Annotated in this window: 51 protein-coding genes, 1 other RNA gene and 3 CRISPR repeat arrays (1 of these 55 running past the window's edge); of the genes, 29 read left to right on the plus strand and 23 right to left on the minus strand. The window is 46.9% G+C overall.

Annotation, left to right across the window (positions count from 1 at the left end; translation table 11 throughout):
- Positions 1–375, minus strand: the start of a protein-coding gene (locus Q1B47_RS08320; RefSeq protein WP_299791554.1) for a bifunctional tRNA (adenosine(37)-C2)-methyltransferase TrmG/ribosomal RNA large subunit methyltransferase RlmN. The gene continues 747 nt to the left of window position 1, outside the view; the window shows 375 of its 1,122 coding nt (coding positions 1–375); its start codon is at positions 373–375; its stop codon lies off the left edge, out of view.
- A gap of 157 nt (positions 376–532) precedes the next feature.
- Here Q1B47_RS08320 and Q1B47_RS08325 point away from each other — a divergent pair, with 157 nt between their 5' ends.
- From Q1B47_RS08325 to Q1B47_RS08335, 3 genes are all read left to right on the plus strand, one after another.
- Positions 533–1,615, plus strand: coding sequence for a hemolysin family protein (locus Q1B47_RS08325; protein ID WP_299791557.1), 1,083 nt, complete (start codon positions 533–535; stop codon positions 1,613–1,615).
- Positions 1,616–1,901: 286 nt separating this feature from the next.
- On the plus strand, positions 1,902–3,647 hold the full coding sequence (locus Q1B47_RS08330; RefSeq protein ID WP_299791560.1) for a 5'-nucleotidase C-terminal domain-containing protein: 1,746 nt from the start codon (positions 1,902–1,904) through the stop codon (positions 3,645–3,647).
- Positions 3,648–3,887: 240 nt separating this feature from the next.
- Complete coding sequence (locus tag Q1B47_RS08335; protein ID WP_366873302.1) at positions 3,888–4,319, plus strand: DoxX family protein; 432 nt, start codon at positions 3,888–3,890, stop codon at positions 4,317–4,319.
- A gap of 133 nt (positions 4,320–4,452) precedes the next feature.
- Here Q1B47_RS08335 and Q1B47_RS08340 read toward each other — a convergent pair whose 3' ends face one another.
- The 3 genes from Q1B47_RS08340 to Q1B47_RS08350 form a co-directional block, all read right to left on the minus strand.
- On the minus strand, positions 4,453–4,926 hold the full coding sequence (locus tag Q1B47_RS08340) for a GNAT family N-acetyltransferase (RefSeq protein WP_366873304.1): 474 nt from the start codon (positions 4,924–4,926) through the stop codon (positions 4,453–4,455).
- Positions 4,927–5,136: 210 nt separating this feature from the next.
- Positions 5,137–5,439 (minus strand): NrfJ, encoded by a 303-nt coding sequence (locus Q1B47_RS08345; RefSeq protein WP_299791569.1) that lies wholly within the window; start codon positions 5,437–5,439, stop codon positions 5,137–5,139.
- Between the two features lie 143 nt (positions 5,440–5,582).
- The gene (locus tag Q1B47_RS08350) at positions 5,583–5,807 is read right to left on the minus strand and encodes a DUF3820 family protein (protein WP_299791572.1); all 225 of its coding nucleotides are present in this window, start codon (positions 5,805–5,807) and stop codon (positions 5,583–5,585) included.
- 565 nt (positions 5,808–6,372) lie between these two features.
- Between Q1B47_RS08350 and Q1B47_RS08355 the strand changes: the two genes are divergently transcribed.
- From Q1B47_RS08355 to Q1B47_RS08380, 6 genes are all read left to right on the plus strand, one after another.
- Positions 6,373–7,116, plus strand: a complete 744-nt coding sequence (locus tag Q1B47_RS08355) for an AAA family ATPase (protein WP_299791575.1) — start codon at positions 6,373–6,375, stop codon at positions 7,114–7,116.
- Positions 7,076–7,525 carry a CopG family transcriptional regulator gene (locus tag Q1B47_RS08360; protein ID WP_299791578.1) on the plus strand — a complete coding sequence of 150 codons (450 nt, stop codon included), beginning with the start codon at positions 7,076–7,078 and terminating at the stop codon, positions 7,523–7,525. Before Q1B47_RS08355 ends, Q1B47_RS08360 begins: the two co-directional genes overlap by 41 nt.
- 267 nt (positions 7,526–7,792) lie before the next feature.
- Complete coding sequence (locus Q1B47_RS08365; protein WP_299791581.1) at positions 7,793–9,229, plus strand: extracellular solute-binding protein; 1,437 nt, start codon at positions 7,793–7,795, stop codon at positions 9,227–9,229.
- A gap of 131 nt (positions 9,230–9,360) precedes the next feature.
- The gene (locus Q1B47_RS08370; RefSeq protein WP_299791584.1) at positions 9,361–10,992 is read left to right on the plus strand and encodes a GGDEF domain-containing protein; all 1,632 of its coding nucleotides are present in this window, start codon (positions 9,361–9,363) and stop codon (positions 10,990–10,992) included.
- A gap of 60 nt (positions 10,993–11,052) precedes the next feature.
- The gene (locus Q1B47_RS08375) at positions 11,053–11,877 is read left to right on the plus strand and encodes a M90 family metallopeptidase (RefSeq protein ID WP_299791587.1); all 825 of its coding nucleotides are present in this window, start codon (positions 11,053–11,055) and stop codon (positions 11,875–11,877) included.
- Positions 11,878–11,913: 36 nt separating this feature from the next.
- Positions 11,914–12,432 carry a nuclear transport factor 2 family protein gene (locus Q1B47_RS08380; protein WP_299791590.1) on the plus strand — a complete coding sequence of 173 codons (519 nt, stop codon included), beginning with the start codon at positions 11,914–11,916 and terminating at the stop codon, positions 12,430–12,432.
- 38 nt (positions 12,433–12,470) lie between these two features.
- Here the strand turns inward: Q1B47_RS08380 and Q1B47_RS08385 are convergent, their stop codons facing one another.
- The 6 genes from Q1B47_RS08385 to Q1B47_RS08410 all read right to left on the minus strand — a co-directional run bounded on the left by Q1B47_RS08385 (position 12,471) and on the right by Q1B47_RS08410 (position 21,317).
- Entirely contained in the window at positions 12,471–13,952 is a 1,482-nt protein-coding gene (locus tag Q1B47_RS08385; RefSeq protein WP_299791593.1) for an HDOD domain-containing protein, read from the minus strand.
- Positions 13,953–14,334: 382 nt separating this feature from the next.
- Entirely contained in the window at positions 14,335–15,660 is a 1,326-nt protein-coding gene (gene aceA / locus Q1B47_RS08390; RefSeq protein WP_299791596.1) for an isocitrate lyase, read from the minus strand.
- A gap of 148 nt (positions 15,661–15,808) precedes the next feature.
- Positions 15,809–17,389: a malate synthase A gene (gene aceB, locus Q1B47_RS08395; protein WP_299791934.1), complete on the minus strand. Its 1,581-nt coding sequence runs from the start codon at positions 17,387–17,389 to the stop codon at positions 15,809–15,811.
- Positions 17,390–18,221: 832 nt separating this feature from the next.
- Complete coding sequence (locus tag Q1B47_RS08400; protein WP_299791599.1) at positions 18,222–20,045, minus strand: GGDEF domain-containing protein; 1,824 nt, start codon at positions 20,043–20,045, stop codon at positions 18,222–18,224.
- A 12-nt stretch (positions 20,046–20,057) separates the two neighbouring features.
- Positions 20,058–20,279 carry a hypothetical protein gene (locus tag Q1B47_RS08405; protein WP_299791602.1) on the minus strand — a complete coding sequence of 74 codons (222 nt, stop codon included), beginning with the start codon at positions 20,277–20,279 and terminating at the stop codon, positions 20,058–20,060.
- Between the two features lie 207 nt (positions 20,280–20,486).
- A complete protein-coding gene (locus tag Q1B47_RS08410; protein WP_299791605.1) occupies positions 20,487–21,317 on the minus strand; it encodes an SAM-dependent methyltransferase in 831 nt (276 codons plus the stop codon).
- 442 nt (positions 21,318–21,759) lie between these two features.
- On the opposite strand from Q1B47_RS08410, the gene Q1B47_RS08415 reads away from it, so the two are divergent.
- On the plus strand, positions 21,760–22,263 hold the full coding sequence (locus tag Q1B47_RS08415; RefSeq protein WP_299791608.1) for an outer membrane protein assembly factor BamE: 504 nt from the start codon (positions 21,760–21,762) through the stop codon (positions 22,261–22,263).
- Between the two features lie 64 nt (positions 22,264–22,327).
- Here Q1B47_RS08415 and Q1B47_RS08420 read toward each other — a convergent pair whose 3' ends face one another.
- Positions 22,328–22,663, minus strand: a complete 336-nt coding sequence (locus Q1B47_RS08420; RefSeq protein WP_299791611.1) for an RnfH family protein — start codon at positions 22,661–22,663, stop codon at positions 22,328–22,330.
- Positions 22,664–22,712: 49 nt separating this feature from the next.
- The gene (locus Q1B47_RS08425) at positions 22,713–23,144 is read right to left on the minus strand and encodes an SRPBCC family protein (RefSeq protein WP_299791614.1); all 432 of its coding nucleotides are present in this window, start codon (positions 23,142–23,144) and stop codon (positions 22,713–22,715) included.
- A 242-nt stretch (positions 23,145–23,386) separates the two neighbouring features.
- On the opposite strand from Q1B47_RS08425, the gene smpB reads away from it, so the two are divergent.
- The 16 genes from smpB to Q1B47_RS08505 all read left to right on the plus strand — a co-directional run bounded on the left by smpB (position 23,387) and on the right by Q1B47_RS08505 (position 41,839).
- Complete coding sequence (gene smpB, locus Q1B47_RS08430; RefSeq protein ID WP_299791617.1) at positions 23,387–23,884, plus strand: SsrA-binding protein SmpB; 498 nt, start codon at positions 23,387–23,389, stop codon at positions 23,882–23,884.
- 159 nt (positions 23,885–24,043) lie between these two features.
- Positions 24,044–24,399, plus strand: a transfer-messenger RNA (tmRNA) gene (gene ssrA / locus Q1B47_RS08435).
- Positions 24,400–24,574: 175 nt separating this feature from the next.
- Positions 24,575–25,816, plus strand: coding sequence for an integrase domain-containing protein (locus Q1B47_RS08440; RefSeq protein WP_299791621.1), 1,242 nt, complete (start codon positions 24,575–24,577; stop codon positions 25,814–25,816).
- Between the two features lie 13 nt (positions 25,817–25,829).
- Positions 25,830–26,687, plus strand: a complete 858-nt coding sequence (locus Q1B47_RS08445) for a hypothetical protein (protein ID WP_299791623.1) — start codon at positions 25,830–25,832, stop codon at positions 26,685–26,687.
- 385 nt (positions 26,688–27,072) lie between these two features.
- The gene (locus Q1B47_RS08450; protein WP_299791625.1) at positions 27,073–27,258 is read left to right on the plus strand and encodes an AlpA family transcriptional regulator; all 186 of its coding nucleotides are present in this window, start codon (positions 27,073–27,075) and stop codon (positions 27,256–27,258) included.
- Between the two features lie 81 nt (positions 27,259–27,339).
- A complete protein-coding gene (locus Q1B47_RS08455) occupies positions 27,340–27,774 on the plus strand; it encodes a hypothetical protein (protein WP_299791627.1) in 435 nt (144 codons plus the stop codon).
- Positions 27,775–28,733: 959 nt separating this feature from the next.
- Positions 28,734–29,248: direct repeats of the CRISPR family, unit length 28 nt; unit sequence ACCTGCCCGGTTTAGACGGGATTAAGAC.
- 832 nt (positions 29,249–30,080) lie between these two features.
- Positions 30,081–31,226: a type III-B CRISPR module RAMP protein Cmr1 gene (gene cmr1, locus Q1B47_RS08460; protein WP_299791629.1), complete on the plus strand. Its 1,146-nt coding sequence runs from the start codon at positions 30,081–30,083 to the stop codon at positions 31,224–31,226.
- Positions 31,223–33,205, plus strand: a complete 1,983-nt coding sequence (gene cas10, locus Q1B47_RS08465) for a type III-B CRISPR-associated protein Cas10/Cmr2 (protein ID WP_299791631.1) — start codon at positions 31,223–31,225, stop codon at positions 33,203–33,205. The genes cmr1 and cas10 overlap by 4 nt, the downstream gene beginning before the upstream one ends.
- A complete protein-coding gene (locus Q1B47_RS08470; protein ID WP_299791634.1) occupies positions 33,202–34,338 on the plus strand; it encodes a type III-B CRISPR module-associated Cmr3 family protein in 1,137 nt (378 codons plus the stop codon). The genes cas10 and Q1B47_RS08470 overlap by 4 nt, the downstream gene beginning before the upstream one ends.
- A 4-nt stretch (positions 34,339–34,342) precedes the next feature.
- The gene (gene cmr4 / locus Q1B47_RS08475; protein WP_299791637.1) at positions 34,343–35,218 is read left to right on the plus strand and encodes a type III-B CRISPR module RAMP protein Cmr4; all 876 of its coding nucleotides are present in this window, start codon (positions 34,343–34,345) and stop codon (positions 35,216–35,218) included.
- 4 nt (positions 35,219–35,222) lie between these two features.
- On the plus strand, positions 35,223–35,612 hold the full coding sequence (gene cmr5, locus Q1B47_RS08480; RefSeq protein ID WP_299791640.1) for a type III-B CRISPR module-associated protein Cmr5: 390 nt from the start codon (positions 35,223–35,225) through the stop codon (positions 35,610–35,612).
- 12 nt (positions 35,613–35,624) lie between these two features.
- Positions 35,625–36,788 (plus strand): type III-B CRISPR module RAMP protein Cmr6, encoded by a 1,164-nt coding sequence (cmr6, locus tag Q1B47_RS08485; protein WP_299791643.1) that lies wholly within the window; start codon positions 35,625–35,627, stop codon positions 36,786–36,788.
- A 2-nt stretch (positions 36,789–36,790) separates the two neighbouring features.
- Positions 36,791–37,720, plus strand: a complete 930-nt coding sequence (cas6, locus tag Q1B47_RS08490; RefSeq protein WP_299791646.1) for a CRISPR system precrRNA processing endoribonuclease RAMP protein Cas6 — start codon at positions 36,791–36,793, stop codon at positions 37,718–37,720.
- Between the two features lie 117 nt (positions 37,721–37,837).
- Positions 37,838–39,031 (plus strand): DUF1887 family CARF protein, encoded by a 1,194-nt coding sequence (locus Q1B47_RS08495; protein WP_299791649.1) that lies wholly within the window; start codon positions 37,838–37,840, stop codon positions 39,029–39,031.
- Between the two features lie 70 nt (positions 39,032–39,101).
- Positions 39,102–40,373: a CRISPR-associated ring nuclease Csm6 gene (gene csm6 / locus Q1B47_RS08500; RefSeq protein WP_299791652.1), complete on the plus strand. Its 1,272-nt coding sequence runs from the start codon at positions 39,102–39,104 to the stop codon at positions 40,371–40,373.
- Between the two features lie 950 nt (positions 40,374–41,323).
- Complete coding sequence (locus Q1B47_RS08505; RefSeq protein ID WP_299791655.1) at positions 41,324–41,839, plus strand: hypothetical protein; 516 nt, start codon at positions 41,324–41,326, stop codon at positions 41,837–41,839.
- Positions 41,840–41,878: 39 nt separating this feature from the next.
- On the opposite strand, the gene Q1B47_RS08510 is transcribed toward Q1B47_RS08505, so the two are convergent.
- Together Q1B47_RS08510 and cas1 are read right to left on the minus strand one after the other, a co-directional pair.
- Complete coding sequence (locus tag Q1B47_RS08510) at positions 41,879–42,082, minus strand: CRISPR-associated endonuclease Cas2 (protein ID WP_299791658.1); 204 nt, start codon at positions 42,080–42,082, stop codon at positions 41,879–41,881.
- Between the two features lie 93 nt (positions 42,083–42,175).
- On the minus strand, positions 42,176–43,075 hold the full coding sequence (cas1, locus tag Q1B47_RS08515) for a CRISPR-associated endonuclease Cas1 (RefSeq protein WP_299791660.1): 900 nt from the start codon (positions 43,073–43,075) through the stop codon (positions 42,176–42,178).
- 291 nt (positions 43,076–43,366) lie between these two features.
- Positions 43,367–44,395: direct repeats of the CRISPR family, unit length 37 nt; unit sequence GTCCTACGGGACACGCCCTGAACTAAGGGATTAAGAC.
- 814 nt (positions 44,396–45,209) lie between these two features.
- Between cas1 and Q1B47_RS08520 the strand changes: the two genes are divergently transcribed.
- The 3 genes from Q1B47_RS08520 to Q1B47_RS08530 all read left to right on the plus strand — a co-directional run bounded on the left by Q1B47_RS08520 (position 45,210) and on the right by Q1B47_RS08530 (position 47,223).
- On the plus strand, positions 45,210–45,548 hold the full coding sequence (locus Q1B47_RS08520; protein WP_299791663.1) for a YkvA family protein: 339 nt from the start codon (positions 45,210–45,212) through the stop codon (positions 45,546–45,548).
- A gap of 62 nt (positions 45,549–45,610) precedes the next feature.
- Positions 45,611–46,492 carry a GTPase gene (locus tag Q1B47_RS08525; protein ID WP_299791666.1) on the plus strand — a complete coding sequence of 294 codons (882 nt, stop codon included), beginning with the start codon at positions 45,611–45,613 and terminating at the stop codon, positions 46,490–46,492.
- Positions 46,493–46,494: 2 nt separating this feature from the next.
- Positions 46,495–47,223 carry a GTPase domain-containing protein gene (locus Q1B47_RS08530; protein WP_299791669.1) on the plus strand — a complete coding sequence of 243 codons (729 nt, stop codon included), beginning with the start codon at positions 46,495–46,497 and terminating at the stop codon, positions 47,221–47,223.
- A gap of 354 nt (positions 47,224–47,577) precedes the next feature.
- Positions 47,578–47,890: direct repeats of the CRISPR family, unit length 25 nt; unit sequence TGCCCGGTTTAGACGGGATTAAGAC.
- A 302-nt stretch (positions 47,891–48,192) separates the two neighbouring features.
- On the opposite strand, the gene Q1B47_RS08535 is transcribed toward Q1B47_RS08530, so the two are convergent.
- The 9 genes from Q1B47_RS08535 to Q1B47_RS08575 all read right to left on the minus strand — a co-directional run bounded on the left by Q1B47_RS08535 (position 48,193) and on the right by Q1B47_RS08575 (position 57,581).
- Positions 48,193–49,581, minus strand: coding sequence for a transglycosylase SLT domain-containing protein (locus Q1B47_RS08535; protein WP_299791672.1), 1,389 nt, complete (start codon positions 49,579–49,581; stop codon positions 48,193–48,195).
- 68 nt (positions 49,582–49,649) lie between these two features.
- On the minus strand, positions 49,650–49,949 hold the full coding sequence (gene csx16 / locus Q1B47_RS08540) for a CRISPR-associated protein Csx16 (RefSeq protein ID WP_299791675.1): 300 nt from the start codon (positions 49,947–49,949) through the stop codon (positions 49,650–49,652).
- On the minus strand, positions 49,946–50,566 hold the full coding sequence (locus Q1B47_RS08545; RefSeq protein ID WP_299791678.1) for a hypothetical protein: 621 nt from the start codon (positions 50,564–50,566) through the stop codon (positions 49,946–49,948). The genes csx16 and Q1B47_RS08545 overlap by 4 nt, the downstream gene beginning before the upstream one ends.
- 48 nt (positions 50,567–50,614) lie before the next feature.
- Positions 50,615–51,637 carry a hypothetical protein gene (locus Q1B47_RS08550; protein WP_299791681.1) on the minus strand — a complete coding sequence of 341 codons (1,023 nt, stop codon included), beginning with the start codon at positions 51,635–51,637 and terminating at the stop codon, positions 50,615–50,617.
- 9 nt (positions 51,638–51,646) lie between these two features.
- Positions 51,647–53,605 carry a caspase family protein gene (locus Q1B47_RS08555; RefSeq protein ID WP_299791684.1) on the minus strand — a complete coding sequence of 653 codons (1,959 nt, stop codon included), beginning with the start codon at positions 53,603–53,605 and terminating at the stop codon, positions 51,647–51,649.
- A 149-nt stretch (positions 53,606–53,754) separates the two neighbouring features.
- On the minus strand, positions 53,755–54,798 hold the full coding sequence (locus tag Q1B47_RS08560; protein WP_299791687.1) for a hypothetical protein: 1,044 nt from the start codon (positions 54,796–54,798) through the stop codon (positions 53,755–53,757).
- Positions 54,799–55,238: 440 nt separating this feature from the next.
- Positions 55,239–56,477: a DUF1887 family CARF protein gene (locus tag Q1B47_RS08565; RefSeq protein WP_299791690.1), complete on the minus strand. Its 1,239-nt coding sequence runs from the start codon at positions 56,475–56,477 to the stop codon at positions 55,239–55,241.
- Between the two features lie 94 nt (positions 56,478–56,571).
- A complete protein-coding gene (locus Q1B47_RS08570) occupies positions 56,572–57,273 on the minus strand; it encodes a hypothetical protein (protein WP_299791693.1) in 702 nt (233 codons plus the stop codon).
- 137 nt (positions 57,274–57,410) lie between these two features.
- Positions 57,411–57,581: a hypothetical protein gene (locus tag Q1B47_RS08575; protein ID WP_299791696.1), complete on the minus strand. Its 171-nt coding sequence runs from the start codon at positions 57,579–57,581 to the stop codon at positions 57,411–57,413.
- Positions 57,582–57,671: the final 90 nt, after the last annotated feature.

A 57,671-nucleotide genomic window follows, 5' to 3' on the forward strand; every position in this document is an offset into this window, starting at 1 on the left:
CTGCGCCGTCGAACAGAAGGTACATTCCAGCGCACAGCCGACCTGAGAAGAGACACAAAGCGTAGCCCTGTCATCTTCAGGAATATAAACCGTTTCCACTTCCTGTCCCTGACCAACATTAATGGCGAACTTAATCGTTCCGTCAGAGGACTTTTGATAACTGGATATTTCAGGCGCAACAACTTCACAGCGTGCATTTAGCTTAGCTCGTAGTGCTTTGTTGATGTTATTCATAGCATCAAAATCGGTCACGCCAAAATGGTAAATCCACTTCATCAACTGATCGGCCCGGAAAGGCTTTTCACCCATTTCGGTGAATAATGCTCTCAAGCCTTTACGGTTAAGATCCAATAAATTGATCTTTTTCTCACTCATTTTCGACTAACCTCAACACTAAAAACGTAACTAATACCCGCTACGGGGCGCCAAATTATACAGACCCCAAGCAATTTTTACTAGCCACAAGCATTTCTGCATACTTAATGATAGAATTAAGTCGGACTAATATTGGTCCGTAATTGTAAATGCATAAATGATCACCCTTATCGTTATTGTAGCCGTTGCTATCGGTATATCCTTCCTTTGCAGCGTTTTCGAAGCCGTACTGCTTTCTGTCACCCCCAGTTATGTCGCTAACCTTGCACATTCGCACCCCGAAGCCGCAGAGCGTCTGGGCAAACAGAAAGATAATGTCGAGTCACCTCTGGTGTCGATTCTGACACTCAACACCATCGCGCACACAGTGGGCGCAGCCGTCGCTGGTGCTCAAGCCGCAAAGGTATTTGGTGATGAGATGCTAGGTGTCTTCTCCGGTGTGCTGACATTTTTGATCCTCTTCTTCTCAGAGATCATCCCCAAGACACTGGGTGCGAACTATTGGCGTTCTCTTGCCCCGTCGGTCTCCATTGCCCTTTTGTGGATGGAGAGGCTGACCAAACCGCTTATCTGGATGTCACAGCAGGTGACCCAGCTCTTAGGTAAAGGCGATGAAGGCCAGTATATTCGTCAAGAGATGAGTGCGATGGCGAAAATGGGGCATGAATCCGGCGAACTGGACGAGCAGGAGTCAAAGTTTTTGACCCAGATGCTCTCGGTAAAAGAGATGCCCGTTAGCGCAATAATGACGCCGAGAACGGTGATGTTTAGTCTGTCTGCCTCCCTCTCCCAGGAGGAGTTTGCGCAGCAGCACAAAGGTACCCCCTTCTCACGTATTCCGATCTTCGATAAAGATCCCGATGATGTTGTCGGTTATATCAATCGTGACGATATCTTGCTATCCGAGCGGAAAACGCCCCAGGCACCGATCAGTAAGCTTAAGCGTAACTTACTCGTGGTCCCTGAAACGGCCAAGATACTGCCCTTGTTTCAGCTGCTGATTAAGCGAAATACCAAGATAGCGATCGTGGTAAACGAGTATGGCACCGGTGAGGGTATCGTTACCCTTGAAGATATCGTCGAGTCACTGTTAGGACTCGAGATCGTCGATAAGAACGACCCGGTTACCGACATGCAGCAGCTGGCTCAGAAGCAGTGGGAGAGACGCATGAAAGACAAAGGGATCCATCTCTCCGATGATGGCGAGTTTGAATCATACATAGAGACACCAAAGTCTTAAAGTATGGTGTAGAGTGGCAGGCTCCAGCTACCAAGGCTGGCTGTTTTCAGACTGCAACTTGAATGGTTCGACATAAAAAAGGGAAACCCAGGTTTCCCTTTTGCTTTTCTGCCGATATAATCTCCACCCGATTGAAGCGCTCATCTGTTTTGTTGTCCACGCTTAACGCTCCTCTGCTTTTATGAAGCGAGCAAAACTTTCCCTTATCAATCGGGATACGATAATCAAACTTATATACTCGTTAACTCTCACATAACGCTGATATCTCTATACGGACTGCTAATCGATGCCCCACAGATACACACTAAAGCTCGCCCATATCAACGACACTCACTCCCACTTCGACCCCAGCCGCATCCATTTTTCAGTCGATAACCGGGGAAAGTCTTACGATATCTACAGCCACAGTGGTGGTTATGCTCGGATTCAGCATCAACTCAACAGATCGAGACAGGAGGCGGCATCGGCCTGTCAGGAGTTTCTCTTCCTTCATGGTGGGGATAGCTTTCAGGGCACCCTCTATTTCAGCCAGTTTAAAGGCGCGGCAAATGCTCACCTGCTCAATCTGCTAAGGCCCGATGCCATGGTGCTTGGCAACCATGAGGTCGACGACGGTAATGCCCCTGTCTCGGCGTTTCTCGATGACATTGAGTTTCCTCTGCTGGCGGGTAATATGGATCTCAGCCAAGAGGAGGCGGGTAAACCACTCCCCATCAGGGGACATAAGCAGCTGCTGGATTATGACGAGGTCAACAACAGAGCCAGGGCCCTGATAAAACCGTTCAAGGATAAACGACTCGCTATTGTCGGGATCACACTGGATCAGATGGCCGAGATAGCCCGCCCCGATCCAGACACTCACTTTATCGATGCCATAGAAACGACTCGGGCAACTGTCGCGCACCTCAAAGCCGAGGGGATCGACCATATCATCATACTCAGCCACCTCGGGTTTGATCAGGATAAGACCTTAGCGGAGAAAGTCGATGGCATCAGCCTTATCGTTGGCGGCCACACCCACACATTGCAGGGTGAGTTTAATGCGCTAGGGCTCAGCGCCGTCCCCTACGGTTACAGAGTCAATGAAACTGCTATCTTACATGCAGGAAAGCACGCCGAAACCTTAGGTATTGCCGATATTGAGTTTAACGAAAGCGGAAAAGTTACCCGCCTCAACGGCCATAATTACTTTATGCTGGACCGAAGTTTTATCCTTGAATCTAAAGATGATATCACCACCTCAGATTATGAGGAGATAAGCTCATTGCTGAGTGATCATCCAGGTATTCGCTGGGATGATGAAGACACAGGGCTCGCTCAGATCATCGCATCTCAGTACCGGCCCGTTATCGAAGCTCTGCAAAAGCAGGTACTGGGTTTTGTTCCCAGAAATCTGGTTCATACCCGGCTCCCCAGCAAGGCACTTCCTCACGGCAGTGAGATAGCGCCCTGGGTATGTAAGAGTATCTACCATGAGACTAAGCTCATGTACCCAAGGGTAGACTTTGCCCTTCATAATGCCGGTGGAATACGGCACTCCCTCAATAAGGGGGAGCTCACCGTCGCCGACGTCGTCGGACGTCTGCTTCCTTTCGAACAATCTTTGGTAAAGTACCAGATAAAGGGCAGGTACCTGTTCGAAGCGATCGAATCGGCTATCAACTCGGCCACCAACAACAGTGTGACCGGTACCGGTGCCGGCAGCTTCCCCTATACCTATGGCTTAAAGTATTGTTATGACGGCCGCAGGCCATTGGGACAACGTATTCTATCCTTGGAGGTGTTACGTCAAAGCATCACCACAGATGAAAATGGCAGATGGGAAACTGTCGACAGAAACAGGGACTATTTCGGTGTATCCTCGGCCTATACCGCTTCCGGTAAGGAGGGCTACTATCCACTGCTACAAGCCAGTTCACATTGGCCGGTTGAGGGACTCACCCTGCCGTCGGCATTTATCCGCTTTATGAACAAGGAGCAGACGCTCGAACAGGAACTCTCTCCTCAGGTCGACTATATCAGTCACAGGTAGGTTCGATGATAATATGCATGGCAGGCCGGAGAGATGGCAACAGCTCCCCCCGCTCTGCCGCAATATAGCGCCCCCCCCCATATCTCAAAATAGAGCCCGGTAAAACCGTTAAGCTAGATAGTTCGATTTTTTCGAATTAACCTTTCCAATTATTCCGATTTTCCTGCTTAAGCGGCAATAGTACCCTTTACTCCACCGAAACCTACCTCAGCAAATACCACTCGACTGATGGAGTTAATCATGCAGAGATTCATCAAGCCTAACCCGACGCTGGCCCCATTAGTACTCAGGGTACCTATCGGCATAATCTTCATGATTCAAGGCGCGCAAAAATTATCTGCCTGGTTTAGCGGCTATGGATTGGATGGCACGGCACTGGGGCTCAACTCCGCAGGGTTAGCTCCCGGTTTCTTTATGGCGCTCTTTGCGGGCAGTTGTGAGTTTCTTGGTGGCTTACTGATATTCATCGGGTTAGCGGTTCGCCCAACGGCTGCCTTACTGGCGTTTACTACGCTGGTCGCTGTCATCACGGTCTATAGCAACAAGGGGTTACTCATCGCCGATAGTGGCTTTGGCCTGTCGCTTGTAGCCGCCTCTCTCTCTTTGATGATATCCGGTGCTGGACGACTCTCTATTGATCAACTCACCAGTGAGCAGCTATTAAATCGATAGTGCAACCAGGCGTGAGTCGAAGCTGTACTTTCACAGAGACGAACAGTCGACATTAACCCGGTATCACCCCATGTTAATGTCCCCTTAAAGCCTCACTCTTAATAAGCACAAGATAACCCCACTTCCCTGCACCTTATGAAGTTGTCAAACCTTTAAGTGTCTTAGACATAAGAAACCCCATAAAAACCTGTCCGGACTTCTCCTGATAACTCCTGTGTTGCACAGTGAAACCATGGGTAAGAAACAGGTGTTTCGACAGCAGCGATGCATCCACGGTCAAATTAGGATACTCCTGCCCCAGGCTCCACTGTTCGAGAGCCAGATAGAGCCTGTGCGCTATACCGAGATGTTGATAGTCTGGCCGTACGTATAAGCTATCGATATACCCTCTGCTCTTAAAGTGAGTCTCAACGTTGATAAACCCGCAACAAATTGGTCGAGACGCTTCGATAATGGCTTCATCCACCACCAGCCAGGCCCTGCTTCTCGTTAAGCGCTTATGCCAATGGTAGGCCGATCTGGGCTTGGGCGACCAGGCAGACTTCTGCTCGGGCGTATATAAGCCATCATCTATCTGCCATATGGCTTCATGGAATATACGGCTCACCGAAGGGGCATAACCTGCGCTATACGGAATCAAACTGAGCCGAGGCTGGTGTGAGAGCTTCTGATTGGCAGACATAATTAACGAAGATCTTTAGCTGAGTTATATCAATTATCGCATCCGGGGCAGATAAAGAAAATGGCTTGATTATCGAGATAATCAAGCCATCGTTTAGTCACTTCTCAGAGGACAAACCTATCCCCGAAAGCAAGCTTACTTCTTATCGATACGACCAACGAACAGCAGCTCGTCGAATGTACGGTTCAAAGTCTTACTCGTGAAGTCGTTCATCCACATCTGCTCCTGAACAACAACGGTATCGCCTTTGCTTACTTCAACCTGTGGACCCGCAGCCCAGAAGGTTTTATCCGATTCTTTAATCTGAACATAGGTGTAACCACCGCCATTCATAGTATCGACAACAGTCCCTTCATGCACTACACCTTGGGCCCATGCGCTGGAGATACCTAGTGCCAGTGTTGCCGCTGCAACCAATTTAACCAATTTAGCTACCATTGCCACTTCCTCTTATTTTTAGCTCTGCTTTACAATTGAAATCATTTAAACATGGAGAACTTAATAAATCTCTAATAAAAGTCACTAAATAACAGACCAATATGCATCTTTTAGATCAAGATCTCAGAACCCGATATGCGTGCTCAGCTTTTTTGAACTTTATCGAGCAGGGGTTGTAACATCCCCTCCAAGCCATTGAGTTTAATCTCATACATCAAGGCGAGTTGCTCACCCAACTTACCTTCCGGAAAGCCTTTAGAGTGAAACCAGACTAGATACGGCTCGGGTAGTTCAAGTAATTTGCGTCCGGCATATTTTCCAAAAGGCATCTTCTGATTAATTGCTTCCAACAACAGCTCTTGATTCATCTCTCCATCACCCATTCAGATATGACTTTAACTTCGCAGCATATCGAACAAACAAGAGATCGCAATAGAAGACTCCGTCAATTGTCGCTGCCTGTTCAAATTCACATCAAAACCGCCTCAAGTTATATATACCCTTTTCATATAAAAAACACGTAAAAACAACAAAAATGAAATATAGGACCGAGAAAAGGTGAGCTCCGATACCCAAAAATGGAACACAAGCCCCATGATCAGTCGAACCTTATGCCAGAAACAGCCATAACTAGCTGATAACACTTGTATAGATAGCAGCCATAACCAGCATCCCCTCAAGTGTCAAAAATCTGCCAAAACGCCGATTCAGTCAAAATTACGCCAGCAGACAAAAAATGAAAAAACGTCAAAAATCAGGTAATTGACACGAAATTAATAAATCACTAAATTTATTTTAACGCTTGATGTACCGCAGGGGAAAGGTGGCATTCATTCGGTCGGATATCGCTGCTAAACCAGCAGCAGATGAAAGTACAAACAGGCTTTCACTTGATAAAAGTACGACAGCCATTAGTGTCAGAGGGGATAGAAAATGATCATACTAGTCGGGGGCGAAAAAGGCGGCAGTGGTAAAAGTTGTTTAGCCCAAAATATCGCAGTTTTCTTAACTGCCGAATGTGGTGCTTCAATCATTATGGTTGACTGTGATCCTCAAAGAACCACATCCGATTGGATTCAGGCCAGAAATAACAATCCGGAACTGCCCAGCATCAACTGTGTTCAGCTATATGGCAAGATACGAAATGACCTGCTGAGCCTCGAACAACACTATGACTTCGTTATCGTTGACTGTGGCGGACAGGACAATCTGGCCCTGCGAGCGACCATGTCAGTGGCCTCACATGTACTGATGCCGCTGCGACCTAAGCGCAGGGATCTGAAGACAGTCAGCCATATGGACGATATCGTTGCCACATGTATGATGATCAACCCTAAGATGCGAGCCTCATTTGTCATCACCCAATGCCCTAGCCTACCTAATCAATCGAACCGAATTCTCGAGGCGAAAGATGTCTGTCGAACCTACGACATCAATGTCTTAGATGCCATAACCTACAGTCGTAATATCTATGATGACAGTGAAGAGTCCGGCCTGTCAGTCATAGAGATTGAGCCTAAGGGGAAAGCGGCGGCTGAGATGCGGGGAATAGCCTGTGAACTGTTAGAAGCTCAAAACGCCACTGAGATAAGAAACCGCTTAGCAACAACTAAGATGAACAAGATGAGAGGTGACTATGGGTCTGGCCGATCTCAAGAAAAGCTCTACGCAGTCTGATTCGACAGCCGGGACTAATCAAAGAAAGTTGCAGATGTCGCTCGAGGAGTTTATCGACGATGCAACTTGCTACGCAGCGGGTTACTCGTCGGCTGACAACACCTTATCTGACAAAGCGAAGGCCGAAGTGATAGATCTCGCATCACACTTCAGCGTCCCGGAGTCGCTACCGGTAAGCAGCGCCATCGGCGATGGCAGACCTAAAGAGGTGAAGAAAGTGCTCAAAGGCAGTGAGCCTTTCAGAAAAGCAACCTTTACTTTGAGTGAATCGGCGATATCTCACCTGGCCGAACTTGCCAGTGGCTGTGATGTGGCAAAATCTAAACTCATTCGATTTCTAATCGAGCACCACTTTTCACTCAGCGATGCCGAACGAAAAGAGAAGGAGCGCTCCATCATTGTCGATTAATAGCCTGTCGTCACCGCCTCGATGACGACAGGGAGCTCAACATACATGGCTCGAATAAACCTTACTGATTCACTTAATTTTTACCGGTTTTTCCCAACCTTCGCTGGCAGCAGACTTTTCCCAAAGAGTACTTTCCGCGCTGCCAGTTTTTTTTACCTCATCAGCCAAATAGTGACATTTACATTCTATTTAAATCTTTTATGTACAAACATGCAGCACAATAGTATTACTATATGGAATTCTGTAGGGATAACGGAGTAATATAACGTGTTCAAACGGCTTACTGAAACATTCATCTTTCTGTTTTGCTTTCATACTTTACCGAGCTATGCTCAATTCTCGCTTGAACAGATCCCTGAGATAGACAATAAGCAGCCAATCACACTCGTCGCCGAGTCCGGCTTTTGGACCGAACACCTCAAGCATGAATTACTTCCCAAATATACGGCTCAAACAGGGGTTTTAGTAAACGTTGTCACCACCTCTCTGGATAAGATGTTTAACCTGCAGACAGACTCTCTGCTCAAAGGTGCCGGCAAGTTTGATCTGTTAACGATGGAAGCTGGATGGGCAAAGGAGTGGGCGGCAAAAGGGTTTACCGTACCACTTGTGGAGTTGGCAGAGCTCTACGATCCTAACGGCGAGAGAGCGATGATCAACTACCTGGAACCCTACTACCCCTCACTGCTGAACATTCTCTCCTATCACTCAGAAATACATGCCATCCCCTACAATAATTACGTGATGGGAAATCATTACCGCGCCGATCTATTTCAACACCCGAAAGAGAGGGTAAGATTCAGTGCTCGATATGGATACCCCCTGGCTCCGCCTACGACCCTTAGTCAACTACAAGATATGAGTGAATTTTTCACCAGAGATCCTGGAGAGATATTAGCGGGGAAGAAGCTTGAAAAACCTTTCTACGGCCTGGCTCTGATGTCGGGAAATCGGCCACATATCAATGATGAGTTCTCTTCCATTCTCTGGAGTCTCGATGGCTACTGGATGAAACCACACTATGATAGTGAGAATAAGCTCAAACTGTTCGAACTTATGTCCGGTAACGAAACTTTAAAGCAAACAACACTTATTTACCGAAAATTAATGCAATACGCCTACCCTGCTAATGACCACTTCGCCTTCGAAGAAGCCGCCAGGGCTATGGCTGAGGGTAATGTCGCCATGTGGCCATTTGCCTACAACAATCTTTGGCACAGCTCTTTTCAACTTGAATCGAATATCCCCGGTGCCAAACTGGCAGTCGCACAAGTTCCCGGAGGCCAACCCTATAACGGTGCCTACGCCTTCGCCGTCGCTTACGACAGCGTAAATCCCCAGGCTGCCTACTGGCTGCTCAAATATATGGGTTCATTTGAAGCTCAACACGCCTATGCTCTGGGCGGGGGAAACCCATGCCGCATCGATGTGGCGACCTCACCCGAGTTTCAATCGGCAGAGAATCGCCATGTCGGGGGCGCATTTATGGCCAGCCATAAAGCGAATATCAGCTGGTCCGGTAACGTTCTCAAGCTGGGACACTTTACCAGTACTGCAATGGGAAATATCTACCCGGAGCTAACCAAAAGCAGCTACTCATTATCCGGGTCTCAGACAGATATCGATGTGGAGATAGAGCGCCTCAATCAGCGGATCATAGAGATTCAGAATCGTCACGGTGAAGTCCCGGTGGTAGAGAGATGAGAATTAACAGCCCCCTCATAAGCCTGAAACAAAAAATCAGACTGCTATTTTACATCGTCATTTTTCTCACAATAACCATAGGGTTAATCTCAGTCTGCCTCTCTGTAGATCTACAGAAGAAGGTCGATACTATGATAAATCATGATATCGATGAGATCATCTATGCCCTGGAGTTATCAAAAGACAGCCAGAAGTTACAACTGATAAGTGCAAAATTAACGCGTATTGATACAGAGGAGCAACGTACTCAGCTACTCAGCGAATTAGAGGTGCAATGGCAAGCATTGATACTGGGCCTGAACCAGCTATCCAGCCTCGAAAATAGTGCACAGCGAGTGAATCAACTGGAACAGCTCCTTGTCGATATAAAAAAAACCAGGGCACAACTTCCCCTTCTTAATCAGCTTACCGAAAAAGCGATTGCGGCACGGCTCCAGGCCAGCCATCTGCACCTGAATATGGCGCTTATCCAAAGAGGGTTCGTGCGCAGTATTCAAAAACAGCTGGGGATTCTGGATCGACATGCAAACAGATTAATCGAGGCGCAGGCTTTCGGCGAGCTAAAGCGTACATTAGATGAGCACAGACAACTCGCCCACTTTATGCATCAGGGCGAATCCCTTTTCAGACAGGTTGCCGCCATCAATAAGAGCTCAGATAACGCCGAAATCAACCAGTTGCAAAGAGAGACCATGCGTGTTTTCCTCGCTTTAAAGAAGCATCCCATGGATACACTCATTGCCAAGGAGATACAGCAGGACTGGCTATCCCAGATCGAGCCCAATTTATTAGGAGAAAGCAGTATTTTTGCCCTGAGCCGGGAGGCCCTTAATACCAGTCGGATCTCAGGCACCTATCTTGATATTCAGGCCAGCGCAGCACAAAAAATTGCCCTGTTCTCATCTCAACTGGTAGAGGCAACAGATAAACAGGTTGAAGCTGCCGGGTTAGCCTTGAAAGTTGACAGCAACTCTTTTGTCATCTTGATCTTTTCCGCCGGTGTTCTCTATAGCCTGTTTATCGGATTGAGTAACTGGCACTTTATCTCCAAGGGGATCATACAACCTGTCATAGCCACCAGTAACGCGATGCAGGCCATTGCCAGTGAAAAGCTAGATACTCCCCTTCCCAGGAGCAATAACCTTGAACTACAGCAGATGGTCAGCTCCCTGGAAACATTGAAGAGCTATGCCGCTCAGGTCAAGGCGGTGTCAGAGATCGACGGTTTAACCGGTGCATATAACCGCCGCTATTTCGATCTACGACTGGCTCAGGGGTTAGTCACGGCAGAGAAGAAGCAACACCCGCTCTCAATCATCCTCTTCGATGTAGATAACTTCAAACAGTACAACGACAGATATGGACACGTCAGTGGCGATCAATGTCTGAAAAAGATAGTGGCCTCGATGAAGCAACTGCCTGAACTACAAGGTAAGATATTTGCCCGTTATGGCGGTGAAGAGTTTATCGTTTTCCTGCCTGACACAGATATGGCGCTGGCCGAAATGATAGGCCAGCAGATGAGAGAGCAGGTGTTGAGGTTGAGGCTCCCCCACAAGGACTCGGTACACAGGCAACATATCACCATAAGTGTTGGTGTCAGTTCCACCGTCCCCGACAGCGAAACAAGCGCTGAAACCATGATCAATCACGCTGACAGAGCCCTTTATCGCGCTAAACAGGCTGGAAAAAACTGTGTAAAAACAAACGACAACCAGTTTCCATACACTATTGATGATATTGCAGTTAATAACAGTGATTGAATTTTAGACCTCTCAATCCTATATCTATTATTAATAGATATAGGAGAGTAATAAGCAGCTATGTTGGCCATAACGTTAGTCAGTACCATAGGCATGATGGCAATCCTCTGGATTGCATCTCGTTCCTGGCGGGTCGAACGACAGCGAAAACGGATCACCAGTCGGGCGTTTCCAAAACCCTGGAGGGAGATCCTAAAGAGGCGTATGCCCTATTTCCGCTCGCTTCCGGCAGATCTTCAACTTCAGCTCAAGAAACATATTCAGGTGTTTATCGATGAAAAGCAGTTTATCGGCTGCAATGGCATAGAGATTGACGACGATATTCGCGTCACGATAGCGGCGCAGGCTTGCCTGCTTTTGTTAAACAGGCGCACCGACTTCTATCCGAACCTGAAACAGATCTTAGTCTACCCTTCTATATTCATCGTCAATAATCAAGAGTTGGGAGGCGGCGGTGTTGTTACCGAGCGACAACGCTCGCTTTCCGGGGAATCATGGCAGGAGGGGAAGGTCATCCTATCCTGGCAGACCACCCAAGCCGATGCAGCGACGCCCACAGATGGCAGCAATGTCGTACTCCATGAATTTGCACATCAGCTTGATCAGGAAGCCGGCAACGCCAACGGCGCCCCGCTACTCGGCCGGGTGAGTGACTACACGACCTGGTCTGAAGTGCTCAGCGAAGAGTACAACACTCTGCAATACAGTGCTCAGCACAATATTCCCTCTATCTTCAGTTATTATGGCGCGACCAGTCCCGCTGAATTTTTCGCGGTGATCACCGAAGTGTTCTTCGAACGTCCCAAGGATCTCTTTCAATATCACAAGGCACTCTACAAAGAGTTAAGTTTATTCTTTAAACTGGATCCGGTGAATTGGCATTAACCCCCTTTGAACCCGAAATGAACATAAGGACCCCGGATGATATCAGCCCAATGCAAAGCAATAACAAGACGCTCACTTCTCACTCGATACAGCTCTTGGCTCCTCAGGCTGTTAACCGCCGCAATATTCGTGACCGGAACGGCATCTGTCGCAGCAGAACAAGTGCAGGAGAAGCAGGCTGAAGCGGTATTAAATAGCCTGCACCAATCGGCCGCAGACGCAAACTGGGACACCTATTTCTCCCTTTACCTGCCCGATGCAGTCTTTATCGGCACCGATGTCAACGAACATTGGAACATGGCTGAGTTTCAACGTTACGCCCGCCCGACTGATGGTTGGACCTACAGCCTTAAAACCAGGACGTTAGTCCGACATGGTAATGTCATAGTGTTCGATGAGCTTCTCGACAGTCGCTCATACGGTGTCAGCCGCGGGACAGGAACCTTACTCTTAACGGCCACCGGCTGGAAAGTTGCTCAATATCACCTTAGCTTCCCCATACCAAATGAGTTAGCTAAAGAGATCACCGCAAAGATAAAGTCGGAAGAGAGATAAGGGACACCCGGACAAAAAAGCCGGGCGTCGATGAGTCATCAGTGCCCCATAGACGCCGACAGGCAGACGTTGGCTAATTGAGAGAAGTGGGTAAAGTTATCAAATTCCAGCTGATTCAGGCTTCGGTCTGAGCTCTCCCTGTCGGCATAGATGATGCCGATAACCTTCTGTTCTACCAGAATTGGCGATATCATGAATCCTCTAGAGGAGGTTTTGTTTTTAAGATCATCATCCATGTATAGCCGCCACTTAGGTGAACTGGGCTCATCGACGAACATGGGCTGTTTCAGCTCGATACAGTCACAGAACAGACACTGAGGTTGCTCCAGCTTGATAATAAACTCGTTTTTCATCTGCTCCGCGCCATCGCCCAAAACGATGCGCGGCTGTAAACGTTTGCGATTGGGAGAGAGTAACAACACACCGCAACGGTCGACCCCTACCCCGTTGAGTATCCCCTCTAAGGTGGTCGTGATCACCTGATTGAAGTCGGCCTTGGTCACAGCACAGTTCGTCAGCTCCCTCAGCTTCTTCAACTGTATCGTCATATCCGGCATGCGAACCACAGGCAGCTCAACCTCGGCATTCAGATCTTTGGTCAGATATTTAGGGTTCGGCAGGTAGGCCACTAAAACCTTGGCGCCGTAGGCTTCGGCCAGTTTTTTGGTTGCATGGCTGCAACGTATCATTCGCCCCTTCAACTCATCGACCTTTATCTCTAACATATCGGCGGTCTGCTTAAGCCTCTGTTGCAGCAGCTCGGCAGGAAGGGGGTCTTGCGCCAGAAGCTCACTTATCTGATTAGCCAGATAGATACTGCGGATCTCGGGTGTGCGTTCATTTGGGTTACTGAGCGACTTTAACAACACATCACCGAGCCCCCAGTTTCTTGCGATGCCCAGCGACAGGGTATTAAACGAGGTCCCCAGGGTCTCACGAATAATCGCCTTCTCCAATCTGGGATCGTCACATTCGGCAATAGCGGCATCGAGCTCAACAGCCTCTTCGCAGCCGGTACTCCAAAAAGCACTCTCTCCGAGGTGGTAGAGCAGTGAGGCGATAAATACCTCCTCCTGCAACTCTTCATCGTGATCTTTAAGCATCATCTTAGCCAACATGGCAGCCTGAAACGCCCTCGCCATGAGCTTAATAAGCCTTTGATAAACGCTCTGGGTCAAGCCCTCAGACTCCAGCAAGCTACTGAGCAGCTTTGCCGTGATACAGATATTACGAATCGTATCGAAACCTAAGACAACAGAGGCACGACTCACAGTAGTCACCTGACTCACGCCTTTGCTATAGGTGGCACTATTGGCAACACGCAGAATTCTTGAGGTTAATGCATTATCATGCATCACGCTCTTGCCTAAAATGCCTAAGGACGAGACATCATCTTTAGCCAGCTTCTCCAGGGTTTTTACCGTAGAGCACAATGCCGGCATCTCCTGATCACTGATGCGTTTGGTCCAATAATCGACTCCCTTCGATTTTGAATTAGATTGGTTATTGGTTAGCTTCAAACTCTTCTCTACTCATCGATAGCTTTTGTAAAACAGGCTTATAGAGCCCACACAGACCCTAAGTATAGGCAGTGAATACAAAAAATTGCGTCTAACCTTATTAAAAAGTTAACAATATCAATTAAGATGACCTGCAGCGTCATCTCACCTGCATGGCTACATTATGACATTAATAAAGTTACCACTCCAACCCAAAAAGCAAACATAAACGCAACAAGGGATAACGAGCAGAATGGGTAGAGCTCAGGGAAACATGTTCAGAGTAATGATGGTAGCTGAAGCGGTAAATATGGGGAAAAACCCGCACCGCACGTAGGTATACGGCGCAGGGGACAACGGCTGCAAAGCAGCAAATCAAACCTCTATAAAACGCTCAGTGTCGCTAGAACTGTTCCTCTTCCGTCGAGCCGGTCAGGGCGGTCACCGAAGAGTGCCCCCCCTGAATAACATTGGTCACCCGGTCGAAGTATCCGGTCCCAACCTCTTGCTGATGCGCCACGAAGGTGTAACCCTTGCGAGCCGCAGCAAACTCGGCCTCCTGCACCTTTTCGACATAGTGTTTCACCCCCTCTCCCCGGGCACAGTCATAGGCCAGATCGAACATGTTGTACCACATGCTGTGAATGCCGGCTAAGGTGATAAATTGATACTTGTACCCCATCTGAGACAACTCCCTCTGAAAGTGAGAGATAGTTTCATCATCCAGGTTTTTCTTCCAGTTAAAGGATGGGGAGCAGTTATAGGCGAGCAGTTGATCCGGAAAATGCTCATGTATGGCATCGGCAAACCGTCTGGCCTCATCGAGACAAGGTGTGGCGGTTTCACACCAGATAAGATCGGCATAAGGCGCATAGGCCAGCCCTCTTGAGATCGCCTGCTCCATTCCTGCTCTGACCCGATAGAATCCCTCTTCACATCGCTCTCCCGTGATAAAATCACTGTCATAGGGGTCACAATCCGATGTCAGAAGATCAGCCCCGTTGGCATCGGTACGGGCTATGACTAAGGTCTCAACCCCACTCACATCCGCAGCCAACCTTGCACTTACCAGTTTCTGTATCGCTTCTTTGGTGGGAACGAGTACCTTGCCCCCCATATGGCCGCACTTTTTCACCGACGCGAGCTGATCTTCAAAATGAACTCCTGCCGCACCGGCATCGATCATGCTCTTCATCAACTCGAATGAATTTAACACGCCACCGAATCCGGCCTCGGCATCGGCGACTATGGGTAAGAAGTAGTCTCTGTATCCCTCATCTCCCGGGTTCAGTCCATTGCCCCACTGGATCTGGTCCGCACGGCGAAATGCACTATTGATGTTCTCCAGCACAGCGGGAACAGAATTTGAGGGATAGAGGGATTGATCGGGATACATGGCTCCGGCAAGATTGGAGTCCGCCGCCACCTGCCACCCCGACAGATAGATGGCTTCGATACCCGCCTTTGCCTGCTGAACCGCCTGACCACCACTCAAGGTACCCAGAGAGTTTACATAGCCCTTCTTCGCCCCACCGTTAACCAGCTCCCACAGCTTGGCAGCGCCGCGCTTGGCCAGCGTATTGTCGGGAACCAATGAGCCTCGCAGGGCTACCACATCTTCTGCGCTATAGGGGCGAGTTACCCCTCTCCAGCGCGGGTTTTCGGCCCAATCCCTCTCGATGGATTCAATCTGTTCCCTGCGTGAAACTGCTGTAGCTGGCTTACTCATGCTATCTCCTCTCATTCACAGATCTTATGCCTTAAGGAAAATCTGCAAAAAAGTTATTAAACTTTGCAGTCTGAACATCGCTGAGCTGACTCCATCAGGCTCAGGTAGCGAGACCGGACTTGCTATCTGGACGTGTAGATTCACTAAACTAAGATGCGGTTAACAGCTCATAGCCCGGCAGAGTGAGAAAATCCACAAGTTCATCGGAAGTGGTGAGCTGCTCCAGTAACACCGCCGCCTGTGTATAGCTGCCATGGGTGAATCGCTCGGCCCCCACCTCTGATTTCACATTTGCCAACTCCTCAACCAACATCTCCTTGAACAGATCCTTAGTCACCAGAGTACCGCTGGAGAGTTTTTGCTCATGCTTAATCCACTGCCATATCGACGTGCGGGAAATTTCGGCGGTGGCGGCATCCTCCATCAGGCCATAGATGGGCACACAGCCATTTCCCTGTATCCAGGATTCGATATATTGCAGCGCGATGCGGATATTCAGGCGCATGCCGGCCTCTGAACGCTCACCATCACAGGGAAGCAGCAGATCTCTGGCATGAATAGGGGCATCGACATCTCGGGTGATATGCAACTGGTTTACATGATCTTCGCCGATATACTCGTTAAAAATTGCCATTGCGGTATCGGCTAAGCCAGGGTGTGCCACCCAGGTGCCATCGTGACCGTTCCTGGCCTCAAGCTCTTTATCTATGCGTACCTTGTCCATCACCTGTTGATTTGCCACATCATCTTTAGCGGGAATAAATGCCGACATACCTCCCATGGCCAGTGCGCCGCGTTTATGACAGGTCTTAACCAGTAAGCGCGAATAGGCGCTCAAGAAAGATTTATCCATAGTCACCGCCTGCCTGTCCGGCAGCACACGGTCAGGGTGACTCTTTAGCGTTTTGATATAACTGAAGATGTAGTCCCAGCGACCACAGTTGAGTGCGACGATGTTCGATCTCAGTTCGTAGAGGATCTCCTCCATCTCAAACACAGCTGGCAGGGTCTCAATCAGGCAGGTACACTTAATCGTGCCGGGCTGCAGACAGAAGCGCTCTTCGACAAAGGCAAACACCCTGGCCCACCAACGCGCCTCCTCATGGCTCTCAAGCTTAGGGATATAGAAATAGGGACCGCTGCCCTTGCTCAGGAGTTGACGGTAGTTGTTATAAAAGTAGAGGGCAAAATCGAACAAAGCAGCCGGAATCGCAGTCTCGCCATATTCCACATGCTTTTCGGGAAGATGTAAGCCACGAACGCGGCAGATCAATACCGCGGGTGAATCATTTAGTTGATAATACTTACCCGTCTGCGGCGAGGTATAATCTATTTCACCTCTGACTGCATCACGAAGGTTGATCTGGCCGTTAACCACCTTACTCCAGCTCGGTGCCAGAGAGTCTTCGAAGTCTGCCATAAAGACTTTCGCATTGGCATTGAGGGCATTGATAATCATCTTGCGATCGACAGGGCCTGTTATCTCGACACGCCGGTCAGTTAAATCCTGCGGGATCCCACGGATCTGCCAATCACCGGCTCTTATCGCGCGGGTCTGGGGCAGAAAGTCAGGCAGTTCGCCCGCATCGATCAACGCCTGCTTCTCAACTCTCCTCTTAAGCAACTGTGGCACCTGTGAAGCAAACTGCTTACACAACAGCTCGAGCAGACTCAAAGCCCCCTCGGTAAAAATACGCTCCTGTCCCTCGACATGGGTACCTTTAATCATCAGTTTACCTGTATTAACAGACTTAGGGGGACGGGGATCTAAGCGTTCTTTAAACATCAGATCTTCAACCGCCGAAGATGCAAGCGCCGAATCACTCTGTGTATCTGCCGTTACTTCCTGTCTCATCTTTCTCTCCCCCTTATCCTATATGTCCAAACATAAGATGCCTGAACATAAGCCATAGATGTTTTAGATATTCATTTTGAATAAAAGCTACTCACAAAAGGTTGTATTTGCAACAGTTCAAAATAGCAGACCAAGTGCGATAGAAAGTAAAAAAACAGAAGTTGCAATTGGTATTACCAACAGAAAAAACATCTATTAAACAGTAAAATAAAAAGCAAACCAGAAATAAACCTGAGCTGATACCAGCGTTATTGAAATTTGTCTGACAAATTAACCAAGGTGACAACCTGAAACTTTACTACGTAATAAAGTATTTAAAAGGAATATTATATTTACAATAAACTTTGAGAATTAAATATAAGTAAACTCTGATTGCCGTTTTTAATTAACCTTAAGGTAAGCCAAATAAACACCTGAATTTCAGATAATTATATATGGATAGAAACCAACAAAATTTAAACGCCCGTTTAAACCTTACGTTTACGTTAACAGGATGTAGCAGACCATTCGTATTGAAAATTGATGAGTGCGTGTTTGTCGATCAACATGCAGGAAAACATTGGTTTGCATGAAAAAAAACTAAAAATTTTTACACTGTTAAAGATTAAAAAGGAATAAGTATCAATATTGACCTTGTAGTAGCGGCGTTAGCCATGATGATAGGCAGCAGTCTCGTAATCGGTCAGCCGTAACTTGCGTCTACTGCCTAACCTTCCGCCTGACTTCTTTCGGCAAACTCGCTCGGACTCTCATCCGGACTGACTATATAGGTAGGCGAGCGGGAGAGACCTATCTCACGACTGTATAGAGTCACACAGTTACGCCCCTGCTCTTTCGAATATTGCATGGCAATATCGGCCCGGTGCAGCAGGGGGTCGAGACTCAGGTCGGCATCTGAGCTGGAGGTCACGCCGAAGCTGGCACTGAGCTTAAATTCACGGCCTGAGTACTTGGTATCCATGGCCTCTATAACCAGCCTGTGTTGTTCGGCTAACTCGACTGCGGTTTCGGCATCGGTAGCGGGCAGAAACAGCACAAACTCCTCTCCGGCGAAGCGTGTGAAGATATCAGCGGAACGACAGTTTTTTGAGATTGCTTCGGTGGCTCTCTTAAGCACCCAGTCGCCGGTACCATGACCAAAATTGTCATTGATGCGCTTGAAGTGGTCGAGATCGAACATGACCACACTAAACTCCAGCGACTTGAAGCTGTCTTTAATGTAACGGTTTTCAGCTATGTTTTGCGCCGTATCGCGGTTGAGTATGCCGGTTAACGCATCGAACTGGGCTAATTTTTTATACTTGCGCTTCTGACCTGTGATAGCGACCGCAAACATAGCCAGAAGCACGAAACCACCACCCACAATTAACAGCCCCATACGATCGTTATTCTGCTTTAACTCCCTCATCTCCTCCCGGGCGGTATAGAGTTCACGTTCATGATTCAGCAGGTTTATCTCACGGCTCTTCTCGCCGTTTTCAAACTTCGCCATCTGGTAAGCGTTGGCCTTGGCCTTGGTATCATCGTGAAGAATATTGGTGATCGCCTGGTGCTGGCTCAGGTATTGATAAGCCTGAGCGTACTCACCCCGCTCATTGGCAAGCTCAGCCAGTACCTTAGTGGCCCTCTTCTTGTAACTCAGGTTGACAGGCTCATCGGGCAGGGCCATCACTAAGCCCGCGTACTCCTGCGCCTTGTCGGTTTGTGACAGACCCAGATAGGTCTCACTAAGCAGAGAATGAATACTGTCTATCTCAATTTGAAACTTAAATGGACGATACTCCTCTAAAGCCTGGAGTAGGTAACCTTCTGCAACGGCATAGTTTGCTCTCTTAATTGCCACCTCCCCCAACCCCTTTTTAGACATGGCGACGATGACAGGTAAGTTATTCAGCTGACAAAAATCACGGCTACTTTTAAACCCACCCTCGGCCCTCTCCAGCTTTTCTGTTTTCAGCTCGGCAACCGCCAGATAGAGCAGCGAGTAACACTCGTTCTTAGCACTCTTGCCGCGACTGAGCGTCAGCGCAAGCTCGGCGTATCTGGACATCTCACCGTAGGCCTGCAGATCCAGATAGAGGTTAACCAATCTCAGGTAGGAGCTGATCTTAATGTCGGTATCTTCGAGCTCCTCAATTCTTGAGAGGTTTGTCGACATCACATCCAGAGCTTGCTGATACTCATGCAGCCCCAGATAGGCACTCGCCTGATAGAGATAGATAGAGTTGAGTAGTTTTTCGGAGGGGTTGAAGCTCTCGGCGCGTTGTAATGCGTCAATGGCTAACTCGAACTCGGCACTGTAGAGGTTCTGAACACTTTGTAAAACTAACAATCTGGAGTACTGCTCAGTGGTGAGCTCATCTTGTGCAGATGAAAGATCCTCTATCAAAATGAGGGTACGTTCGGGATTAGAGTGCACAACCTCACTTAGCTCATCTAATTTCTCATTATAAATGTCAGATACAGCCACCACAGTGTTTGAAAACACTATGATGGCTATAAATAAAACAACGACATTAAGAGCTTTCATTAATGCTCTGTATTACTTCGTATCTTTGGGGCTGGCTATGATCATATAGGTTTTAGCTTCCACACTCTCCCCCGACAGTGATTTTATCTTGTTAGTATCCCCAGACATCACGGTCGCTATCTCCTCATCAGTCAAACCGTTAGCCTTCATCACGCCCTCCGGGTCTTGCTTATAGGCATCCATCAGATCGGAATCGGTACCTAACTTTTCGAAAAAATCATTAAAATTTGACATCTATACTCTCCTTTTTATAAACGTACCATCTCAAAGCGTACTTAAAAGTGCATCTTGGCGGACATGTTGGTTGATTCTTTTTATCAGTAAATCGGTAAACGGTCAGCCTTCGTGGCTTTGGTTAATCATTAACCACGGCTCATTGAGCATTATTCATTGCTCTACCAGCTCTTAGCTTAGAGGCTTGAGCCGGAAGGTGCATTTTTTTTACCCTAAATCGGACTCAGATATCCCGAGTTTAGCCAAAATTTCGCTATTAAACTCCAACTCCCGGCTCGGCGGAATCAACAGCGTGCTGATGGGAGTTAACTCGGCGAAGGGCAGTTCTTTTAGGGTGAGCCTGTCGATACGCGGGCTCTGCACCGGCAGGTTGGGAGCTTCGTAGATCACAATTTCATGCTCCAGCGGATACCACTCACTCAACTGCTCGACCAGTATCTGCAGTCGATCCGACGAGGTATTGAACTTAGTCAGGGTGTGCTCCCCCGCTATGCCAATCTGCCATAGCAGAAGATGGGTTGTCGGGTCCGGGGTATGCCTGTAAAACATAAACTGGCTGGCCTCGAAGCTCTGATGGCCCGAATTACCGGGATCGATTCCAATATCGGCCCATAAACAGGCCTCGGCGGAGATCCCAGGCTCCATCCTGGCGCTGTAGCCCTCCTCCCTCGCCTGCGCTATCGCAAAGTGAGAGACACAGGCAAATACACCGGGATGACCATAGAGGGCACACACCACTTTTTTGCCCAGACGAACCTCATCCAGTATGGCCTGAACCATCTGTGCATAGGTATCGCGTCGATTTTTTATCTCATCGCCTTGAGCATAATAGGGTTGCAGACTGCGCACATCGCTGTTGAGTCTTTCCAGCCACTGCTGGGCAAAGCCATCGGGAACCAGAGAGAACACCACATCGGCATTTTCGATATAACTTTTACTCAATACGCTGATCTGCCCGGCGAGATTAAGCCCCGTACCGACGCAGACTAATGATCCTCTCGCGACCTCTTGTTTCTTATCCATTGGCACTGGTGTCATCCTGTTCACCCTTAGAGGCGGGCTTCTTTTAATTAGTTTTATTACTCAGGTATTTGTGCATGATTTTCAAGCGTTAAACTACATTCTCATAACTTTTTTAACAGTTTGCAAGTGCTTATTGTCCGTAAAATAATTTGAAACAGAATTCCCTGATATTAAGCCATTTTCAGTGGACCAAACCAGCGACATACCTTCATGGTTCATGGGGTAAACAAGTAAACTCAAATATCCCAAGCGATGGCTGCTTGGAACAAAATTCGACATCCGGGGTCAAAACAAGAGGATTAACTCCTGGGCCGACTACCGGGGTTTTAGCTGCCAACGAAAATGGATCCATTTAAAACAAATGACTTTTCATTGGACCTGAGTATCGATAGCCCTTGTCAGCATAGGGAGTGCTTGGGTATGATGGCCAGCAGATTTTTAGGAAGTAGCGTATTCAATGACAATTAAAAAGCAAAGTCTTACCCTTTTGGGCGCAGCTGCGCTCTCGTTATCGCTCAGTGCCTGTAGCGTTTTTGACTGGTTAATCTATAAGCCTGACATTCCGCAGGGTAACTACATGGAAACTCAGCAAGTTGAGAAACTGCGTATTGAGATGACCAAAGAGCAGGTTGAATACATTCTGGGACGTCCGGTACTTCGTGACAGCTTCGCCGACGATACCTGGTACTATGTTTACCACTATAAGAGCGGACGCGATGCCAGCATTACCCACAAAGAGCTGATCATACATTTTGAGGGTGATATTCTGACCAGGGTCGATGGTGACTATGAACTGTCAGAAGAGTTTAATACGCCTCTGGAGCAGAGCCGTTTACCCGATGGCACAGATGCAGGAACTGAAAAAGCCACAGACCCCTTGATCCCGGAGCAGCGTCCGGACACTAAGCCCTTGATTGAAGAGAACAGCCCGAAATCACAGGCTAAGAAGAAGTTTGAATAATTTCTGACAGAGTCCCGGGCTCTCCGGGACTCGGAATGAAGCGTTACACCTAAGCTGCAAAGCTTTAATTTACCTTGCTGCCCGTCTTCTTATTTATCCGTCCCTCATCTTTAGCCTTTTCTGCCCGTCTGCGACGCACATCTTTAGGATCGGCAATAAGCGGACGATAGATCTCAACCCTCTGTCCCGGCACCAATACCTCGTGATGCTTCACTAAGCGACTAAAAATGCCTAGTTTAACACTGTCGAGATCGATCTCGGGGAAGAAGGCGACGATGTCGCTCTGCTTAACGGCTTCGATACAGGTAGTGCCCGGCGCAACTTTAATCTGAATCCGTTTTTGCTGTGTGGGCAGGGCATAGATAACCTCTACCTCAAAGTTTTCCTGATCTATATTCATCAATTTTCTCTTAAAAAGTCATTGTGTTGCCGACAGACAGATGGGTCACTTATCGGTATATCACTTTTGCCCTGCCGGTAAAGGCTGTCACCATAGAAGCCACCAACTCTTTGAAAATTTTACCGAAGGCAATATCAACCAGGCTACTGGAGAACTCGAAGTTCAACTCGAAGTCGATCTTACAGGCATCTTCTGTCAACTCGGTAAATCGCCACTCACCGACCAGGTGGTTGAATGGGCCATTTTCGAGTGCGAGTTGAATACTTTTACCCGGGATAATTTGGTTTCTGGTGGTAAAGGTTTTGCTGATCCCGGCTTTTGAAACATCGACCGAAGCCAGCATGGTCTCACCATCGAACTCTAATACCTTGCCACCGACGCACCCGGGCAGGAACTCTTTATAAGATTCGACATCATTAACAATTTCATACATCTGCATTGCACTAAAGCGCACTAACACACTGCGGGATATCTGTGGCATCTGACTCTTTAACCTGATAAGGATTATTGATACTGGTTACGATTAGATGAGATTTTAACACGAACATCGTAAAACGCATATTTCCGGTCATTTCCGCTATAACAGCCATCTCAGCTGCCCCCCCCCATGGGAGCAATAAGATGTATAAAAACCAGCCAAAGACACTGCAATTATCAAAAATCGTCGAATAAATTGGTAGGAGCAATTCCAAAAAATCTAACGCCGAGTATAATAGCCAGCCTATGGCTAAGAAAAACGCAAAAAAATCAAAAAACTCCTCCGCATCTATCGCACGTAATAAACGCGCGACCTTCGACTACAAGTTCGAAGAGAAGATGGAAGCAGGTCTATCCCTGATGGGATGGGAAGTGAAGTCTATTCGTATGGGCAAGGTAAACTTGTCTGAAAGTTATGTGTTTCTGAGAGACGGCGAAGCCTTTCTTTTCGGATGTACCATAGCCCCATTGAATACCGCTTCGACACACGTTGTCTGTGATCCAATGCGTTCGCGTAAACTGCTACTTAAACGTAAAGAGTTAGATAAGTTGCAGGGACTCGTCGATCGTAAGGGCTACTCTATCGTGCCAATCTCTATGTATTGGCAGAAAGGCGCATGGGTAAAACTCGAGATAGGTCTTGGTAAAGGTAAGAAAGAACACGATAAGCGTGACGACACCAAAGACAGAGAGTGGCAGATTGAAAAATCCCGCACAATGAAAAAAGCCGTACGTGGTGAATAAAGCCACCAGTGCAGAGCTATCGATTTGAGTGACGAATACCATTTGCTCATTTCACTGCTATATCACTGTTAAACGTATGGATAACGAACAAACGAGTGTAGATGTTGTAAAACACGCTTGGTAAACGGGCTGTAACACGTTACAATCGTAATTGTACTTGGGGGCGATTCTGGATTCGACAAGATTCTCGAAACCCTGGGAGCATGCCGAGGGGCGGTTGGCCTCGTAAAAAGCCGCACAGTTATAGTTGCAAACGACGATAACTACGCTCTAGCAGCTTAGGCTAGCTAGCCATCTTGCTCACGTTTCTCAAATGGGCAGAGTATTAAGATGGTCACCTTTACATTTGATAGCGAGGGAACCTTGTTCGGGGGTGAACCGCGAAACAGTACCGGACTCGCCAATTACAATCCTGTCTTTCGGAGTGTAGTTGGTTAACCAATAGAGAGACTAAGCATGTAGCGCCTTGGATGTAGGCTTTTTGGACGCGGGTTCGAGCCCCGCCGCCTCCACCAAATGCAAGGACGGAAACGTCCGACAAGAGCCGCTAAACCTAATTAAAACAAGGTTTAGCGGCTTTTTTATGTCCATTCCACTCTGCCATGATTTGTTAACATCCATTGCATAAAGCAACAATATAGGTAACACTGAACAAATAGTGTTCAACTGGTGTTACCTTTGGATGGAGCTATGATCAGACATGCCCTCTCAGATACTAAGATAAAAGCCGCCAAGCCTAGGGATAAAGAGTATAACCTCAGTGATGGTGACGGCTTATCTCTACGGATCAGGCCAAATGGCAGCAAAATATGGCTTTTCAACTACCGTCGTCCTATTACCAAGAAGCGTACTAACCTCGGGCTCGGCAGTTACCCAAAGGTAACACTGGCCAAAGCGAGAAGTGACGCAATTGAAGCCAGAGAACTTCTCAGCCAAAACATTGATCCTAAGCAACACCGTGAAGAACAGCAGCGCCAAGCGGTATTGGCCCATGCCAATACCTTAGAGACAGTCGCCAGAGAGTGGTTAGAGGTAAAAAAGACAAAGGTAACACCAGACCACGCCCATAAGCTGTTCAGATCACTTGAACTGCACATCTTCCCAGCCCTTGGCAATAAGCCTCTGCATATGATTACGGCGCCTGGTGTAATTGAGACTTTAAGGCCGCTTGCCGCCAAAGGTAGTTTGGAAACAGTCAAACGTGTCTGCCAACGACTCAATGAAGTGATGAGCTATGCCGTTAACACCGGCAAGGTAGCGCATAACCCCCTAGCCAAGATCAGTGATGCCTTCGGCAACCACACCGAAAAGCATATGCCCACTATTAAGCCTGAACAGCTTCCGGAGTTTATGCTTGCACTAGCCAACGCCAGCATCAAACGTGTCACCCACGCCTTAATTGAATGGCAGCTACATACTATGACCCGACCTGGCGAAGCGGCTGGTGCTCGATGGGAGGAGATCGACAGAGACAAAATGCTTTGGGTTATTCCTGCCGAGCGAATGAAAAAGAAAAAGCCCCATACCGTTCCTTTAAGCCCACATTGCATTGCATTACTGGAGAAAATTAACGACATCAGTGGCCACAGAGAATATATTTTCCCATCAGACAGAAACCCGCATGTCCATGCTAATACCAGCACGGCCAATGTCGCCATCAAGCGTATGGGGTTTCACGGTAAACTCGTTGCCCACGGCCTGCGTGCATTGGCCAGTACTACCCTCAACGAACAGGGCTTTGATATCGAGCTGATCGAAAGCTGCCTGTCACACGAAGACAAGAACCAGGTCAGAAGCGCCTACAACAGAGCCGAATACATCGAGCGGCGACGAAAGCTAATGTGCTGGTGGAGCGAATATATTATAGATGCGGCCAAAGGGGATTTAAGTTTTGCACCGCATACAAAACACTTACACCTTATAAATCAGTAAAAGATGGGAAAATATGAATATATCCAGATTTTCAACATCACTTTCTGCGAAGCAAGTGGTAGCCCTTGTGAACGATACAGAATATGCCTCTATAGCCCTAAAAGAACAACACCAATTCGAGATATTAAAGGAGATATTAGGTGGGGTGTTGAATGAGTTTGAACTTGCTCGTCATATGCCAGCAAAGAGCATTCTGGAAATAGTTCAGCCAACTATATTTGGTTCATCTGATGCCCAAGCAACTAGAGACAATATTGCCCGCTGGCTTCACGAGCTCGGGCATGATGAATATGCGGAGCAAGTGCTAGCTCTCCAGCTCAACACAGGAAATACCTCTACAAGCCTAAAAGAACTGCAGCAATTCGAAATGTCGAAAGAGCTATTGGATGGACTGTTAAATGAGTTTGAAATTGCGAGTTATATGCCAGAAAAGAGCATCCTCGAAATAGTTCAGCCAGCCATATTTGGTTCATCTGATGCCCACGCATCAAGACGCAGTATTGCTCGATGGTTTACTAATCTCGGTTATCATGAAATGGCTCAAAAGGTGCATCCCAATGTTGATCTACTGACAATCACCAGAACAGAGCTTAATGAGTTTACTCAAAATATGTATAACGACCAATTGCCGGAAAATCTTCACAATTGCGAACTGGCACAACTAATTCATTGCACCATGACTCATAGCCAAAGAAAGCCACGAACCGAACAGAAACAAAGTGAGATGTTAAAAGTGGTTCTACAAATGGTACCCGAGCTTGAAGGTATTACTTCCCGTAGCGCGCAATATGACATTATCGAGTCATTTTGCGCAAAAAAATCAAAAGAAGTGCCGGCTGAGAAAGTGACTTTTCAACGCTGGACGAAATAGCAACTAATTCACGGACACCACACCACTCAATCACTTTTAAATCGGGGCGCACAACACCTCTAAGCTTGTGCTCCCTCTTACGGTAGTATGAGCCAACGAAATGACTGTAGTTCAGTAAACAACAAACGACCTAATTATGATCCGCCCATTGATAATCAAACCAAATTCCCCTTCTACTCCAGATAAACAATTAAATACCTTCTTCTTACCTGAATTGTCCCGTACCACTATCTCTCTTCCCCAGTAAAATCGACACAAGGTCTTACTCTAAAAATGCGTCAGTTAATTAACTGATGCGCACAGTTAATTAACTGACGCATTTATCACTCCTTAATTTTGTAAACTGCCTTCGCACAATAAGCACTACTAACTTACGGAGATGCCCATGAAGATCCTACGACTAAAAGAAGTCATAACCGTGACCGGCCTGGCCCGCTCAACTATCTATGAACATATCGCTCTTAAGCAGTTCCCCAAACCTCTGCCATTAGGCGCTCGCGCCGTCGGCTGGCTTGACTCAGAAATCAGCTTATGGATCGAGCAGCGTATCGCCGAGCGTGATAATACCTAAGTGCGAACGATGCCCGGGTAGGCTTAACAACTCGGGCATCATTTAGTTAGGAAAACCAAACAATATGTTCCAAGGCTAACTATGGCTAAGAAAAGTAAGAATCCATACATGGTGGACTACTACCGAAAATACGGTGTAGCGGTAATACCTAGGGTTGTTTTAACCAGTCCTAGATATTACCGCCTAAACTACTCAGCTCACAGCCTGCTGAATTATATTGCAGCTCAATACAATGGCCATAACAACGGTGATCTCAGCGCGTGCCTGACTCAATTGCGTCATTACGGTTTTAAAAGTCAAGACACCCTAAGCAGAGCCATCAAGGCCTTGCTAGCCAATGAGTTGATAGTACGAACCCGTATCGGCGGCAAGAACTTTGAAACGGGCGCGAATATGCCATCACTATATGCACTCACATGGCAACCCATTAACGAATGCAACGGAAAAATCGATGTTCGACCAACTAGAAAGCCCTGCGTAGATTTCATTAAAGAATACGAAGATATCAAAAAGTAGCTTGGTCCGGTTTTTAGTCTTAACAAACCCAAAATCGGACACTGGTCCTAGATTATGATGATGATAATACAGGCCACTCCCTAAAAATCGGACAGCTATAAAGGCATAAAGTCACCACCAGCATCCGAAAACCGGACAGCTTTTAATATAACCATAGGGGATACTAAAAATGGAATGTAAATGTGGTTCATCAAGGTTCGAAAGACTTCAGGAAAGCACACATGACCACACCATAAAGTACCATAGATGTTATCACTGCTGTCGCATCACCAATGAAACGCTGTATATAGACAAACAACCTATCGCAAATGGCTTAGATGCCCGAAATAAATTCAATATTGCCGATCATAGAGCCTGGGGAGATTAGGCGACAGAGCAGACATTCACAGAAAGCGCTAGATAAGCGCGGCCTGAGACGGCTTAAAATCACAACTAGGAATAACTAGGAATAACTAGAAAGCCTGAACAGACCGAGTTATAACGTACAAATTTCAAGTGTTCCATTATTTGCGTCAAAGCCTAACTTTAACGTTACTGATTTTGATGACCACGCCTCTTTTTTGAATCTTAAGTTTTTTGGTAAATAAGTGGAAAAAAGCGCCAAAACCGATCGTATCGCCTATTATCCGTTATGTGGTAGAGACATAGCACAACGTAAAGCAGATGGTACCGGTATCGTGATTTGGCCACCGCAATTTATCTTAGACATATAACTAAACCATTTTTCAAAACATTTACTTATAACTAAATAAGTTAAAAAATGACATTTTAAGCCGTTAAACACCACAAAACCAAGCAAGCTTTAAAAACAGTTACTTACATAGCATTTCAAACGCAAAACAAGTAAACCTGTATGGAAAAGGTTGAATAATGAGCCATCATAATGGAAATATCAGATTCTCAAGCAAACCATCGCTACAGCCCTTGATATCACAGGCCTGTATAAGGTAGTCTTTGAGACCTGCCCGGTTTAGACGGGATTAAGACATTTAAGCCTTTATAGGACTGACCTCTTTCAATCTTTGAGACCTGCCCGGTTTAGACGGGATTAAGACTTCCCATTGTGGTCGCTGACCATCAAAAAGTATGCTTTGATACCTGCCCGGTTTAGACGGGATTAAGACACTAACAGTGCAACCCCTTTTCCTAAACTGACTAGGACTTTGATACCTGCCCGGTTTAGACGGGATTAAGACATCATCTAAATTAGACATGCTACCTTGTTCTTTTTCTTTGATACCTGCCCGGTTTAGACGGGATTAAGACCGATGTAGTTGAAAAATGCAGGCACAGATCTCTTTGCTTTGATACCTGCCCGGTTTAGACGGGATTAAGACGCAGCAGCTACCGGTACAAATTTGCTTGGTACTCCTTTGAGACCTGCCCGGTTTAGACGGGATTAAGACGAATTAATCTGGTTAAGTGGGTGAATAGTACGGCTTTGAGACCTGCCCGGTTTAGACGGGATTAAGACTCTGGGTGCTCAGCCCCAACATCCATAATGATACTTTGAGACCTGCCCGACGACATTGCAGGAGCAAATGACAAACAGCGCTTGCGCTGGCCCCAACAGGGCGAACCTCATGGATGAGGCGAGTAATTAGACGGGATGAAGCAAAAAAGCCGTAACGGTCTGTCACGGCTTTTGATTTCCCTTCTAGCTAGAGGAGTATTACGTTAGACTTGGTTGAATGAGCTGATACTTGCCTAAGCCAAAAGTGGTTTTACCTCCGATATGTAAGTGCTCACCAAGACGTAACAGCAGTAGTGCATGTTTCTCATGATGCTTAACCAGATACTCTTCAGCTTTTTATTACTAAGCGAAAGTACCGAAGTAATAATTCCCTTTCCCCAAAAAATATCCAGATTGCAAAACAACAAACAATAACTTACTGTTACTCCTCCATTAAGCTAATGGAAGAGCTAGGGTTGTACGGAATATAGCCCTAAATAAAACTGATACATAAAAAGGCGCAACGGAATGCAAGACTACATCCCCCCCTTCAGACAAACTTGTCTCCCGTCACAAGCTACAATCTCAGGTTATATTCTCAAGCGTGCTCAAAACCAGTAATTGCACCCTATAGGGCTTCGGCTGTTATGCCGTTTGCAACGACTATAATCTTTGCCACGTAAGAGCAAGGGCAATAGTTAAAAACATGCGGCAACGCAAACTTTACCTCAGTGCTTTGTGTTACAAAACATACACAAAAAATGGCAACAAGCTAATAACAAACAGATTTCATAAGTCTTTATAACAACTTTGAGCATCCTAAAACACGGACCAAGTATAAGGAAGTAGCACCATGAAGGAATTGAAAGCCTGCTATAAGGTATCCAGCCCCTTGGTTGCTGGAGGACACGAGGCGTTAAAAAAAGGGGACTGTGTACGCCCACCAGCAATAAAAGGCGCTTTGCGTTTCTGGTGGAGAACAATAAATTGGAGTCCCATACGCAAATTACATGATAACGATAATGATGCGCTTAAAGCTCTTCATAATGAAGAATCGTACTTATTTGGCTCAGCAGCAGGTCAAACTGGTCAACAAGCTAAAGTACTATTGCGAGTAGCTGGTAAGTTAGATAGTGAAGTTTTTCAGGCCAAGGAAAAGTTGCCCCCTGGTCTGGCCTACTTACTTGGGCAAGGAATGCATTGTCGTAATGAAGGCACGACACGTCCCGGCCTTAGCGGCAATGTAACAGTAAGGTGTGTCTGGCGAGAAGAGACGCTAACCGAACAACAGAGTGTATCAATCCAGCAAGCACTACTTGCCTTAGGCTTGCTGGGTAGCATTGGAGCCCGTGCTCGTAAAGGTTTTGGCTCCCTTAGTATCCAAGACCTAGCTCTGGACGGCAATGAGTTACCCTGCCCTCAAACTCCAGAACAACTTAAACAATGGTTACAGGCGTTAAACGAAAACTGTGACAACGATTTGCTTCCCCCGTTTACCGCATGGAGCAATAAGACACGCTGCTGGTCTCTACCACTTCATTCCAATGTGCCAAAGACTTTGCTCAACGAGTACGGTAAGCAAATGATGGTCTACCGCCTCTCAGATCAGAGTAAAATTGGAGGTTCAAATGGGCTTGGTTTATTCAAAAGTGATGCTCAAAATCTTAGTAACTGTGTAGAGGGGATTCCTATAAAATCTGCACCTCGACGCGCTGTTTTTGGCTTACCTCATAATGTATTTTTCATTCATAACAAACAGAAAGTAGAGGTAAATCCTGAAGATCACGAGCGACGCGCCTCACCTCTACTGGCACATCTACATGAGTTCCCTGATGGAAAACTGCAAATGATAACAACGTTACTACCTGCCGTGTTTCTACCAAAAGGCGAAGAGATCAAAATAAAACACAAAAAATCTTTTTTTATCTCTTTTTCTCCTGAATGGAAGGTGATCGAAGACTTTATTCAGCATTGCGATGGCAAGGAGCTGACAGCATGAGTAATCAACACTATTACCACTTTACTTTAGGACCGGTACAGGCCTTTGTCGCCCAAGCCAGACGTACCCGTGACTTCTGGGCTGGCTCTTTTATTCTTAGCTGGCTCTCATCTGTCGCCATTAAGGCTGTAGAGGCACAAGGTGGAGAGGTCCAGTTTCCCTCCCCCAAAAGCGACTATATGGCTTGGCTGTGTGGCAAGGGGGAAGGCACTCCTCCTCAGCAGGGAGCCATTCCCAATCGTTTCAAGGCAATCAGTGCCCAAGTAGACAGCAACTTTGACCCTAAACAGATCTGTAATAGTGTCAACCAAGCATGGCAAGCAATGGCCATGCAGATCTGGGAGGAGGACATAGCGTCGCTGGAACAATTACTGGGCGAAGAACTACTCAAACAATGCAAAATTATCTGGGATAGACAGGTCAACGGGTTTTGGGAGATGAACTGGGTACTGTCCGATGATGCCAACGCCAGCAACCTTCTTGATCAGCGAAAAAACTGGCGCAGTCATGTATCACCGGATGAACCAGGCGTAAAATGCATGCTGATGGATGGCTGGCAAGAACTCTCTGGTCTCAGCACTCCAAGCAGTCAGGGTTTAACTAACTTCTGGGAAACACTCCGTAATGGAACAGGTAAAGCCATTACCACAGATATTCGAGAAGGAGAATACCTCTGTGCATTGGCCTTTATAAAACGTAGATTCTCACGCTACTTCTCTGAACTGTGTCTGCCCATGCCAGGCGACTGGACTCTCAAAGGTTGGTCATTACCACATGCAGTACCGAGTCTGGCACACATAGCTGCCGGCCGTTGGCTAGAAAAATGCTTTGCGAAGGTCAATGACAGCGGCAATCGGGATTTGCTTGACCAGTATTACCACGCAATCAATGAGGCATTACTGGATATAGGCAGTGAGCGAGATTCATTATTGCCTTCAGTGAAATCTGCATGTGATCTTCATGATGTAGACCCCACACTTGCTGGTATAGACGGCTCTCTGTGGTTCGACTTTTTACTTAATCAACAAAACAATCAAATTAAACTCGTCAATCAGCCAGCACTAGAAAAGGCAAAGCGAGCACTTACCACATTACAACGACAATCGGCCATTGGCTCTCCCCACCCTTACTACGCTGTTCTTTTAATGGATGGTGACAGTTTGGGTACTCAGATGGGGGATACAGGTAAACAGGAGGGGATAAGTGCGGCATTAAACCGCTTTACCAGTGAAGCAGCTAATATTGTAAAACAACATAATGGTTTTCTCATTTATGCTGGTGGCGATGACGTGTTGGCACTACTAGGTGTCAGCGACGCAATACCCTGTGCTCAAGCCCTGCGACTATACTATAAAGCCTGCTTTGATGAGCAAAACAGACAGCACAACACCAACATTATCACCACCCTATCTGGTGCCATCAACATAGGTCATATTAAGTGGCCATTACGCTCTCTGATCTTTGATGCCCACCATTTACTCGATGACATCGCCAAAGAGCAAACAGGACGCGATGCCTTAGCAATTAAAGTGTGGAAGCGAGACAAGCCCCATCTTTGTTGGAGCGCGCCTTGGTCAGTCCTGTTTGATGAACAGGGCAACCGTTTTGAACGTCTACTCAATGCCTTCGCCAATGGTGCTATCAGTAACAGCTTTATTTTCAAGCTCCGAAAATTGATTATCGAGCTCAGACTAGATGGTGAACACCCGCTGACAGAAGAAGCAATGGTTACTCTGATCCGCGCAGAATATCTGCATTCACAGGCAGGAGATGAGCTGAAAAATACTCCACCGGAATGGTGGTTTTGTGAATTAGTGCAACTATGCAAACAGTACAGACGTACCACGGATGGTGATCACTTCACTGTCAGCTCTTATAACAGGCTAAATGTTGACGGTGCCCTGCTACTTCGCTTCCTTCAAACGGCCTATCATACCGCTGGAGCATTAACACAGCCAACCACTGGAGAATCAGTATGATAACCTTAGCTTTTCACCCGGTTGACACCTGGTTTTTCCGCGAGTCCAGACCTATGGATAGCTTGGGGGGAACCGCTCTTGGTAACCAATTTCCACCTTCGCCTTCCACACTGATGGGAGCACTACGTACCCGACTGGGAGATATGATTGGACTTGATTGGCTTCAACTAAAAAACTCAATGACCACTACACCTGATTGGTGGGGAAATGCGGATAACACAGGTGAATTACATCTCGCTGGCCCCTGGTTACAGGTAGATGATAAAGACTACTTTCCGGCTCCGGCCCATCTGCTGCAACAAGCCCAGGGAGAAGGCTTTGTCAGGCTGACACCTGGTACACCTGTGAATTGCGATTTGGGGCTAGTCCGCCTGCCAAGCTTACCTTCCAATATTAAACCTGGGGTAAAACCACTGGAAGGGCATTGGTTGGATTACAAGTCCCTCGCTCACTTGTTAGCTGGATATGATGCGCCAGCTAAAATGAAAACCCTAACACTAGAAGACTTTTTCGAAGATGAGTACCGACTAGGGATAGCATTAGACCATCACAGCCATAGCGCACTCGACGGCCAACTATACCAAACACGCCACCTTAGACCAAAGCAGGGAGTTGCCGTAATGGTCACTCTGGATGGGCTCACACCTGAATTGGAACAGCAACTAAGGCAAAGCCTGGCAGACAACCCTTTAGTGCGCTTGGGTGGAGAGGGACGTATGGCCGAAATCCAAGTTCGACCAGCCTCCCAGCCATTCATGCTAAAAGCCAAGCAATCAAAGAAAGACCGTTTAATGGCTATCGCTCTCACCGATATTCCTATAACAGACACGACCTGGCCATTACCGGGTTTTATCCGTCACTCAAAAGAGGATGGAAACCTTTGCTGGCAGGGAGAGCTGGGGGGGGAAGCACTGACATTAATATCTGTGGCCACTCCAAAGGTTCGCCGACAAGGAGGTTGGGATCTGTTACGTCACCAACCACGTCCCGTTCGTAGCCTAGTGCCTGCTGGTTCGGTCTTTTTTTTCAACCAAACATCGTTCAACCAACAGTCTCTGCATGTAGGCAGTGATACAGCTTGGGGATACGGCCATCTCGCTATGGGATGGTGGAACGACACATTGAAGGGATAACAAAATGAATAACAATACACTAGTACTTGGTTTGAATGCTCACACATGGATCCATGCCGGAAGCGGCGAAAAAGATGGAGTCGTTGACCTTCCTATTCAGCGCGAAGCTCACACTGGCTGGCCTGTCGTTTTTGGCTCTTCCCTGAAGGGGGCGATGCGTAGTGCAGCCACCCGACGCCAGAAAGATCAGAGCTTAATTACTTTATTCGGTCCAGAGGCTCTAGGCGAAGGAGTCGGTAGTGAGAAGCACCATGCCGGAGCTTTAATGATTTCTGATGCCCGTCTGATATGGCTACCCGTAAGATCTCTCACCACTCATACCCGCTACGTCACCTGCCCCGCAATGATGCGCAGGCTACTGGCAGACATGGCCCGAGCCGGGCAAGCACAATCTCTCGAGATCCCAACAGTCCAGAACCTCGATGCCCTTGTTTGTCATAAAGAATCAGATCGCCTCTATCTGGAGGAATACGCATTCAGCCAACAAGAGTCAACAGTCCTTAGAAGCTGGTGTGATTTACTGGCCCGCTTCAGCGAATTAGATGCTGAAGAGGTTGCCCAACAACTGGTCCTGATCAGTAATGACCAATTTTCCCACTTGAGCCAGGCAGCCATCCCTTTACATCCACATATTGCCATTGACTATGAGACTAAGAGTGTCGTGGATGGTGCGCTCTGGTATGAAGAGGCTCTGCCACCTGAGACGCTATTCTACTCCCTTATCATGGTCAATGATGCTCGCGACAAATCTGGACTGAAGGCCGAAACACTGAGAAACCAGCTCAAAGCTCGCATGCTTGAAGACCACCCATATCTACAGGTAGGCGGTAATGAAACCACAGGAATGGGTTGGGTCAAACTCACGAGCCTAGAGGGGTAACCAGATGAAATCAATGCAATTGATCACACAACAACGGGCCGACTTTTCCCTTCGTATACTCAACAGTGCCAAAGAGTTACCAGCAGGAGAGCAAAAACAGATCAGAACTGTCGCTAATAGTATACCCGCACAGATCCAGCGTACCGGACTAGGGCAAACTCTGGCCTTTGCCTTGAGCAAAAAAGATAAAACTGATGGAAAAGGCTGGGATTTTTTCCATCAAATACTGCAAAAATGGATCTGCGAAGAACGTAAACTGTATCAGAGCCGAGATCTAATGAGTAGCCTGACTCAGGGAGACATGCAGCAATACCAACAGGCTCAGGCTGAAGCCTTGGCACTGCTAATATGGACGCGAAAATTTGCTCGAGCCATGCTGGACAACGGCAAATAAAAGGAAGTATTTATGGCTGAATATCTGCAACAACTACCTCTATATCACGCCTCAGAGCATGCCCGCCATATCAATCTCTTCGGCAAAGAGATAAATAAAGGGCTGCTTTTTGACCGATGGTTCGGAGGATATGACACGAAATGGAAAGTCGATAAACTAAGCAACAATGGGGCAGGCAAGCACCCCTTGAGCTGGTTGGAGGGAGAGTGCGGCAATCAAGCGTCTCTCGAGCGTTTTCGCATAAAACAGCTCAGCCTGATAAACCAACTCGATGGCAGTGCTCTTTCTGCAACTCTAGATTGGCACATGGTTACCGGTACCGGCGAGGCACACCCCTTAGAAAATGGCTTTCTTTGGCACCATAATTTGGCTACCCCCTATTTGCCAGCCTCCTCCATTAAAGGGATGCTTCGAACCTGGTTAACCATCTGGGCCCCAAAGACCTTTACCAAGGAAGAGCTCCTGTTGTTGCTGGGCAACGAGCGGGAAAGTGACACCTCACAGATTGGCAACCTCATCCTGTTCGATGCGACACCTCTTAATTGTCCCGAACTGACACTTGATATAATGACTCCCCATTGCGGGGATTGGTATCAACAAGGAGCGACGTCCCCCGGGAAACCCAATGCAGTTCCGGCTGACTGGCAAAGCCCAACACCCATTAGCTTTCTTGCGGTTAAGAAAGCCAACTTCCTCTTTTCCATGGCTGCACGTGATGACAAAACCCGCGCTCTACTGCCAAGAGTCAATGAAGCACTGGCAGAGGCACTATCAGTGCTAGGGATCGGTGCAAAGACTGCGGTGGGCTATGGGCTGATGCAGCCCATTCGAGAGGGCCAGTTTGCCGCAAAAAACATGCTGAGAGACATAAAGCAACAAGTGAATGAGCGCAAAGAAAAGCGTCGCAATGAAATCAAACGTCAAAGCATGTCAGTCAATCGGCTCAAGGTGGATGATCTTGAAAAGTGCCTCCAAGCCTGTATCGATAACAAGGCCAAAGAGAACCTTAATAAAGGAATTGCAGCTCTGGTTCACTGTGCGCTCGATGAAAACTGGGTCTCGGATGAACGACTCGCTTTAAGTCAAATGATCAAAGTGCACAGTTTATGGCATAAAGTGAAGAAAAAAGAGAAGGCAAAAGAGCGCAAAGCTCTACTCTTACAGCTCGAGGAATAAATATGGCACTCGATGCTCTACTGAATGTTGCCAACCGACTTGCGATACTCCCACTACGCTGCAGTATCAAGATGCTGCAGGCAGGTCAATTAGATGAAAATGCTGGTTCCACTTTCCACGGAGGGTGGGGCTGGGCGTTAAAAGATACAGCTCCTCAACTTTGGCAATGGGGCTATGGCTCACTCGAACAGAGAGCCATACGCCCATTTGCCATTTTTCCCCCTCAAGGTTCACATACTTGGCTAAAGGGAGAATTGCTGCAATTTGAACTCACCCTTTTCGGCCCGATGACAGAAGATTTACCTGCAATATTACAAAGCATTAAGCTATTAGGCGAGTTGGGCCTTGGACATAAAAGGAGTCAATTTGAACTTCACCAGGTAACACGCATAGGCCCTGATGGGGAAAGATTATTATGGAGTACCCATGCCCCACTCCAATTGGAACAACAAAATACCATGTTTTGTCTTGACGATGCTTTCCTGACAAATGCCCCATTATGGAGTCACTTGCCCCCAGACAGACTTCTAACACAAATCACGACCCGCAGTCGTCTGCACATCAAAGAGCAAGGTCGGGTTCTGACCCAAGCGCCTTCAGCATTAACCTTAAGTAAGGCGATTGCCAGACGTTTACTTGAACTCGTTGAAAATGTCACCGAAGCGGAAAAAGTGGCTGTATTAGAAAACCTCACCGACATTGAAAATACGTGTTTAGTTTGGGAGCACACTCAGGAGCAATCACTTATACGCTACTCATCCAGAACCCGCAATCGGCACCACATTGAGGGCTTCCAAGGCTCTTGGGCCTATATAGGTCCTGGTGTGCTGCCCTTGCTGACTTGGTTAACTATAGGTCGTTGGATCCACCTTGGCAGTAAGACGAGTTTTGGGTTCGGCGCTTTTGACTGGCAGGTGGCCATCACCCAGTAATATCTTGGGCCTCCTTAGTTAATGAATAACTCAAACTAAGTCACACAAACTTGCCTGCACGTAAATCAGGCTGAAATAAGAGATGATAGAAACAAGACCGAAGCACTAGGATTTATCATGAAAACCGTACATATCAATCTGGTATCAGAACAGTTAATCCCGAACCTCATCCCCACTTTGGGAGATGAAAACTGCATTGGTGTGGTTCTGGTTTTGGGCGACAGCAAGTTTGCAGATAAAGCCGAGCGAGTTGAAAACCTCTATCGCCGCAACAAGATCCCGATATTATGGCATAGCCAGGGAGGTAGCAGCACCCGCCTGTCGCAGCTACACAAACAGGCCAACTCAGTCATCGATTTTCTGGCCACTCATCACGGCGCCTGCCACTGGGTACTCAACGCCACCTGTGGCACAAAACCAATGGCGCTGGCCTTCGCCAATGCCTTTAACCAGCAGGATAAACAACAGGCTCTGGTTATCTACACGGACACTGAACATAAGGAGATCCCACTACTTAATCCGGGGGTCGACTTCACCCTGCCATTCAAGTCGGTGCTGAGCCTGGACGACTACCTGCTGGCAAACAGTTTTGAATATGATCAGGCCATCCGCCATGGTAATGACCAAGAGGTACTGCAACGCGCCCCCCTAACACGGTATCTCGCCGAACAGTTGGGAGATAAATGTCACAAGATGCTGGGCGCCATTCAGGCCATGGCAACCAATGCAGCCAAAGATTACCCGCAAAGCCAAGTGCAAACAATGCCAAGTGTCCCTCATAGCGATTATGCCCACCTTTACCAACGTCTGAGCGAGGAGGGGCTATTGCATTGGGATGGCCACAGCCAGCATATTAACTTCCAAAGCGAGAATGTCTGCCAATATCTGGCCGGTCGCTGGCTCGAAGAGTTTACCTATCTCACCGCCCTAGATTGTGGCGCCGAAGAGGTCGCTATGAGTGTTTCAGGCCGCTGGCTCCAGGGCAGCCGCCACTTTAACAATGAAGATATCACCAATGAATTCGATGTACTGGTACTGCACAACAACCAGCTACTGACCATTGAGTGCAAGGCCAGCAACTGGTTCAGGCAGGAGGAACACGGCAGCAAGAACCAGGACATCATCCATAAACTCGATACCCTGAGTAAAAATCTCGGCGGTCTGTTTGGCTCCCCCATGCTGGTGACAGCCCAACAACTCAGCGATACCGCCCGCAGTCGTGCCAAACACAACCGTTTTCTCTGCTGCGAACAAGCAACTGAAAAAAAACTGCAACACGCGCTGAAGAGATGGTTGATTCACGTAGGTTGAGTGCCACATGGACAGACAAGAATAGCCGAGCGCCCTATCGTCGCCCCCAGCTTCTAAAAGAGAGTAATATATGAAACATATCCTTATCGCGGTTTCCGGAATGACACCACAAATCATTACCGAAACCCTCTATGGCATCCATAAAAAAGACAAGAGCCAGCTTCCGAGTGAAATCCATGTGATCACCACCGGGGCAGGCTCTGATAAACTCATCAGTGCTCTCATGGGCTCGGACAATAAGCTTGAACAGTTCTGCCGTGACTACCAGCTGCCACCGATCAGTTTTACCCAAGACCATATCCATATCCCCAGAGGCGATGACGGTGAAAAAATAGTTGATGTACGATCGGAGCGCGAACAGGAGATCATTGCCGATTATATTACCCAGTTTATTCGTGATAAAACCACTCATCCTGACGTAACGATACACGCCTCATTAGCCGGTGGTCGCAAAACCATGGGATTTGCCATGGGTTACGCCATGAGCCTATTTGGTCGACATCAAGACAGCCTGAGTCATGTGCTGGTAAGCGAACCCTATGAGATAGTGCCGGACTTCTTTTATCCAACCCCACTTGAAACCTGGCGTGCCGACCGAAATGGATCAAGACACGATCTAAGCAAGGCTGAAGTCACTCTGGCGACCATTCCTTTGGTACTGATGCGTGAAGAGATGCCTACAGCCCTGGTCAGCAATACCCAGCTCTCCTATACCGAGACGGTATCACGCATCAACCAAGCCAACACCATCGATGCAGAAGGCGCCAGTATCAACCTAGATTATCAACGCCTGGCGATCAATTGCGATGGTTATGAAGTTATCATGAAACCAGACTGCTTTGCCTTCTACAGCTGGCTAGCCAAGGATAGTAAAGACAACCCGGGAGAAGGTATCGAAGCGCCCAGCAAAGGCATGACATGCCGGGAACTCAATCAGAGGCTACGGGACTTTTATCTCGCCTTGCTGCCACTACATTTACCTCACAGTGATGAGTATTCAAAAATGGCGCTTGAAGATTTAGATGGGGAGCTCAAAGACTACCTCGACCGCCTCTCACCACAGCCTAGAAACCGCTGGCTACTGCAGGATAACGACAACACCCACCAGCTGCTCAATGCAGACCTCCACACCGACGCAGCAGAGCTGATAAAAAAACATACTACACTCTGGCATCGCCTTCTGCGTGAAACCAACAAAGCACTGGAGGAGGTTATGGGCAAGAAGTTAGCAAAGTTTTACCAAATCCAGAATGTCAATCACATGAAAGGTGAGGTATCTACCGCCGTACAAGACTTTAAGGGGCTGGCCATACAAGCCGATAAGATCAAATTCATGAACTAATCTGTGTGGCGAAGGGCTAACAGCCCTTCGCTCACTGATACGCTTCCCCATGAAAAAATACAAGCGTCCCGAGGGCAAGTCGGTGAACTTCAGCATAACCACGGACATATTGATAAGCCTTTGAAAATCAGGTGGTGAAAAAACTATTGTCAGCTCAGATGTTTCAAAGAAAATTCCCCCCCCGCACCCCATACCTATTTGCTCAGAAAGGGATTATGATTTAACGATTAGTGACATGCCTGTCAGTTAAAGTTAATCTATAGGGATATGCCCTGAATTAAGGGATTAGGACTTAGCAGTGAACTGCTGTGGCTTGAACTTCTTCTGGCGCACTGTATTGGCCCTGAACCAAGGGATTAAAACGTTGCACCTACAACGTAACCGTCAATTACTTTACGTCTCACGAAACACGCCCTGAATTAAGGGATTAAGCCTTAGGTAAGAACGCGCGAGCCCAGTTATGGTCTATCTCGCAGAGTTTGCCCTGTTCAAGGGATTAAGACTCTTTGATGTGAGCCCTTGTGTTGTCATATGCGGTTTCCACGGAACACGCCCTGAACCAAGGGATTAAGACGACTCATCTTCTCACTCATTGCGCTCTCCTTCAGTCCCACGGGACACGCCCTGAACTAAGGGATTAGTACGTGTCATTCATTACTTGTAAGTTGTTCATATTGGCCACGGGCCAAGGGACGCGCCCTGAACCAAGGGATTAAGCACCTCCTGTCGGAAACCTACTTTTAGCCTGTGCTACTTTTAGCCTCTTCGACTAGCTAACAGCACTCCCGTTCACAAGGGCTGTATCACTCACTAATCCGCACAAATATCTGCCGCCACCAAACCAGCAGACAAACTTGTACCACCGTCGCCCCCTATTACCTCAGCTACCATAAGCCTCACTCGAATCAACCACTTCGCCATTATAGGCGAGGTAACCTGTGAGGTTTGTCATGAATATACGCGTTCTGATCCACCATAACGACATGCGCCCTTATCTGGAACAGGTATGGCAACTGCTCAAGGCCAGTTATGCCGATGTCACAGGTGGACTGCACTTTGCCTCACGACAGCAGTTGCTGGACACCACTGTTCGCTGGAAGCTGGTGTTTCAGAACCATCAACTGCTAGCGGTTACAGTCTTCAAAGCCAAGAAGGGGCTCAAGCTGGTGGCCATGGGCATCAATCAGGATCTGCAGTCCTTGGGGAAAAAGGCACTGATCCGCAGCATCAAGCAAGATTTGGCCTGCTGCTGGATGGAGCTGTCAGAGAAAGCGGAGCGATTCGTGCTTAAATATTGTGACGGCCACAAGTACATCATACATAGCAGCCTAGTGGCGCAGTTGCTGGATAAGAAGGTCGAAGCCCACTACGGTGATAGCTATCACTATCACCGTAGTATCAACCAGCTGAAAAAAATGAAAATAGCCCTAGGGACACCGCAGCTAAATCTGTGCAGCGGTGGGTGAGCCACGATCGAAAATACAACACCAGCTCTGAGAAAAGAGTTAAAACACAAATCCGTTCAGGCGTTCGTCGTCATGGACAATTAGCCACTCACCCTTCTTCCCCAGATGGAAACTCTGCGCATTGGGTAAAAATGGCAGCCACAGCAACCTGTCGTGCTCTGCATCTATCATGGCCTCCAACTTACGGCACAACTCCCGCCGTTCGTTTGGTAAAGCGGCTAACAGATACACTGACTTCTGCAATCCCCCAGCCTTGGCTGGCACAAAGCTTATGCACACGCCGCAGCCGCTTGGGACAGGCTATATCATAGCTGAGTAGCCAAAGAGGTTTCACTGTCATCGACTGGCCTCTCGTTCAATAGTGTGTCGCACGATACGGGCCACCCTTTTGACACGCCCCTCATGAGTAGCGGCAAACTTGTGCCAGGCAGGATAGAAAATGGCCTGTCCGGCCGAGGTTAATCGACAACCCGACTCGCTGATATCGAACAAGCTGGTATCTATGGTTGCAGATAAAAACAGTTTTGCCACCCAGACCTCTACTCTTCCCCGCGTCAACTCCTTGGTATCACAAATCAAACTCTGACGACGATAACCTGTGGCATGATGAACACCAAGACCAATATCCAAGCCCTGAGCCAGTAATGCCTTGCCGTGCAAACCGTCCTCCATCACCGAGGCCAACGATATGAGTGCATTTAACGGGTCTTTAGGTGGCCTCCTGTTCCGTCCATGAAATCCAAGATACGCAAATTTACCGGCCCACTGTTGCCAATACAAATGCGACAACCTGGCTTCCTGCAACATCAGGTTGTCAGCCTGTTTCAGGGTGTCGACCATATTGTTCCAACCGGGCGGTAGACCTAAACCCAGTTTATGCAGTACCCAACTTTGCTGCAATGTCTTGAGAGTCACCAACTTACGACTAAGCCTGACACTAGCCTCACTGTGATAGCACACCCGGTATTGCCTGAAACGAATATCACTGCCGGGAGGACGCATCGGCATCAAGCTAGCCGGATCAGTCCCCTTGTCACCAATAAATAGCACCTGAATTTCATGTCTGGCTAAGGCAAGCAGCACATCCGAACTAAGTTTAACCTGCCTGCCGATTAATATTAACGTCAGCGACCCCCAAGGCATGCTTAGGCGCCCTTTATCCGGATGTTCACACGACAACATGCCATCACGAACCGATAAGGCGTAATCTTTCTCGTCCAAAACCATCATACTCATACCAACTCCTTTGTAATCTAACGACCCTTCTCAGCATGAGTGTGACCCTCATCACCAGAAAAAGTCGCCAGACAAGTTTGTATGACCACATTGTTAGACAGTATCAGATAAGATTAGCCCCAGATGGGAGTGCACCGCTTTTAAATCAAATGAGAGGTAATTTATTGATAATACAGTGGTGGTTTTATCATTGGCCCGCAGCTTGCCTAGCAGGATGAATTCGCACTTGTTTAAAACACTTGTTTCATGGCGTTATTGCCATAATAAAAACAATGCGTTACAATTTCTCTTGTCCTACGGGACACGCCCTGAACTAAGGGATTAAGACGTATGTTAGCTCTTCCTGAGTTAAAACACCTTCGGTCCTACGGGACACGCCCTGAACTAAGGGATTAAGACCTTATGGTTTTCATAATTCATTATATTACCTATCGTCCTACGGGACACGCCCTGAACTAAGGGATTAAGACCTCGTACTCCGGTATAGGAAGTTGCAACTCATGGGTCCTACGGGACACGCCCTGAACTAAGGGATTAAGACACGTGCTCTTCGTGGGGCTATCCGTTCTATCTCGTCCTACGGGACACGCCCTGAACTAAGGGATTAAGACTAACATCCATGCACACCTCTCTTCGTATAGTCATGTCCTACGGGACACGCCCTGAACTAAGGGATTAAGACCTTTCTAAAATCAACTGGTTAAGTCTTAATACAAGTCCTACGGGACACGCCCTGAACTAAGGGATTAAGACATTGCTCCCATCTAATAGGTCTTGTAATGTATTAGTCCTACGGGACACGCCCTGAACTAAGGGATTAAGACGTACGGGGCACGATAGATACGTGGAATGGTTTTGTCCTACGGGACACGCCCTGAACTAAGGGATTAAGACTTGTTGAAACGGGTCTGATTTGATTCCATGATACGTCCTACGGGACACGCCCTGAACTAAGGGATTAAGACCCAGACTGGTAACCATGTGGCTGCGCGCGCTGTACGTCCTACGGGACACGCCCTGAACTAAGGGATTAAGACTCAAGTTAGCATACTCATCCCACATTACCCACTCGTCCTACGGGACACGCCCTGAACTAAGGGATTAAGACTCATCGTAAGTTCCACTAAGAGCGATCATTAGTGTCCTACGGGACACGCCCTGAACTAAAGGATTAAGACGCCCGAGTATTGTCGTACGCTCTGTTCCCATGTAGTCTGACTGGACATGCCCTGCACCAAGGGATTAAGACGTTACAGTTACATTCATAGGCGTATCAACAACAAGTCCCACGGGACGCGCCCTGAATTAAGGGATTAAGACCAGAGATGATGAGGCTGTGAATAAAGCAAGTAACGTCCTACGGGAGGACACGCTCTGCACCAAGAGATAGGAGAATGGATGGGAGTGAGCTTATGAGGTAGACTCACGATACACGCCCTGAGCTAAGGGATTAAGACATATCGCCAGCTACGCGTTCAATTTCAACTTGAGTCCTACGGGACACGCCCTGAACTAAGGGATTAAGACAAGACTGCGCTGTCCTGTAATATCACATTTCTGAGCCCCACGGGACACGCCCTGCACCAAGGGATTAAGACTTAAGATACTTTCTTGCTATTACATCTACTTTTTGTCCCACTGGACACGCCCTGAACTAAGGGATTAAGACCAGAGATGATGAGGCTGTGAATAAAGCAAGTAACGTCCTACGGGAAGAGACGCTCTGAACCAAGAGATAGGAGAATGGATGGGAGTGAGCTTATGAGGTAGACTCACGATACACGCCCTGAACCAAGGGATTAAGACTTAAAGCCGATCTCGCCCTCTTTCTTATTAGCTAGTCCCACGGGAAGTGCCCTGCCAAAAGGGATGAAGGTCCAAAAATTCGCTTCCCGAACCCAGCAACAATCAACTATAAACACCTATAACCATCTATAAACATCTACCATTGCCGCGCCTCCCCCTTCTTCACTGCAAAGCGAAGTCACAAATAATCAACCGGTTAATCATTACCCCCTCCCGTATACGGATCACATCCTTTCCTTGGTCAGCCCAGACAAGTTTGTTTGAGCTCTAGGCGTAAACCTTTGGGTTAATATTCATTCTATCGAAGAGTGGCAAAGAGGAAGACGGCATGATGACATCCGATTACAGCAATGAGTTCAGCAACCGGGGATTTTGGTCAGCCCTGACGAAGTACATGAAGCGACTCGGTCGCAAGTCATTGCAACTGGCGTTAGAGCTCTATTATGCGGCCGAAGACTCATCAACGCCTATCTGGGCAAAGAGCGTGATTTACTCCGCTCTGGGCTACCTGATCTTACCTGTCGATGCCATCCCGGATATGGTTCCCGGCATTGGGTTATCCGACGACATAACCATATTAGTAGCCGCCATGGCCACTGTCGCCACCCATGTGAAAGCAAGCCACCAGCTCAGAGCAGAAGAACGCCTGAAGGCATGGTTCAGTTAATCACGAGCCGCAATCGTCGCCAGACCCGAAACCTAACCTTTGTAAACTCACGATGAGGGATCATGATGAATATGATTGTAGATATTTTAAAAGAGGCTGATGCGAACTTTACCGCAGAGCAAGCCCTACGGATCAATGAAAAAATTTCCAGCATGCTGAATTACAAGCCAGCTGTTGGCGTATTTGGTAAAACGGGGGTCGGTAAGTCCTCTCTGTGTAATGCGCTATTTGGTCAGGATATCTGCGAAGTTTCGGATATCGATGCCTGTACCCGCTCAACACAGGAAATGATATTAGGCCTGGATAATGGCAAAGGGATAACCTTAATGGATGTGCCCGGTGTCGGAGAAAATCAAGAGCGGGATGATGAATATTCTGAGCTCTATCAGCAACTGCTACCCAAGCTGGATCTGGTGCTTTGGGTATTGAAAGCCGATGACCGAGCCTATTCCGTGGATATTGATTTTTATCTCAATGTGGTCAAGCCCCACTTACAGCAAGGCAAGCCTTTCATTATGGTTCTCAATCAGGTCGACAAGGTTGAACCGTTCAGAGACTGGGATTGTGCAAGCCGAACACCGGGGCTGACTCAGGCGAAAAACATCTACCAGAAAGTCGCCGGGGTAGCGAACAACTTTTCAGTCAAGCAGTCTGCTGTTATACCCATCTCGGCAGATGAAAAGTTTGGCCTCTCTAAGCTGGTGGACGAAATCGTTTTCTCCCTACCCGATGAGCAAAAGGTCTCAGTCGCCAAAGAGGTAAAAGAGGAAAACCTCTCCAATGAAGCCAGACAGGAAGTAAAAAGCTCGCTGTCTCGTGTCATCTCACGTACCGTCGCAGGGGCAGTCTGCGGCAGTGAAATAGGCGGCAGAGTAGCGGGTAAGGCAGGCGCTGTAGTAGGTGCAGTGGTTGGTGGTATTGGCGGTTTACTGGGGCTTTGGTGATTATGACGAATTTGCACTGTTCGGTAAAAATTGAGCGCGATGTGCCAGCATTGGTCCAGCGTAGAAACTCATTTGCGTTTTTGCATAATCGCCAGCCGGTGCTCTCCCTGGCCTCAAGTTGGCGACGGGGCGATAACCAGTCTCATGATATCCAGGTCATCGCCATCGGTAAGTCTGGCTATGGCAAATCGACAACACTGAATCAGCTGGTGGGAGAAGATGTGTTTGACACCAATGATATTGAGGGTTGCACCCGGGTGATGCAATCTGCCGAATACCGATTTCAGACACACGAGGCACTGTGCCACTTTTCTCTGGCTGACCTTCCCGGTATTGGTGAAACCCCCAATCTGGATCACGAATATATCAACCTATATCGGGAAGCGATAAAAAAAGCGCATTCTGTCATCTATTTCCTAAGGGCCGACCAGAGAGACTACACAATCGATCAATGGGCATTTTCACAACTGTTTAAGACACCAGATGAGAAACGTAAGGTGATCCTAGCGCTGAATGCCGTCGATAAGATTGAGCCACTCAACAGAAGAGTGCCATTTGAGTTATCCCGGGAACAGACACATAGCCTCCAACTAAAGCTCCAAAGGATCTCTACCCTGTTTGCTCTTTCCGAAGATCAACTAGTGACCTTGTCAGCCACCGAGCAGTTCAACATGGATAGCCTGGTAGATAAGCTTGCTAAGCATTTACAGCCCTATCTCAAAGAAGGTTGATGAACGAAAAAGTTACCCACTATTCCTTTGATATTTTTTAGGGGAGTGCATATTACGCAACATAATAGAACACCTGTAAGCCACTGTTTAATAAAACCTCTCACAGTAAAACAAGTTAAAATGAGTTACAACGCAACAAAAATATCACATTCCCAAGCAAACCATCGCTACAGCCCTTGATATCACTAGCCTGTATAGGGTAGAGTTTGAGACCTGCCCGACGACATTGCAGGAGCAAATGACGAAGAGCGCTTGCGCTGGCCCCAACGGGGCGAACCTCATGGATGAGGTGAGTAACTTAAACGGGATTAAGGACCTAGAAACCAATTATTCTCAATCATGCCAACAACATTGTTTGAGACCTGCCCGGTTTAGACGGGATTAAGACAGAAATCAAACTCATCCTTGCTGAGATCCAGATCTTTGAGACATGCCCGGTTTAGACGGGATTAAGACTATAATGCCAGCTCTTCTCCGTTTTCATCTATATTCTTTGAGACCTGCCCGGTTTAGACGGGATTAAGACTAATCGTTAGTACTGAATTGGCCAATGGGACACACTTTGAGACATGCCCGGTTTAAACGGGATTAAGACCTAATTGCATCAGTTGCCCAAGGGATGGTAATACCAGCTTTGATACCTGCCCGGTTTAGACGGGATTAAGACTTAAAATTTATATCGAAAATCAAGCTGATAATAGCTGTTTGAGACCTACACGACGACATTATCTGCAGCACCTTCTATAACAGCGAAAGAACAGCACCTGTACTGATTTTTAAGGTGTGTTCTTCACGGGTGTGGTGAGTAGTTTAAGCGGAGTTAAGATATCTGAACTATCAATATTCTAGAGCCAAGCAAAGGTTCCCGAACTAAAATCCCTCATACTTATCGGATAAATGAGCTCGCCCTTCTTTTATAAAAAATTGACTCCAAGCACTGATTGGCAGCGCCTTTACGGGCAGATCTTATTAAGATGCCAGCTCGTTATCATAATAACGCATGGCCGCTAACACTTTGACTAAATAGTCGCGAGTCTCTTGAGCTGGCAGGTTACGAAGTAGCTGCTGATATACCTGCTCGCTGGTCATCCCGTTAATCTTTTTCGCAGCCTTATTCACAGACATGCTATCTCCATTAAAGACCTTGGCCACATTCCCCATGCCGGTATTGTAAGCCGCGATAGTGCAATAGAGTCGGCTGGTGGGATCATCAATTTTTGTGAAATATGAAAAATAGAGGAGCTTGATGTAAGTCGTACCAAAGAGTACATTTTGCGGCGGCTGAAATAGTGTGGATTTGGCTGGTGGAGTGGGGTCATTATACAGGTATTGATTGACATCGATGCCCGCAGTAGTTGGTACCACCTGCATCAGCCCTAGCGCAAAGACAGGTGAAACGGCCAGCGGGTTAAAGTCCGACTCAGTTTCCATGACGGCATAGATGAGTGATTCAGGGACTGCATTGGCTTTTGATTGCTGAGCCACGTATTGCCTATAGGCTTGGGAGCGCTGCCAGCGACTCGGATTAACACTGCCCCGATAGCTCGTTGATTTTGCCTTCACAGATGCTTGTTCAATATGTTTACGGTATTTCTCGGCCCTTTGGCGCTCTAGCTTTAGCTGATTGGCGTATTGCAGCTCTTTGCGGCTTGAGTCGGCATCCAAATTTTTGCCACTCTGTTGTATCTGCTGCGCGTGGTCTGACAGCACCTTGATGGTCCTCTCAACAGCATCAACCTCCCCCTGGGCGTCCTGATTACCAATAATCTGTTTTGCTAAAGGCGCAATATCTACCGGACTGATGGCGAGTGACTCAGCCAGAGTACTGACCCCCTTTCCGGCTTCTGCCTCCGCTCTGGGAAGGGCCATCCCCGGCTCAACCTCAAATCGAGTCGACAGCTGGCTTATCGGCATAGAAAGGGCGTCAACCAGTAAGCTTTCAAGATCTTCAGTATTGGCAGTTGATTGATTCTGTTTTGACACAATGACGCGATTTTGTTGGTAGTCGACCACCAGCTTTTCGGTCATTTGGGGAGTATATAATACCAACTTCGAAGGGGTGCTTGTTTCAGCAACTCCCCATTGCTGTTCAACGCGGCTCTTATAGTCTGATAAGTGTCGACGGTAAGTGTCGCGATACTCTTGCAGTCCCTGATTATATTGCTGCTGATAGTGGCTGTTATTTTTATTATATTGATTTTGATAGCTTTGCATTTGCTGAGCCATCTTCTCATATATATCCGTTTTTGCGATAACAGAGCCCGACAGGGTGGTCAATATTAAGCTTAAATAAACCACTTTGAATATATTGATTGAGTGCGCAGTTTTTTGCGCAGCTTTTTGCATCGTTCTTTGCATGGCTGACTCCTAATCACATTTGATTCTAGCAAGAGGAAAACGGTGCCCTTGGCCGGCTTACTATCAAGCTAATACTTGACCCGGGTAATAATAAATTGCTCGAATTTCGCGTTATATTTACTCATCATCGCTGCAGTGAGCTCCTGTCCCCGCAGCCTTTCTGGGACCTCAATACTTAAGTGAAAGTAATCAGCCCCGCGCTCTTGTACTGCAAACGCCAGATTGAATGGTAAAGAGCCAAAAACACAATCCCCAGGCTGTATACATCGCACATCATGCAAGTGGCCTTGCTGCTTATCAAAAACAAAGCCCTGACTTTGCGCCCACTCGAGGGCGCCCAGATGCCGAGTAATAAACCAACGACTCATCGCACTGCCTTTGGGATCGACGGTTGATTAAGTTCACTATTACGCTCCTGTTCCGGTTCAGGTGCGAGACCAGGTTTAACATGTCCAAACCCAGGCATTTCAGGCATCTGGTAGACCTGCTGCAAAATTTTCTCTTTCGCCAAAGTGAAGTCGCCGCTGGATATGCCAACTAGCGCCCAGAGATGCCCGGCATCATCCTGTAGCGCCCGGTTAAGCTTAATACCTGAAATTGCTCCATTACTGAACTCGATAGAGAGCTGTTTATCCAGGCGCTTCGATAACTCGAGTTTATCCTCCTCCTGAAGCGACTCATCTCGGGTCAGTTGGGCGCTGAGCTGTATTCTCATCTGAGCGAGTAACTTTAAGCTTGCATTGTGGACAGCCACTCTCTCTCTAAAGCCGTAAGACGCAACGGATGGATTAGCAGCCCCCACGGCCCACTCGATGTTAGGCAGGTGATCGACATGGGGAGGACATATCCACGAAGGGGCTTCTTTACCCGTTGTCGGAAAACGACATTCATCAACCAGCTCAAGAACATCCTCCCTTGAAGCACAGCCAGAAAACAGGATAACTAAGCAACCAGCGATGATGGATTTAGCAAAAAGTCTAGTCATGATAATGCTCCTTAAAAAGTAATAGGATCTTGCTTCTCTTCATTGGTTTTATCTTATCGGACTGATATTTAATTGGCGGAATGACAAACTTGTTAAAACTGAACTCTCTAAGTACTGCAACATTACTGAGGTCCATTGATTGCGCTCAACGGCGTCATGATTATCCTGTTCGGTCAACTTTGGGAATATCAGTGGCTGTGGTGAAAACAGCGCGAACATGTATTCTATTGAGGGTTGGCCTATAAATAGCAGTTGCGCTTCGCCCTTAAATGAATACACCTGAGCTTGATTTAGCGCTTTATTTATAACGACCGGATAGGCCTTGTTATCTGGCGTGATTGTCACCAGCGTAAAGTAGCCGACATGAGGACTTATCCAGGAGTACTGCAATTCATCACCGGCATTGAGGTGTAACCGTGTCGAACTTGGTTGCAAGTGAATTGATTGCAGACTCTTACTGGCAATTTTTACCGTTAACCGATCCGGTGTTTCAATATTAACAGCATGCCAATTGAGTAACCTACCAGCCTCACTGTCGGTTACCCTGATGCTCTCTTGTCCAAGTGTGAGCATCCAGCTGCCGTTATCAAAAATCAGTGATGTCGATATTGCACTCTCATTTTCCTGATAAACAATCAGATTGCGAATCATGTCACTACCGATGAGCGCATCGCTTCCTCTGAGCATACTGGCTTGGATATCACGAGCGGCAATACGGCTTTTTAAGCTTCGCCTGTCAACTTTAACCAAAGCCTCAAACAGTTTGCCGCAACTAACCAGCTTGATAAGCTTTGCATCAGATAACTGCACATTGATATTTTCCTGGCTTCGCTGAGTCTGGTAGCGCTGATGAATATCGCCATCTATCTGCTCGTCGTAATGACCATAATAGGTAACGTCTACTTTCATCTGCTTTACAATGGCATTTCGTGCCTCATCGTGTGCCACAGCCTCTGTTGCTCCCCGGCCCAAGCCATAAAAAATATTTTCTTCAGGCTCTGGTAGACTAATGCAATCTGCAGCGGCTACATTTGATAACATGATTAAAGTCAATATCAATGCATTCTTCATGTCGCGCTCCTATCTGTATGTGGTCAATACTCGGTTTGAATGCAATGTCACATCCGGCCGTTGCGTGTGACCGTCCATTTTGCTCACCACACTTCGGGTTTCTGATTTAACATAACTTCGCAACTCCCAGCTGGTCAGCGCCTTATCACCATTAGCATCAGCCTTACCTGATAGTCCCTGCGTTAAAGAGTAGGTAAATGCACTCAATTCAGCAGCAGGCAGCCAATTGGCGACCTGATCCTGCTGCGCAGCACTATATACATCGATTCCATTAGCGGACTTAGGTAGTGACTGAGTTTTAATGGTTATAGGCGAGACATTGCCAAAAAAGGTACCCGCTGATGATCTTCCACTAAAGCAAGCCTCTAAATACAAGGATTGCTTAGAGGTTGGCAGGCGAGCCAGCCGCTCATATAGCGTTTCGACCGACACTGCTGTTTCATTTAATGCGGATATTTGTGCATCGGCTGTGACCAGGTAAGAGCTCCAACGATTATTACTCGCGGGAGCCCCATGGCCGCTGTAGAAGAATGTGAGTTCAGGCTTAACACCGTACTTTTGCTGATGGCTAAGTAAACGTTCATGCAGTCGCCCTGAACTGGTTGACGTGCCTAATAAAGCGTTAAACCCACCCAATGTTAAATCATATACGATAATGATATTCTCTTCGGGTATTCCCATCGATTTTATCAATACAGTTTTCATCGCCTGTACATCATCACGGGCGTAAACAGCCATATTAATTTGACTATCCTTGTAGCTTTGATTGCCAATAAGCACTGCATAGTGGTGGGGATTCTGACTCTTTGATTTGGCAGGCTGCAAAATATCTGTAGCCATGTATTTGACACGTTGTGAACCACCATTGGTAACATTTTGTCTATAGGTTGCAGGCTCGTTGACGACAGCAAACAGTGGCAGTTTTCGATTACCTATATTGAGCTCATCTGTTTCTAATGAGAGGCCCAAGTCCTGCCCTACTAGCATCTCTGAGCCAGCCTTAACCGTGACATAGATGTCAACATACTCGCCAAATTTAAGGTGTTTAATCGGTGCCATATCCACTAACTTGGCAACAGCTTTTGACTGGGCAGATTTGTCTATTGAGAACTGCAGGTTTCTTGCCGTACCTTTGCCTCTATTAGTCACTCTATATACTATTTGAGCCTCCAGCCCGGCGGGTATTGCGATGTTCCCCTTTACAGGCTTAACCTCTAATAACGGCTCATAATAGGGTTCAGCCTTAAAAGGGGTGGCGACCAAATCGCTACCAAACCCATCCAATTCTTCGGCAGCAGCATTGATAACCAGGCTATTTGCATCGAAATCCTTATCCAAGCTCACTTTAAAGGTAAATTGCTGGCTTTTTTTAGGCGCTATTCGGTCAAATACATGTTGATCAGTTTCAAACTCCAGCGCCTTGTTTTTTGAAGATAGCTTGAGACTGACCATATGCGCATAGCTATCGCCATGGTTACTGGTCTTTACTTTGATATAGCCCTGCTCCCCCGCAGATAAGGTACCATCTTGGTCGCTATCTATAAGGCTCATCGTTACTACTAATTTAGGTGGGTTTTGCTGCTTACCCACACGTTCAGTTTCAGTTCGAGCCTCTTCCATCGCGGTATCTATTTTAGCGAGCAACTGTTTTGGATAGTAAGCTTCACGCGTCTCGTACACATGAACAACCTTCTCCTCTGCACGACCAGAGCCTTCAAATGAAGGGCGAAAATCTCGCTTAATGAGGACCACTCCCTCTTCAGCAGATAATTTTACAGCATTATCAACATATAATTTTGCTGCTAGAAAGCGTTGTTCATTAAAGGCTTTTTGCCCCTTGAGATATAACTGATAAGCACTATTAGCTCGAGTCAGATCGTCAGGCTTACTACCACACGCCGAAATGAAAAAACATGAGATAACGATAAAAAATGATATTACTCGCATAACAGTATCCTTAGCTCGCAAAATGAAAGAGGTTAGACAGAGTGTTGATTATTGATAAGGTCTCTGGACACCACATAAACTGCGTTTTCTCAACACACTATATGATGACCTTTATCGAAGAGTGGATGCGCAGACTAAAGCTCATAAGCGATAACCTGCGCACTCCCGTGTTACCAATAGAAGCTATATGTCGCCGTATACCCCCAGCCTTTCATGTGCACGTTTTGCAACTCGTTAGCCGAAAAATCTAACCCATGGTGCTTTCCAAGCAGGCCAATCCCGTAAAACTGCTCCCTCTCTGGCTTATCACCCGCACCAAAAGAGAGGTAGTGATTCTCACCATAGCGAAAGGCGACATCGACACCTGAGCCAAATAAGCTGACCAACTTCCATTCACCTCCAAACTTGACAATATCGACCTCACCGGAAGGGGCTCCCCAGCTAGGCAGGTAGCTCAATCGCTCATATTCACCATTGAGAGTAAACCTCCAATCAATACCTGCGCTGGTCGCCACAGCGCCTGAAAAATGGGCTCCGACTCCAAATCGCTCAGGCCTCAGCGCTACTAACTCCCCACTTTCTAGCTTATCATCAGCCTCGGTACTATAAGCAGCGCCAAGTCTTAGGGTGTAATATGTAGATGCCTCTAATGATGTGAGCTCAGCCTCCTGGTTCAATGGCACTAAGATGACACCTAACGTCCCATCGATAGACTTGGAGCTAGTCTGTTGATGACCATCACCATTGTTGGCAGAGGGAAACCCTAGGGAGCCACCTATCGAAATCCAGTCACTCAGCAGTAACCCATAACCTGCACTAAACGTGCAGACTTTATAGCTACTGCCTTCAGTTGTTTGCATATGAGCCATATCACATCCATATGCCGCCCCCATTCCGCCATACATTCCCCCGATAAAAGTGATTTGGTTGCTATCAACGTTCCACTGACCATCCTGGGGTTGCAATACAGATCCATAGGTCAAAGAGATATCCCCACCAGCCGGCTCGCCTTCACTTTGCCCCAAGGCATGCATTCCCATTCCTGCCGGGTTCTTTAAAATAGCGGTAGAGTCGTCAGCTTGAGCAACGTCCGCTCCGCCCATGCCGATGCTTCGACCACCAAATAGATAGGCAGTTGATGCGTTTGCATTGAGAGCCACTGAAGATGTTGCCAATACAGATGTAGCTAAACCGAACGCGATTAATTTACTCATGATGACTCTCCAATCAATTAAAAGAATGTTGTTCTTTAATAAGTTCAGTGTGCCCTAAATTTCATGATTTAGATTTCTAGCAAACTTGTCTGATGGCACTAGAGTTGTTATCTAAAGCATCTATTTTAATACTCCCCCTAAGGTGGAAATTTACTAATAACTACACTTTTGCGAGTTGTTGAGATAATAATAACCAGACATTGCAACACTTGGTTAAATCACAAACTTGCGATATTATTTTGGGTAAAAGAGAGAGGCGATTTCATGTCTAAATAGTAGGAGCAAGCCTAGTACTTAAGGGCTATTCGTCGGGGTGACAAAACTATTACGTCAAAGACTATTACTCGGTATGTAAACGTATAGCTAAAAAAAAAGACCCTCTCGGGTCTTTTTAACTACTTATTATCAGGTTCTATACAGTCGCGATAGAATTCGAAAAATCATACATCCGGAAGCGCAGCATCAGGCTTAGTTGACTCCATCCAACTCTCAACATAATCCTTAAACTTAAAAATATTCTTACCTTCAAAACAGGTAATATTATAAGCTTTCATTCTATCCGCCATGGTATGGCTTACATCACCGGCCGATACAAAAATCACTTTCGAATATAGTCCGGCAACGTTTTTCCCCAATGAATCTAATTTATTTGAAATTTCCTTGCCTTTTTGAGCTTTCATTTTATCTTGCTCACTAAGGTTATCCTTTTCCTTATATCTAAACCTCTGAGTTTTACACTCAACCAGCATCATCTGATTATTATGAACAATTAACAGATCAAGCTCATTCTTGCTGTTGGTACTATTGATGCTGCCAGCCTTAAGCCATTTGCCCTCAACGTTAATCCCAACAAAATCGGCACCGGCATCAACAGCTGCCAAGTAAGCAAGCTCTTCCATCCAGCCACCACAAAGATACCTGGCAGCATCTTCATTTATGAACGTTACTTTTCGCCCATCACGGGTTAATACACCGCGTTTTTCCAACTGCTCGATAAATAGAAGTTGTTTACTATATAAGTAATCATTAATCTTGGCAGTAAGTGGCACCGCTTGATTATTTAACGCACTATTAGCGAACCAGTTCACTGCCGCCATTATCGTTTGTGCATTGGTCAATGTTTTGGCCAAAAACTCGGTATGGTGACGACGATCTACAATTAGCTGAAGCGTATCAGCATCATTGATACTGCCACCTGTCATTCTAAAATTATGGGCTAATAAGTAAGTTTCAATATCTATGACGCTTTCTACTTGGCAGCTACGTTCTGGTTGATAAGGGTAAACAATCCAGCCAGAGGCAGTATCCAGATAGATGACCTCTACGTTATCACTATGGCGAAAAGCATCGCAAAATGCTTGAGACATCATTTTGGTGCCACCGGTAGCATTTAATATTATTCGATGCTCAGGGTACTTCGTTAATAAAATATCAAGTAACCGATTAGCTGAATTCTTAATCTTAGGATAATAAGATGTGTGGCCACACTGAAAAGTAATACCTAAAATTTCAACACCTTTGCGCTTATAGATGTCAATTAATCGTCTTTCAGAGTTGACCATCTTGTCATCACCCGTGACCAGCACCACACCTTCGATACAGGGATCAGACAATGTTGGGATCAGATTCGCAGAAAGTTGCGCAGAAACTAAATTGATATGTATCGTAGGAAAGGTCATTTTCGCATCCAATGCTTTTTTATTAAGCTACTAAGCTATGCGAACGGGAAAAAATTTCAAGTCCATTCTGGTCATTTACGAAGCCAGATCGACTTTATCTCAAAATATTATTCCACCTTAAGAGTAAAGCGATATTTTTCCCATCTAAGTAACTACCACCAAACTGACGAATAAAACGGTTTGCTGGTTGATTAATCTTACCGGAAGATATCACCAAAAAACGATTACAAGGGTTTGCAATGCCCTTCAACTCATTCAACAACGCTTTCACGCCAAAAGGCTCAACGAAGCAGCTATATAATGATTCAGGGTTGTGATCTAATATCAATGCGACTTTTTCACCTCCGTTGCACCAAAATGCTCTACCATTTGTATCAAACCAGAGGTTCAACCCTTTAGCTGAAAATGCCTGATACACCATCTGCTCAAACCAGTGCTGAGTCACATTCAACAGATCCGCATTCAATTTGATAATATCCTGTTCCGTAAACTGTTGCTGTAAACCTAGACCATCCAACAACGAAGGTTGCGCTACCGCTGCTTGTTCTCCCATATAGCGAACACCATCCTTATAGCCAACAGGTTCTATCGGTTCGGCTTGCTGACATGCCATTACTTGGGATTGAGCAATTTGAGGAATGGTAGCAGCACTTGATGTAGCGTCACTCTCAGGCATGGTTGAAACTAAGCCGGAGGAGTCTTTTATACCTCTACTCTTCGAGTCATTAGGCTGATCATTTAAGACAGCAACATTATTCCCTTTAAGCTTGCTGAACAAGGTGGTAAAAAAATTCATAACAGCTCTCCTGTGAACAAATAAAAGGTAATAATAAAAATCACTAACCAATGATAAATAGCCGACGTAACTAACAAACATATTCAATCCCGATAGGCTAATACCTGCATAATTAATAAATATTTGAGGATGGGAATTCACATAGCAGCAAGAAAATAATCAAGCCTACCGAGTAACACCTCCAAGGTTTTAGATAACTTATGCCAAGAAGCGTATGGTTCGATCCAGGTCATAAAAATTTGCCCTGATTCTGACATGCAAAATAAAACAGCTAACAAAAAAATTGCAGTATAAGTAATCAGCTTCATTTTACCTCCTCCATACAAAAAACAGACAAGCCACAAATAAAGCCCACTTACATCAAAAATTCACACAGAGCTAAGCCATATATAAAAGGG

Origin of the sequence: uncultured Shewanella sp. (assembly GCF_947501225.1) — a bacterium.
In the GTDB taxonomy this organism is placed as follows: Bacteria; Pseudomonadota; Gammaproteobacteria; order Enterobacterales; family Shewanellaceae; genus Shewanella.

Excerpts from the sequence above, each read along its gene's own strand:
- Q1B47_RS08350 (WP_299791572.1), bottom strand. The coding sequence starts at position 5,807 with ATGAATCAAGAGCTGTTGTTGGAAGCAATTAATCAGAAGATGCCTTTT.
- Q1B47_RS08520 (WP_299791663.1), top strand. The coding sequence starts at position 45,210 with ATGATGACATCCGATTACAGCAATGAGTTCAGCAACCGGGGATTTTGG.
- Q1B47_RS08530 (WP_299791669.1), top strand. The coding sequence starts at position 46,495 with ATGACGAATTTGCACTGTTCGGTAAAAATTGAGCGCGATGTGCCAGCA.
- Q1B47_RS08360 (WP_299791578.1), top strand. The coding sequence starts at position 7,076 with ATGGGTCTGGCCGATCTCAAGAAAAGCTCTACGCAGTCTGATTCGACA.
- Q1B47_RS08575 (WP_299791696.1), bottom strand. The coding sequence starts at position 57,581 with ATGAAGCTGATTACTTATACTGCAATTTTTTTGTTAGCTGTTTTATTT.
- Q1B47_RS08570 (WP_299791693.1), bottom strand. The coding sequence starts at position 57,273 with ATGAATTTTTTTACCACCTTGTTCAGCAAGCTTAAAGGGAATAATGTT.
- aceA (WP_299791596.1), bottom strand. The coding sequence starts at position 15,660 with ATGAGTAAGCCAGCTACAGCAGTTTCACGCAGGGAACAGATTGAATCC.
- Q1B47_RS08410 (WP_299791605.1), bottom strand. The coding sequence starts at position 21,317 with ATGACACCAGTGCCAATGGATAAGAAACAAGAGGTCGCGAGAGGATCA.
- Q1B47_RS08550 (WP_299791681.1), bottom strand. The coding sequence starts at position 51,637 with ATGAAGAATGCATTGATATTGACTTTAATCATGTTATCAAATGTAGCC.
- Q1B47_RS08375 (WP_299791587.1), top strand. The coding sequence starts at position 11,053 with ATGTTGGCCATAACGTTAGTCAGTACCATAGGCATGATGGCAATCCTC.
- Q1B47_RS08330 (WP_299791560.1), top strand. The coding sequence starts at position 1,902 with ATGCCCCACAGATACACACTAAAGCTCGCCCATATCAACGACACTCAC.
- Q1B47_RS08325 (WP_299791557.1), top strand. The coding sequence starts at position 533 with ATGATCACCCTTATCGTTATTGTAGCCGTTGCTATCGGTATATCCTTC.
- smpB (WP_299791617.1), top strand. The coding sequence starts at position 23,387 with ATGGCTAAGAAAAACGCAAAAAAATCAAAAAACTCCTCCGCATCTATC.
- aceB (WP_299791934.1), bottom strand. The coding sequence starts at position 17,389 with ATGATTAAAGGTACCCATGTCGAGGGACAGGAGCGTATTTTTACCGAG.
- cmr4 (WP_299791637.1), top strand. The coding sequence starts at position 34,343 with ATGAATAACAATACACTAGTACTTGGTTTGAATGCTCACACATGGATC.
- Q1B47_RS08545 (WP_299791678.1), bottom strand. The coding sequence starts at position 50,566 with ATGACTAGACTTTTTGCTAAATCCATCATCGCTGGTTGCTTAGTTATC.
- Q1B47_RS08400 (WP_299791599.1), bottom strand. The coding sequence starts at position 20,045 with ATGAAAGCTCTTAATGTCGTTGTTTTATTTATAGCCATCATAGTGTTT.
- Q1B47_RS08425 (WP_299791614.1), bottom strand. The coding sequence starts at position 23,144 with ATGCCACAGATATCCCGCAGTGTGTTAGTGCGCTTTAGTGCAATGCAG.
- cas10 (WP_299791631.1), top strand. The coding sequence starts at position 31,223 with ATGAGTAATCAACACTATTACCACTTTACTTTAGGACCGGTACAGGCC.
- Q1B47_RS08440 (WP_299791621.1), top strand. The coding sequence starts at position 24,575 with ATGATCAGACATGCCCTCTCAGATACTAAGATAAAAGCCGCCAAGCCT.
- Q1B47_RS08455 (WP_299791627.1), top strand. The coding sequence starts at position 27,340 with ATGGCTAAGAAAAGTAAGAATCCATACATGGTGGACTACTACCGAAAA.
- Q1B47_RS08565 (WP_299791690.1), bottom strand. The coding sequence starts at position 56,477 with ATGACCTTTCCTACGATACATATCAATTTAGTTTCTGCGCAACTTTCT.
- cas6 (WP_299791646.1), top strand. The coding sequence starts at position 36,791 with ATGGCACTCGATGCTCTACTGAATGTTGCCAACCGACTTGCGATACTC.
- Q1B47_RS08370 (WP_299791584.1), top strand. The coding sequence starts at position 9,361 with ATGATAAATCATGATATCGATGAGATCATCTATGCCCTGGAGTTATCA.
- cmr5 (WP_299791640.1), top strand. The coding sequence starts at position 35,223 with ATGAAATCAATGCAATTGATCACACAACAACGGGCCGACTTTTCCCTT.
- Q1B47_RS08420 (WP_299791611.1), bottom strand. The coding sequence starts at position 22,663 with ATGAATATAGATCAGGAAAACTTTGAGGTAGAGGTTATCTATGCCCTG.
- Q1B47_RS08525 (WP_299791666.1), top strand. The coding sequence starts at position 45,611 with ATGATGAATATGATTGTAGATATTTTAAAAGAGGCTGATGCGAACTTT.
- cmr6 (WP_299791643.1), top strand. The coding sequence starts at position 35,625 with ATGGCTGAATATCTGCAACAACTACCTCTATATCACGCCTCAGAGCAT.
- Q1B47_RS08355 (WP_299791575.1), top strand. The coding sequence starts at position 6,373 with ATGATCATACTAGTCGGGGGCGAAAAAGGCGGCAGTGGTAAAAGTTGT.
- Q1B47_RS08445 (WP_299791623.1), top strand. The coding sequence starts at position 25,830 with ATGAATATATCCAGATTTTCAACATCACTTTCTGCGAAGCAAGTGGTA.
- Q1B47_RS08535 (WP_299791672.1), bottom strand. The coding sequence starts at position 49,581 with ATGCAAAGAACGATGCAAAAAGCTGCGCAAAAAACTGCGCACTCAATC.
- Q1B47_RS08505 (WP_299791655.1), top strand. The coding sequence starts at position 41,324 with ATGAATATACGCGTTCTGATCCACCATAACGACATGCGCCCTTATCTG.
- csm6 (WP_299791652.1), top strand. The coding sequence starts at position 39,102 with ATGAAACATATCCTTATCGCGGTTTCCGGAATGACACCACAAATCATT.
- csx16 (WP_299791675.1), bottom strand. The coding sequence starts at position 49,949 with ATGAGTCGTTGGTTTATTACTCGGCATCTGGGCGCCCTCGAGTGGGCG.
- Q1B47_RS08450 (WP_299791625.1), top strand. The coding sequence starts at position 27,073 with ATGAAGATCCTACGACTAAAAGAAGTCATAACCGTGACCGGCCTGGCC.
- Q1B47_RS08380 (WP_299791590.1), top strand. The coding sequence starts at position 11,914 with ATGATATCAGCCCAATGCAAAGCAATAACAAGACGCTCACTTCTCACT.
- Q1B47_RS08335 (WP_366873302.1), top strand. The coding sequence starts at position 3,888 with ATGCAGAGATTCATCAAGCCTAACCCGACGCTGGCCCCATTAGTACTC.
- Q1B47_RS08495 (WP_299791649.1), top strand. The coding sequence starts at position 37,838 with ATGAAAACCGTACATATCAATCTGGTATCAGAACAGTTAATCCCGAAC.
- cmr1 (WP_299791629.1), top strand. The coding sequence starts at position 30,081 with ATGAAGGAATTGAAAGCCTGCTATAAGGTATCCAGCCCCTTGGTTGCT.
- cas1 (WP_299791660.1), bottom strand. The coding sequence starts at position 43,075 with ATGAGTATGATGGTTTTGGACGAGAAAGATTACGCCTTATCGGTTCGT.
- Q1B47_RS08560 (WP_299791687.1), bottom strand. The coding sequence starts at position 54,798 with ATGAGTAAATTAATCGCGTTCGGTTTAGCTACATCTGTATTGGCAACA.
- Q1B47_RS08415 (WP_299791608.1), top strand. The coding sequence starts at position 21,760 with ATGACAATTAAAAAGCAAAGTCTTACCCTTTTGGGCGCAGCTGCGCTC.
- Q1B47_RS08470 (WP_299791634.1), top strand. The coding sequence starts at position 33,202 with ATGATAACCTTAGCTTTTCACCCGGTTGACACCTGGTTTTTCCGCGAG.
- Q1B47_RS08405 (WP_299791602.1), bottom strand. The coding sequence starts at position 20,279 with ATGTCAAATTTTAATGATTTTTTCGAAAAGTTAGGTACCGATTCCGAT.
- Q1B47_RS08345 (WP_299791569.1), bottom strand. The coding sequence starts at position 5,439 with ATGGTAGCTAAATTGGTTAAATTGGTTGCAGCGGCAACACTGGCACTA.